50 protein-coding genes, 2 tRNA genes and 1 pseudogene (2 of these 53 running past the window's edge) are annotated in these 57309 nt (G+C 72.7%); 29 read left to right on the top strand and 24 right to left on the bottom strand.

The window, feature by feature from the left end; translation table 11 throughout:
- Positions 1-1178 carry the 5' portion of a transglycosylase domain-containing protein gene (locus PUR71_RS23880; protein WP_329929136.1) on the bottom strand. It extends 1177 nt beyond the left edge of the window, so the window shows 1178 of its 2355 coding nt (coding positions 1-1178); its start codon is at positions 1176-1178; its stop codon lies off the left edge, out of view.
- Between the two features lie 246 nt (positions 1179-1424).
- On the opposite strand from PUR71_RS23880, the gene PUR71_RS23875 reads away from it, so the two are divergent.
- The 11 genes from PUR71_RS23875 (at position 1425) to PUR71_RS23825 (ending at position 12865) form a co-directional block, all read left to right on the top strand.
- Positions 1425-2237 carry an ABC transporter permease gene (locus tag PUR71_RS23875; protein ID WP_329929135.1) on the top strand — a complete coding sequence of 271 codons (813 nt, stop codon included), beginning with the start codon at positions 1425-1427 and terminating at the stop codon, positions 2235-2237.
- 19 nt (positions 2238-2256) lie between these two features.
- Entirely contained in the window at positions 2257-3072 is an 816-nt protein-coding gene (locus PUR71_RS23870) for an ABC transporter permease (protein WP_443077546.1), read from the top strand.
- A 27-nt stretch (positions 3073-3099) separates the two neighbouring features.
- On the top strand, positions 3100-4059 hold the full coding sequence (locus tag PUR71_RS23865) for an ABC transporter ATP-binding protein (RefSeq protein WP_329929133.1): 960 nt from the start codon (positions 3100-3102) through the stop codon (positions 4057-4059).
- Positions 4060-4268: 209 nt separating this feature from the next.
- Entirely contained in the window at positions 4269-5501 is a 1233-nt protein-coding gene (locus tag PUR71_RS23860; protein WP_329929132.1) for a glycosyltransferase family 2 protein, read from the top strand.
- Positions 5502-5521: 20 nt separating this feature from the next.
- Positions 5522-6817, top strand: a complete 1296-nt coding sequence (locus PUR71_RS23855; protein ID WP_329929218.1) for a nucleotide sugar dehydrogenase — start codon at positions 5522-5524, stop codon at positions 6815-6817.
- Positions 6818-6863: 46 nt separating this feature from the next.
- The gene (locus PUR71_RS23850) at positions 6864-8183 is read left to right on the top strand and encodes a DUF445 domain-containing protein (protein WP_443077545.1); all 1320 of its coding nucleotides are present in this window, start codon (positions 6864-6866) and stop codon (positions 8181-8183) included.
- 219 nt (positions 8184-8402) lie between these two features.
- The gene (locus tag PUR71_RS23845; protein WP_329929130.1) at positions 8403-9473 is read left to right on the top strand and encodes an adenosine deaminase; all 1071 of its coding nucleotides are present in this window, start codon (positions 8403-8405) and stop codon (positions 9471-9473) included.
- 190 nt (positions 9474-9663) lie between these two features.
- A complete protein-coding gene (locus tag PUR71_RS23840) occupies positions 9664-10230 on the top strand; it encodes a toxin-antitoxin system HicB family antitoxin (RefSeq protein WP_329929129.1) in 567 nt (188 codons plus the stop codon).
- A 105-nt stretch (positions 10231-10335) separates the two neighbouring features.
- Positions 10336-11172, top strand: coding sequence for a DUF4097 family beta strand repeat-containing protein (locus PUR71_RS23835; RefSeq protein ID WP_329929128.1), 837 nt, complete (start codon positions 10336-10338; stop codon positions 11170-11172).
- Complete coding sequence (locus PUR71_RS23830; RefSeq protein WP_329929127.1) at positions 11172-12098, top strand: ATP-binding cassette domain-containing protein; 927 nt, start codon at positions 11172-11174, stop codon at positions 12096-12098. Before PUR71_RS23835 ends, PUR71_RS23830 begins: the two co-directional genes overlap by 1 nt.
- Positions 12095-12865 (top strand): ABC transporter permease, encoded by a 771-nt coding sequence (locus PUR71_RS23825; RefSeq protein ID WP_329929126.1) that lies wholly within the window; start codon positions 12095-12097, stop codon positions 12863-12865. The genes PUR71_RS23830 and PUR71_RS23825 overlap by 4 nt, the downstream gene beginning before the upstream one ends.
- Positions 12866-12923: 58 nt before the next feature.
- On the opposite strand, the gene PUR71_RS23820 is transcribed toward PUR71_RS23825, so the two are convergent.
- Genes PUR71_RS23820 through PUR71_RS23810 form a run of 3 tightly spaced genes read right to left on the bottom strand, consistent with a single transcriptional unit; the run spans position 12924 to position 14356 of the window.
- The gene (locus PUR71_RS23820) at positions 12924-13292 is read right to left on the bottom strand and encodes a hypothetical protein (protein WP_329929125.1); all 369 of its coding nucleotides are present in this window, start codon (positions 13290-13292) and stop codon (positions 12924-12926) included.
- 33 nt (positions 13293-13325) lie between these two features.
- Positions 13326-13511 carry a DUF397 domain-containing protein gene (locus PUR71_RS23815; protein ID WP_329929124.1) on the bottom strand — a complete coding sequence of 62 codons (186 nt, stop codon included), beginning with the start codon at positions 13509-13511 and terminating at the stop codon, positions 13326-13328.
- Positions 13512-13519: 8 nt separating this feature from the next.
- Positions 13520-14356, bottom strand: a complete 837-nt coding sequence (locus PUR71_RS23810; protein WP_329929123.1) for a helix-turn-helix domain-containing protein — start codon at positions 14354-14356, stop codon at positions 13520-13522.
- Between the two features lie 151 nt (positions 14357-14507).
- Between PUR71_RS23810 and PUR71_RS23805 the strand changes: the two genes are divergently transcribed.
- From PUR71_RS23805 to PUR71_RS23795, 3 genes are all read left to right on the top strand, one after another.
- Positions 14508-14870: an ATP-binding protein gene (locus PUR71_RS23805; protein ID WP_329929122.1), complete on the top strand. Its 363-nt coding sequence runs from the start codon at positions 14508-14510 to the stop codon at positions 14868-14870.
- Complete coding sequence (locus PUR71_RS23800; RefSeq protein WP_329929121.1) at positions 14867-15130, top strand: hypothetical protein; 264 nt, start codon at positions 14867-14869, stop codon at positions 15128-15130. Before PUR71_RS23805 ends, PUR71_RS23800 begins: the two co-directional genes overlap by 4 nt.
- 264 nt (positions 15131-15394) lie before the next feature.
- Positions 15395-15940, top strand: coding sequence for a hypothetical protein (locus PUR71_RS23795; protein ID WP_329929120.1), 546 nt, complete (start codon positions 15395-15397; stop codon positions 15938-15940).
- A 95-nt stretch (positions 15941-16035) separates the two neighbouring features.
- Here the strand turns inward: PUR71_RS23795 and PUR71_RS23790 are convergent, their stop codons facing one another.
- Entirely contained in the window at positions 16036-17022 is a 987-nt protein-coding gene (locus PUR71_RS23790) for a quinone oxidoreductase family protein (RefSeq protein WP_329929119.1), read from the bottom strand.
- Positions 17023-17141: 119 nt separating this feature from the next.
- On the opposite strand from PUR71_RS23790, the gene PUR71_RS23785 reads away from it, so the two are divergent.
- On the top strand, positions 17142-17504 hold the full coding sequence (locus PUR71_RS23785) for an ArsR/SmtB family transcription factor (protein ID WP_329929118.1): 363 nt from the start codon (positions 17142-17144) through the stop codon (positions 17502-17504).
- A gap of 34 nt (positions 17505-17538) precedes the next feature.
- On the opposite strand, the gene PUR71_RS23780 is transcribed toward PUR71_RS23785, so the two are convergent.
- The gene (locus PUR71_RS23780; protein WP_329929117.1) at positions 17539-19311 is read right to left on the bottom strand and encodes a hypothetical protein; all 1773 of its coding nucleotides are present in this window, start codon (positions 19309-19311) and stop codon (positions 17539-17541) included.
- A gap of 708 nt (positions 19312-20019) precedes the next feature.
- On the opposite strand from PUR71_RS23780, the gene PUR71_RS23775 reads away from it, so the two are divergent.
- Positions 20020-21243 (top strand): hypothetical protein, encoded by a 1224-nt coding sequence (locus tag PUR71_RS23775; protein WP_329929116.1) that lies wholly within the window; start codon positions 20020-20022, stop codon positions 21241-21243.
- 70 nt (positions 21244-21313) lie between these two features.
- Here PUR71_RS23775 and PUR71_RS23770 read toward each other — a convergent pair whose 3' ends face one another.
- The 3 genes from PUR71_RS23770 to PUR71_RS23760 all read right to left on the bottom strand — a co-directional run bounded on the left by PUR71_RS23770 (position 21314) and on the right by PUR71_RS23760 (position 23427).
- On the bottom strand, positions 21314-22081 hold the full coding sequence (locus PUR71_RS23770; protein WP_329929115.1) for a CDP-alcohol phosphatidyltransferase family protein: 768 nt from the start codon (positions 22079-22081) through the stop codon (positions 21314-21316).
- A gap of 202 nt (positions 22082-22283) precedes the next feature.
- Positions 22284-22973: a YidC/Oxa1 family membrane protein insertase gene (locus tag PUR71_RS23765; RefSeq protein WP_329929114.1), complete on the bottom strand. Its 690-nt coding sequence runs from the start codon at positions 22971-22973 to the stop codon at positions 22284-22286.
- Positions 22974-23133: 160 nt separating this feature from the next.
- Positions 23134-23427 carry a DUF6412 domain-containing protein gene (locus PUR71_RS23760; RefSeq protein ID WP_329929113.1) on the bottom strand — a complete coding sequence of 98 codons (294 nt, stop codon included), beginning with the start codon at positions 23425-23427 and terminating at the stop codon, positions 23134-23136.
- Positions 23428-23622: 195 nt separating this feature from the next.
- On the opposite strand from PUR71_RS23760, the gene PUR71_RS23755 reads away from it, so the two are divergent.
- Entirely contained in the window at positions 23623-23907 is a 285-nt protein-coding gene (locus PUR71_RS23755) for a type II toxin-antitoxin system Phd/YefM family antitoxin (protein ID WP_329929112.1), read from the top strand.
- Positions 23900-24322, top strand: coding sequence for a type II toxin-antitoxin system VapC family toxin (locus PUR71_RS23750; RefSeq protein ID WP_329929111.1), 423 nt, complete (start codon positions 23900-23902; stop codon positions 24320-24322). The genes PUR71_RS23755 and PUR71_RS23750 overlap by 8 nt, the downstream gene beginning before the upstream one ends.
- A gap of 60 nt (positions 24323-24382) precedes the next feature.
- Here the strand turns inward: PUR71_RS23750 and PUR71_RS23745 are convergent, their stop codons facing one another.
- Complete coding sequence (locus tag PUR71_RS23745; protein WP_329929110.1) at positions 24383-25456, bottom strand: Gfo/Idh/MocA family oxidoreductase; 1074 nt, start codon at positions 25454-25456, stop codon at positions 24383-24385.
- Positions 25457-25691: 235 nt separating this feature from the next.
- Here PUR71_RS23745 and PUR71_RS23740 point away from each other — a divergent pair, with 235 nt between their 5' ends.
- The 4 genes from PUR71_RS23740 (at position 25692) to PUR71_RS23725 (ending at position 29866) form a co-directional block, all read left to right on the top strand.
- Positions 25692-26471 carry an HAD-IIA family hydrolase gene (locus PUR71_RS23740; protein WP_329929109.1) on the top strand — a complete coding sequence of 260 codons (780 nt, stop codon included), beginning with the start codon at positions 25692-25694 and terminating at the stop codon, positions 26469-26471.
- A gap of 129 nt (positions 26472-26600) precedes the next feature.
- On the top strand, positions 26601-27827 hold the full coding sequence (locus tag PUR71_RS23735; RefSeq protein WP_329929108.1) for a low temperature requirement protein A: 1227 nt from the start codon (positions 26601-26603) through the stop codon (positions 27825-27827).
- Positions 27828-27884: 57 nt separating this feature from the next.
- Complete coding sequence (locus PUR71_RS23730; RefSeq protein ID WP_329929107.1) at positions 27885-28613, top strand: uracil-DNA glycosylase; 729 nt, start codon at positions 27885-27887, stop codon at positions 28611-28613.
- A 221-nt stretch (positions 28614-28834) separates the two neighbouring features.
- Complete coding sequence (locus tag PUR71_RS23725; RefSeq protein ID WP_329929106.1) at positions 28835-29866, top strand: glycoside hydrolase family 6 protein; 1032 nt, start codon at positions 28835-28837, stop codon at positions 29864-29866.
- Positions 29867-29904: 38 nt separating this feature from the next.
- On the opposite strand, the gene PUR71_RS23720 is transcribed toward PUR71_RS23725, so the two are convergent.
- From PUR71_RS23720 to PUR71_RS23705, 4 genes are all read right to left on the bottom strand, one after another.
- Positions 29905-31764, bottom strand: a complete 1860-nt coding sequence (locus PUR71_RS23720; protein WP_329929217.1) for a galactose oxidase-like domain-containing protein — start codon at positions 31762-31764, stop codon at positions 29905-29907.
- Positions 31765-31920: 156 nt separating this feature from the next.
- Positions 31921-33897 carry a glycosyltransferase family 2 protein gene (locus tag PUR71_RS23715; RefSeq protein ID WP_329929216.1) on the bottom strand — a complete coding sequence of 659 codons (1977 nt, stop codon included), beginning with the start codon at positions 33895-33897 and terminating at the stop codon, positions 31921-31923.
- Positions 33898-34503: 606 nt separating this feature from the next.
- Complete coding sequence (locus PUR71_RS23710; protein WP_329929105.1) at positions 34504-35784, bottom strand: hypothetical protein; 1281 nt, start codon at positions 35782-35784, stop codon at positions 34504-34506.
- Between the two features lie 258 nt (positions 35785-36042).
- The gene (locus tag PUR71_RS23705) at positions 36043-36630 is read right to left on the bottom strand and encodes a DedA family protein (RefSeq protein WP_329929104.1); all 588 of its coding nucleotides are present in this window, start codon (positions 36628-36630) and stop codon (positions 36043-36045) included.
- A gap of 638 nt (positions 36631-37268) precedes the next feature.
- On the opposite strand from PUR71_RS23705, the gene PUR71_RS23700 reads away from it, so the two are divergent.
- On the top strand, positions 37269-38357 hold the full coding sequence (locus PUR71_RS23700; protein ID WP_329929103.1) for an LLM class flavin-dependent oxidoreductase: 1089 nt from the start codon (positions 37269-37271) through the stop codon (positions 38355-38357).
- Positions 38358-38465: 108 nt separating this feature from the next.
- Here the strand turns inward: PUR71_RS23700 and PUR71_RS23695 are convergent, their stop codons facing one another.
- Positions 38466-40421 (bottom strand): putative bifunctional diguanylate cyclase/phosphodiesterase, encoded by a 1956-nt coding sequence (locus PUR71_RS23695; RefSeq protein WP_329929102.1) that lies wholly within the window; start codon positions 40419-40421, stop codon positions 38466-38468.
- Positions 40422-40816: 395 nt separating this feature from the next.
- Positions 40817-41242: an OsmC family protein gene (locus tag PUR71_RS23690; protein WP_329929101.1), complete on the bottom strand. Its 426-nt coding sequence runs from the start codon at positions 41240-41242 to the stop codon at positions 40817-40819.
- Positions 41243-41534: 292 nt separating this feature from the next.
- On the opposite strand from PUR71_RS23690, the gene PUR71_RS23685 reads away from it, so the two are divergent.
- Positions 41535-41870, top strand: a complete 336-nt coding sequence (locus tag PUR71_RS23685; RefSeq protein ID WP_329929100.1) for a chorismate mutase — start codon at positions 41535-41537, stop codon at positions 41868-41870.
- A gap of 223 nt (positions 41871-42093) precedes the next feature.
- Positions 42094-42870 (top strand): signal peptidase I, encoded by a 777-nt coding sequence (gene lepB, locus PUR71_RS23680; protein ID WP_329929099.1) that lies wholly within the window; start codon positions 42094-42096, stop codon positions 42868-42870.
- On the opposite strand, the gene PUR71_RS23675 is transcribed toward lepB, so the two are convergent.
- The 3 genes from PUR71_RS23675 to PUR71_RS23665 all read right to left on the bottom strand — a co-directional run bounded on the left by PUR71_RS23675 (position 42833) and on the right by PUR71_RS23665 (position 46936).
- Positions 42833-43936 carry an EamA family transporter gene (locus PUR71_RS23675; protein ID WP_329929098.1) on the bottom strand — a complete coding sequence of 368 codons (1104 nt, stop codon included), beginning with the start codon at positions 43934-43936 and terminating at the stop codon, positions 42833-42835. The genes lepB and PUR71_RS23675 overlap by 38 nt on opposite strands.
- A gap of 184 nt (positions 43937-44120) precedes the next feature.
- Positions 44121-46628, bottom strand: coding sequence for a transglycosylase domain-containing protein (locus PUR71_RS23670; protein WP_329929097.1), 2508 nt, complete (start codon positions 46626-46628; stop codon positions 44121-44123).
- A gap of 234 nt (positions 46629-46862) precedes the next feature.
- A tRNA-Lys gene (locus tag PUR71_RS23665) sits at positions 46863-46936 on the bottom strand.
- A 124-nt stretch (positions 46937-47060) separates the two neighbouring features.
- On the opposite strand from PUR71_RS23665, the gene PUR71_RS23660 reads away from it, so the two are divergent.
- A complete protein-coding gene (locus PUR71_RS23660) occupies positions 47061-47846 on the top strand; it encodes a DUF998 domain-containing protein (RefSeq protein ID WP_329929096.1) in 786 nt (261 codons plus the stop codon).
- Positions 47843-48727 carry an alpha/beta fold hydrolase gene (locus PUR71_RS23655; RefSeq protein WP_329929095.1) on the top strand — a complete coding sequence of 295 codons (885 nt, stop codon included), beginning with the start codon at positions 47843-47845 and terminating at the stop codon, positions 48725-48727. The genes PUR71_RS23660 and PUR71_RS23655 overlap by 4 nt, the downstream gene beginning before the upstream one ends.
- A gap of 119 nt (positions 48728-48846) precedes the next feature.
- On the opposite strand, the gene PUR71_RS23650 is transcribed toward PUR71_RS23655, so the two are convergent.
- From PUR71_RS23650 to PUR71_RS23635, 4 genes are all read right to left on the bottom strand, one after another.
- A tRNA-Lys gene (locus tag PUR71_RS23650) sits at positions 48847-48920 on the bottom strand.
- 90 nt (positions 48921-49010) lie between these two features.
- Positions 49011-51086 (bottom strand): ABC transporter ATP-binding protein, encoded by a 2076-nt coding sequence (locus PUR71_RS23645; protein WP_329929094.1) that lies wholly within the window; start codon positions 51084-51086, stop codon positions 49011-49013.
- A complete protein-coding gene (locus PUR71_RS23640) occupies positions 51083-52018 on the bottom strand; it encodes an ABC transporter permease (RefSeq protein ID WP_329929093.1) in 936 nt (311 codons plus the stop codon). Before PUR71_RS23640 ends, PUR71_RS23645 begins: the two co-directional genes overlap by 4 nt.
- Positions 52019-52033: 15 nt before the next feature.
- Positions 52034-53014, bottom strand: a complete 981-nt coding sequence (locus PUR71_RS23635) for an ABC transporter permease (protein WP_329929092.1) — start codon at positions 53012-53014, stop codon at positions 52034-52036.
- A gap of 332 nt (positions 53015-53346) precedes the next feature.
- Between PUR71_RS23635 and PUR71_RS23630 the strand changes: the two genes are divergently transcribed.
- Positions 53347-55050: an ABC transporter family substrate-binding protein gene (locus PUR71_RS23630; RefSeq protein WP_329929091.1), complete on the top strand. Its 1704-nt coding sequence runs from the start codon at positions 53347-53349 to the stop codon at positions 55048-55050.
- A gap of 461 nt (positions 55051-55511) precedes the next feature.
- On the top strand, positions 55512-56702 hold the full coding sequence (locus PUR71_RS23625) for a low temperature requirement protein A (protein WP_329929090.1): 1191 nt from the start codon (positions 55512-55514) through the stop codon (positions 56700-56702).
- A 149-nt stretch (positions 56703-56851) separates the two neighbouring features.
- On the opposite strand, the pseudogene PUR71_RS23620 reads toward PUR71_RS23625, so the two are convergent.
- A pseudogene (locus PUR71_RS23620) lies at positions 56852-57309 on the bottom strand (LysR family transcriptional regulator) (its annotated part continues 418 nt past the right edge of the window); the annotation flags it as partial.

Raw genomic sequence — 57309 nt, 5'->3', positions numbered from 1 at the left:
GTGGAGCCGATCTGGTTGTCCTGGCGCAGTGCGTCGTTGTAGGGCTGCTTGGCGTAGTCGGGGCCGCCGTAGACGGCGACGACGCGGCCGGTGGCGGGTTCGACGGAGGCGCCGGCGACGCGGACGTCGGTGTCGGTGGTGGGCCGGGCCTTGGGGTCGAGTTCGTCGGTGAGTTCCTGCTGGACGGCCTTGGTGAAGGCGTCCTGCTTGGGTTTGTCGAAGGTGGTGGTGATGCGCCAGCCGCCGGCCTTGAGGGTGGCGGCGTCGATGATGCCGGCGGAGGTGAGGTAGTCGTCGGCGACGCCGACGAGGTAGCCGGCCTGTCCGGAGAGTCCGGTGGTGGGCTGGGGGTCGACGGGCTCGGGGAAGGTTTCGGCGGCGCGGTCGGCGGCGTCGAGGAAGCCGAGCTGGACCATGCCGTCGAGGGTGTAGTTCCAGCGGGCGATGGCCTTGTCGCGGTTGGCGGGCTTGGCGGTTTTGACGTCGTAGGAGCTGGGGGCCTGGAGGAGTGCGGCGAGGTAGGCGCCCTGGGCGAGGGTGAGTTCGGAGACGTCGACGCCGTAGTAGGCGTGGGCGGCGCTCTGGATGCCGTAGGCGCCGCGGCCGAAGTAGCTGCTGTTGAGGTAGCCGGCCAGGATCTCGTTCTTGTCGCGTTGTTGGTCGACCTTGAGGGCGATGAATAGTTCGCGGCCCTTGCGGGCGATGGTCTGGTCCTGGGTCAGGTAGTAGTTCTTGACGTACTGCTGGGTGATGGTGGAGCCGCCCTGCGTGCCCTTGCCGGTGAGGGTGTTCCAGCCGGCGCGGAGCATGCCCTTCAGGTCGATGCCGCGGTTCTGGTAGAAGGTGCGGTCCTCGGCGGAGACGACGGCGTGCTGGGTGTCGAGGGGGATCTTGTCGATGGCGACGTCGGTGCGGTTGACGGCGCCGGTGCGGGCGATCTCGGTGGTGGCGTCGGAGTAGAGGTAGATGTTGTTCTGGGCCACGGCGTGGGCGTTGGGGTCGGGCACCGGGACGATGACGTAGAGCACGGCGAAGGCGGCGGCGGCGGTCATCAGCAGGGTGACGACGGCGCCGAGGACGACTCGCCAGGTGGGCAGGAGTCGGCGCCAGAGCGGGAGGGCGCGGCGGGCCTGGCGTCGCAGGGCCCGTTTGGCCTGGCGGCGGGTGCTCACGGTCATGCCGAGATTATGTGCTATTTGACTGGCGGTCAGGTGCCATCGGCTGTGGCGGGGGGTCGGTGGAAACCGGGTGCGGGGCTCGGGGTCCGGCGGTACGGTGAAAGATGCAAACCACATAGCGCATCCGGTTCTGGCAGCTCCGCCCGATCGGCCCGGTACCCCCGGGTCCGGCAGGTCGGAGCCGCTGGGGCGTGCGCGGACGCCTGCGGGCCGTCCTGTGCCTGTATTTGTCGACAAGGAGACAATATGCCGAACGCGCCCGGGCTCTACGCCGCCGTCGCGCGCGGATCCTTCCGCCGCTACTCCACCTACCGCGCCGCCACCCTGGCCGGCACCTTCACCAACACCGTCTTCGGCATCATCCTGGCCTCCTCCTTCCTCGCCCTCTGGCAGGCCCGCCCCAGCCTCGGCGGCTACGACCAGGCCCAGGCCGTCACCTACATCTGGGTGAGCCAGTCCCTGCTGGTCACCGTCGCCGTGTGGGGCGGCGGCTTCCAGGACGACGTCCAGGACCGCTTCCGCAGCGGGGACATCGCCGTCGACCTCTATCGGCCGGTCGACTTCCAGGGCTGGTGGCTGGCCACCGATCTCGGCCGGGCCGCCTTCCAACTGCTCGTCCGCGGCACCGTGCCCCTGCTGGTCGGCGCACTGGTCTTCCGGATCCAACTGCCCCGGCACCCGGTGACCTGGGCGGTCTTCCTGCTCGCCGTGCTGCTCGCGACGGTGGTCAGCTTCGGGCTGCGCTTCCTCGTCTCGATCACCGGTTTCTGGCTGCACGACTCGGAGGGGGTGCGCTCGGTGATGCTCGTCGTCTCGATGTTCTTCTCCGGGGCGCTGCTGCCGATCGCGCTCTTCCCCGGCCCTCTCGGCGCACTCGCGCACCTCCTGCCGTGGGCGGCGCTGCTCCAGGCGCCGACGGACGTCTTCCTGGAGCGCCGCACCGGCGCCGCCCTGCTCGGCCCGCTCGGCTTCCAACTCGCCTGGGCCGTCGTGCTGCTCGCCGCCGGCCGCGCGGCCCAGCTGCTGGCGACCCGCCGGGTGGTGGTCCAGGGTGGCTGAGACCCTCCACGCCGAGCCGATGCCGACCCGCACGGCTTGGGCCGTCCGCTCCTGGTGGATGTGCGCCTCGATGTGGATGCGCTCGACGATGGCCTACCGGGCGTCATTCGCGCTGACCCTCGGCGCGAGCCTGCTCACGCACTCGCTCGACTTCGTCGTCCTGGTGCTGATGTTCCGGCACACCGACCAGCTCGGCGGCTGGACCCTGCCCGAACTGGCCTTCCTCTACGCCACCGCCACCTTCTCGCTCGGCGTCGCCAACCTGCTCGTCGGCTCGGTCGACGGCCTCGGCCAGCGGATCGTCAACGGCACGCTGGACACCATGCTCATCCGGCCCGCCCCGGCCCTCGCCCAGCTGTGCGCCGAGCGCTTCTCGCTGCGCCGCCTCGGCCGCCCGGTCCAGGCCCTCGCCGTGCTCGTGTGGTCGCTCACGGAACTGCACGTGACGTGGACCTGGGACCGCGTCCTGCTGGTGCCCGTCCTGCTGGTGTGCGGCTGCGTCATCTTCGGCGCGATCTGGATCGGCACCGCGACCGTCCAGTTCTGGTGGGGCGAGGCCAAGGAGATCCAGAACTCCGTCACCTACGGCGGCGCCACGCTGCTCCACTACCCGCCGACGATCTTCGCGAAGGAGCTCGTCGCCGGCGTCGTCTTCGGCGTCCCGCTGGCCTTCGTCAACTGGCTGCCCACGCTGCGCATCCTGGACCGCCCGGACCCGCTCGGCCTGCCCACCGCGTTCCAGTACGCCTCCCCGGTGGCCGCCGCGCTCTGCACCGCCGCCGCCGGCCTCGCCTGGCGCGCCGGGCTGCGGGCGTACCGCGGCACCGGCAGCTGAACCCCACCACCTCGTGAGGAACTCCCCATGGCACTGATCGAACTCGAAGACGTCCGCCGCACCTTCACCGTCCGCGCCCGCACCGGCCGGTTCAGCCGGGTGAAGCGCGAGGTGCGCGCGGTGGACGGGCTCACCTTCGCCGTCGAGGCCGGCGAGTGCGTCGGCTACATCGGCCCGAACGGGGCCGGCAAGTCGACCACCATCAAGATGCTCACCGGCATCCTCGTCCCCAGCAGCGGGCGGCTGCGCGTCGCCGGGGTGGACCCGGCCCGCGAGCGCGTCGCGCTGGCCCGCCGCATCGGCGTGGTCTTCGGCCAGCGCACCACGCTCTGGTGGGACCTCCCGCTGCGCGACTCCTTCGAACTCGCCCGCCGGATCTACCGGATCCCCGATCCGAGGTACCGCGAGAACCTCGCCCGCTGCGTCGAACTCCTCGACCTGGCGGCGCTGCTGGACACCCCCGTGCGCCAGCTCTCGCTCGGCCAGCGGATGCGCGGCGACCTCGCCGCCGCGCTCTTGCACGACCCGCAGGTGCTGTACCTGGACGAGCCGACCATCGGCCTGGACGTGGTCAGCAAGAGCAGGGTGCGCGAGTTCCTCCGCGAGGTGAACCGCGACCGCGGCACGACCGTCCTGCTCACCACCCACGACCTGACCGACATCGAGCAGCTCTGCGACCGGGTGATGGTCATCGACCACGGCCGGGTCGTCTACGACGGCGGGCTGGCCGGCCTGCACGACGCGGGGGAGAGCGAGCGGACGCTGGTCGTCGACCTCGCCGAGGCCCGCCCGCCGATCGAGGTGCCCGGCACGCGGGTGGTGAAGGTCGACGGCCCGCGGCAGTGGCTGGCCTTCCCGGCGAAGGAGAGCGCCGCACCGCTCGTCGCGGCCGTGGCGGCGCGGTACCCGCTGGTGGACCTGTCGGTCCGGGAGCCGGCGATCGAGGACGTGATCGCGCGGATGTACGCGGAGGTCGCGATCGGCTGAGGCCGTGATCGGCCGAGAGCTCGGAGGGTGAGTGCCGGGGCATCCGGTTGACCGCCGTCGCCCGTCCGGGGAGTGCCGTGACTCCCCGGCGGGTGCGCGGGTTGAGCCTGCGTCGACGCGCGCGCCACGCACCGCGCACGGCGGACCGACCGCACGCCCGTACACCCGACCGCCCACCGCACCGAGCACCCGAGGGGCAGCACGACCCGATGACCGGACCCGACGTGACCGTGGTGGTCGCCGTCCACAACACCATGCCCTACCTGACCGCCTGCCTGGAGTCGCTGGTCGCCCAGACCCTGCCCCCCGGCCGGTTCGAGGTCGTGGTCGTCGACGACGGCTCCACGGACGGCGGCGAGGCCGTCCTGGACGACTACGCGGCCCGCCACCCCGGCCTGTTCCGCGTGGTGCACCAGCGCAACTCCGGCGGCCCGGCCGCTCCGACCAACCGTGCGCTGGCGCTGGCCCGCGGCCGCTACGTGCTGTTCCTCGGCGCCGACGACTGGCTCGGTGACGAGGCGCTGGAGCGGCTGGTCACGGCGGCCGACGCGTGGGGCTCGGACGTCGTCGTGCCCAAGCAGGTCGGGGTGAACGGCCGGCTGGTGCCGCAGGGGATCTTCCACGCCAGCGCCGAGTCCGTCGGCTTCGCCGACTCGGCCCTCGCCTGGGCGCTGTCCGACACCAAGCTGTTCCGGCTGGACCTCGTCCGGCGGCACGGGCTCTGCCGCGACGAGGGACTGAAGGTCTTCTCCGACCAGCCGTTCACCCTGGAGGCCTGCCTGCGGGCCGAGCGCGTCTCCGTCCTCGCCGACTACGACTACTACCACCTCGTGCTGCGCGAGGACCGCGGCAACGTCACCGAGCGCGCCTCCGTCCTGGACCGGCTGCGCGGCATCGCCGCCCTCCAGCAGGTCGCCGCCGATCTCGCCGAACCGGGGGAGGAGCTCGACGCGCTCCGCGTCCGCAGCTTCGCGTGGGACGTCCCGCGCCTGCTCCGGGACGGCTTCCTGCTCCTCGACGACGACGTGCAGCACCGCGTCTGCGCCGAGGTCGGCCGCCTGGTCGACTGCTTCGGCGCCCGCGAGGTCTACCACCGTCTGCCCGTCCCGGACCGGCTGCGCCTCGAACTGGCCGCCGCCGGACGGCCGGAGGCGCTGCGCGACCTGATCCGCTACGAGGCGGCGCACGGCGAGCCGCCGGCGGTCGTGGAGGGCCACCGCCACTACGCCGGCTACCCGGCCTTCCGGGACGGCCAACTCGGGCTGCCCGACGAGCTGTTCCTCCTGCGGGAGACGGCCGAGGCGGCGGACCCCTTGCCAGCGCCGCTCAACCTCGCCCAGCAGCTGTGGCGTGGCATCGTCCCGGAGCACCTGCGCCGCGGCCTGCGGCGCTACCCGGTGTGGCGCCGGCTGGCCAACTCGGTGAACGGAGGACGGGGATGAGCCCGCAGCACGGCGAGCCCATGGACGTCTGCGTGGTCGGCCTGGGCAAGCTCGGCCTGCCGCTCGCCGTGCAGTTCGCGCTCAAGGGCCACCGGGTGACAGGCGCCGACATCGCGCCCCGGGTGGTCCGGTCCGTCAACCAGGGCGTGCCACCGTTCCCCCGTGAGGAGGGTTTGGACGAGTCCCTGAAACGGGTCGTCGCCGAAGGGCTGTTGACCGCGACGACCGACACCACCATCGCCGTCGCCGGTGCGGAGGCCGTCGTCCTGGTGGTCCCCCTCGTCACCGCGGCCGACGGCACGCCGGACTTCGCCCTGCTCGACGCCGCCACCGACGCCGTCGCCGCCGGGCTGCGCCGGGGCACGCTCGTCAGCTACGAGACCACGCTGCCGGTCGGCGTCACCCGCGGCCGCTGGGCGCCCCGGCTGGCGGCCGGCTCAGGGCTGGCCGCCGGGGCCGACTTCGCCCTGGTCTTCAGCCCGGAGCGGGTGCGCACCGGCCGGGTCTTCGCCGACCTGCGGCGCTACCCCAAGCTGGTCGGCGGCCTCGACGCGGTGTCCACCCGGCGCGGCGCCGACTTCTACCGCGCCGTGCTGGACTTCGACCCCCGCCCCGACCTGCCCCGGCCCAACGGCGTGTGGGAGTTGGCCTCGGCGGAGGCGGCCGAGTTCGCCAAGCTCGCGGAGACGACGTACCGGGACGTCAACATCGCGCTGGCCAACCAGTTCGCGCGGTACGCCGACCGGATCGGTGTCGACTTCGCGGCCGTCGCCGACGCGTGCAACTCGCAGCCGTACAGCCACCTGCACCGGCCCGGCATCGCGGTCGGCGGGCACTGCATCCCGGTCTACCCGCGGCTGTACCTGTGGAACGACCCGACGGCGACGGTCGTCCGGGCTGCCCGCGAGGCCAACCTGGAGATGCCCGGGTACGCGGTCGGGCTGCTGGACGGGACGCTCGCGGGCGGCGTGGCCGGGCAGGGCGTGCTGGTGCTCGGCGCGTCGTACCGGGGCGGCGTCAAGGAGACGGCGTACTCGGGGGTATTCCCGCTGGTCGAGGCGCTGGCGGCGGCGGGCGCGCGACCGTACGTCACCGATCCGCTGTACGGCGCGGACGAACTGACGGCGCTGGGGCTGCCCCCGCACGCCGGGGAGCCGGTGGCGGCGGCGGTGCTGCAGGCGGACCACCCGGAGTACCGCGCGCTGGGGCCGGAGGACCTGCAGGGCGTGCGGGTGCTGCTGGACGGGCGGCGGTGCACGGATCCGGCACGCTGGGAGGCGCCGAGGGTGCGGCGGATCGTGCTGGGCGGGGCGTAGGGGAGCGTCGCCCGGCGCGTGATCGCGGGGCGCGCCCCCGCTCGCGCTGCCCAGCGGGCAGACTGGCGGGGTGAGCGACGAAGCCTTCAGCGGGACGGGCCCCGGGGTCCGGTTCACCGCGGCCGATGAGGAGAAGAGACGCGGCGTCCGCCGGATGAAGACCATCGCGACCGGCCTGCTGGCCTTCGCGACCCTGGTCTTCGCCCTGTCCACGTGGGCCGAGGCGGCCGGCGCGGGCGCCTGGGCCGGGTACGTGGCCGCGGCGGCGGAGGCGGGCATGGTCGGCGCGCTGGCCGACTGGTTCGCGGTGACGGCGCTGTTCCGCCGCCCGTTCGGCCTGCCGATCCCGCACACCGCGATCATCCCGACGAAGAAGGACGCGTTCGGCCGCTCGCTCGGCGACTTCGTCGGGGAGAACTTCCTCTCCGGCCACGTGGTCCGCGGCCGGCTCGCCGCCCTCGGCATCGGCCGGCGGCTGGGGGAGTGGCTGGCCGCCCCGGGCAGCGCCGAGCGGGTCACCAGGGAGGCGTCGGCCGCGCTGCGCGGCGTGCTCGCGGTGCTGCGCGACGACGACGTGCAGGCGGTCGTCGGCGAGGCGGTGACCAGGCGGGCGGCGGCCACCTCGGTGGCCCAGCCGATGGGCCGGATGCTGGGCAAGGTGGTCGCGGACGGCGGCCACCACGGCGTGGTCGACCTGGTCGCCGTCCGCGCGCACGACTGGCTGACGGCCAACCACGAGGAGGTCGTCCAGCGGGTCAGCCAGAAGACGCCGGGCTGGACGCCCAAGTTCATCGACCACCAGGTCGGCGAGCGGGTCTACAAGGAGCTGATGCGGTTCGTCACCGACATCAGGGACGACCAGGCCCACCCGGCGCGCGGCGCGGTCGACAAGTTCCTCGCCGACTTCGCCACCGAACTCCAGACCGACCCGGAGACCATCGCCCGCGTCGAGCGGGCCAAGGTCGAGATGCTCGCCCGCCCCGAGGTGCAGGACCTGATCGCCTCCACCTGGGCGGCCGTCCGCACGCTGGTCCTGAACGCGGCGGAGGACGAGGACAGCGAACTGCGCCGGCGCATCCGCGACGGTGTGCAGCGCTTCGGCACGCGCCTGGCGACGGACGGCAAGCTCCAGGCCAAGGTGGACGGCTGGCTCCAGGACGCGGCCCAGTACCTGGTCGACACGTACCGCACGGAGATCACCTCGCTGATCTCCGAGACGGTGGCGGGCTGGGACGCCGACGACGCGTCGCGCAAGATCGAGGCCAACGTCGGCCGTGACCTGCAGTTCATCCGCATCAACGGCACGGTGGTCGGCGCCCTGGCCGGCCTGGTGATCCACACGGTGGCCGTGGCCCTGGGCGGATGAGCGCCCTGCTTGCCGGGGCCCGTCCCCTCTCCCCGCCCATTCCCCGCGCACCTTCTCTTCCCCCACCTCTTTTCCCCGCGCCCCGAGAGCGGCGCGGGGAACCGCGCGCTGCGGAAGGCGAAGACCGGCACCCGGTCGCGAACGGTCGTCCGGCCCCGGCGCCCTATCCTTGGCCGCACAGCGAACGCGCGTAGAGCAGCAGGAAAGAAGGGAACGACCGTGGTCCAGCCGGACGGAAGTCGGATCGGAAACCCCACCGGGGCCCGTGGCATCGAGGCGTTCATCGCCGGCATGCCGAAGGCGGAACTGCACGTCCACCACGTCGGCTCGGCCTCGCCGCGGGTCGTCGCCGAACTGGCCGCCCGGCACGCCGGGCGGTCGAAGGTGCCGGCCGACCCGGCGGCGCTCGCCGAGTACTTCACCTTCACCGACTTCGCGCACTTCATCGAGGTGTACCTGAGCGTCGTGGACCTGGTCCGCGACGCCGAGGACGTCCGCGCGCTCACCTACGGCGTCGCCGAGGACATGGCGCGCCAGAACATCCGGTACGCCGAGCTGACGATCACCCCGTACTCCTCGGTGAAGCGCGGCATCCCGGAGGTCGCCTTCATGGAGGCGATCGAGGACGCCCGGCTGCGCGCCGAGAAGGAGCTCGGCGTCGTGCTGCGCTGGTGCTTCGACATCCCGGGCGAGGCCGGTCTGGAGGCCGCCGAGGTCACCGCCCGGCTGGCGACGGAGCTGGCGCCGGAGGGCCTGGTCAGCTTCGGTCTGGGCGGTCCGGAGATCGGTGTGCCGCGCCCGCAGTTCAAGCCGTACTTCGACCGGGCGCGCGCGGCCGGTCTGCGCTCCGTCCCGCACGCCGGTGAGACCACCGGTCCGGAGACGGTGTGGGACGCGCTGCGGGTGCTGGGCGCCGAGCGCATCGGCCACGGCACGCAGTCCGTGAAGGACCCGGCGCTGCTGGACCACCTGGGGGAGCACCGGATCGCGCTGGAGGTCTGCCCGACCTCGAACATCGCCACGCGCGCCGTGGAGCGGATCGAGGAGCACCCGATCAAGCGGATGGTGGACGCCGGCCTGCTCGTCACGATCAACAGCGACGACCCGCCGATGTTCGGCACGGACCTGAACACCGAGTACGCGGTGGCGGCCCGCCTGCTGGACCTGGACGAGGCCGGCGTGGCCGGGCTGGCGCGCAACGCGGTGGAGGCGTCGTTCCTGGACCAGGCCGGCAAGGCGCGGCTGGTCGGCGAGATCGACACGTACCTGGCGGGGTGGCAGCAGGGCTAGTCCCCGCGTTTTCCCTGGTGAACCGCCCCGTCGGCCTCGGTCGGCGGGGCGGTTCCGCGTTCTGCGGTGCCATGGTGCCGGCGGCGGCGCTCGCGTGGTGCTTGCGTGGCGCTTGAGCGGCACTTGCGTGGCGCCAAAGTGGTGCCATCAATCACTCGACATGGCGCCACCTCCGTGCCATAGTTGAGCCATGGACCTCACGCCGTACGTCGAAAACCTTCGGAACGAGCTCGCGGTGGCCGCGGGCACGGGCGGGGAAGAAGCCCGTGCGCTGGCCGAGCGGCTGACGCTGCCGCTGGAGTCGGCCGTGCGGCTCACCCTGCTCAACGCGCTGTCTGCGGCCACGAGCGAGATCACCCGTGAGCTCGCGCCGGGCTCGGTGGACGTGCGGCTGCGCGGCACGAACCCCGAGTTCGTGGTGAGTGTGCCGCCGGGCAGCGACGCCTTCCCGCACGAGGTGGAGGCGGTGGCGCCGCCGATGGCGCCACCGACGGCTCCGGTGGTGCCACAGGCGCCGCTCGCGGTGCCGGAGGCGGACGAGGGCGGCACCGCCCGGATCAACCTCCGGCTCCCGGCGCACCTCAAGACCAGGGCCGAGGAGGCCGCCGGGCAGGAGGGCCTCTCGCTCAACGCCTGGCTGGTCCGGGTCGTGGCGGGCGCGCTGGAGGGCGGTGAGCCGGTCGCGAGGCCGGCCGTCCACCCCCAGCCGCAGTCCCGGCGCGGCCGTGGGCAGGGGTTCACCGGCTGGGTCCAGTAACGCTTCTCCGCACCACCCGTACGACCTGCACTGCTTCACACCATCGACGTCGCCCCCGCTCCGACCAGCGGGAACACCCTTCGAAGCCAAGAGGACGGGACAGCCATGCCCACGTACGAGACCAACGGCCCGATCACCGCCGTCATCGAGTTCGACATCGCCTCGGTGCGGATCCGCGCCGGCAAGCGCACCGACGTCGTCGCCGAGGTGACGCCGTCCAACACCGCCGTCGAGCTGGACGTCAAGGCCGCGCAGCAGACGAAGGTCGACTTCGCCGGCGGCCGGCTCACCCTGAAGGGCCCCCGCAAGCGCAACGTGTTCGGCCGCGTCGGCTCGGTCGACGTCCTGATCGAGCTGCCGGCCGGCTCGGAGATCGACGGGGACGCCCCGCTGGCCACCTTCGTCACCGAGGGCCCGCTCGGCGACTGCCGACTGAAGACCTCGCTCGGCCGGATCCACGTCGAGAGCGCGGCCAACGTCTCACTCAAGACGGACAGCGGGGACGTCCGGCTGGGCTCGGCGGACGGCGACGCGGAGGTCTCCGGCCTCGGCCGGATCGAGATCGGCACGGTGCTCGGCGTGCTGACGGTCAAGAACAGCAACGGCGACACCGAGGTCCGCGAGGTCCACGGGGACGTCAAGGCCAACGCGTCCTTCGGCCGGATCGAGGTCGGCACCGCGCACGCCGGGGTGGACGCCAAGACGGCGCACGGCCCGATCCGGATCGGCCGGGTCGAGCGCGGGCGGGTGTCGCTGCAGACGGCCCTCGGGGAGCTGGAGGTCGGCATCGCGGAGGGCACGGCGGCCTGGCTGGACGTGCACAGCAAGCACGGCCGGCTGCGCAACGAGCTGGGCGCGACGGAGGGTCCGGGCGAGGCCCGCGAGACCGTCGAGGTCCGGGCGCAGACCGAAATGGGCGACATCACCGTCCGGCGGGCGTGATGGCGGCGATCTCGGCGGTCGGACTGACCAAGGCGTACGGGGAGAAGGTCGTGCTGGACGGCATCGGCCTGGAGATCGCGGCGGGCACGGTGTTCGCCCTGCTGGGGCCGAACGGGGCCGGCAAGACGACGACGGTGGAGATCCTGTCCACGCTGATCCCGGCGGACGGCGGGGTGGCCCGGGTGGCCGGGCACGACGTCGTCCGCGAGGCGGATGGGGTGCGGGCGGCGATCGGGGTCACCGGGCAGTTCTCGGCGGTGGACAACCTGCTGACGGCCGAGGAGAACCTGATGCTGATGGCGGACCTCAACCACCTCCGCCGTCGGGAGGGGCGGAGGCGGGCGGAGGAACTGCTGCGGCGGTTCGACCTGACGGAGGCGGCGCGGAAGCCGGTGTCCACCTTCTCGGGCGGGATGCGGCGGAAGCTGGACCTGGCGATGACGCTGGTCGGGGATCCCCGGGTGATCTTCCTGGACGAGCCCACGACGGGGCTGGATCCCCGGAGCCGGCGCACGATGTGGGAGATCATCCGGGGGCTGGTGGCGGACCACGGGGTGACGGTCTTCCTCACCACGCAGTACCTGGAGGAGGCGGATCAACTCGCCGACCGGATAGCGGTGCTGGACGGTGGCCGGATCGTGGCGGAGGGCACGGCCGAGGAGCTGAAACGGATCGTCCCGGGCGGGCGGATCCGGGTGCGGTTCGCGGACGCGGGCCAACTCGACGCGGCGGCGGAGCTGTTCGACTACGCGACGGCGGACGCCGAGGGGCTGCGCCTGGACATCCCGGGCGACAACTCGGTGATCACGGTGAAGGCCGTGCTGGACGCGCTCGACAACGCGGGCGTGCGGGCGGAGTCGCTGGTCGTGGAGACGGCGGACCTGGACGACGTGTTCCTGACGCTCACGGGGGAGGGCGCGCGATGAGTGCGGCGATGAGCTACGCGGTCAGCGACTCACTGACCATGCTGCGGCGGAATCTGAAGCACGCGCTGCGGTACCCGGCGATGACGTTCTCGGTCGTGCTGATGCCGGTGATGATCCTGGCGCTCTTCAACTACGGGTTCGGCGGGGCGCTGGGCGCGGGGATCGGCGGTGGGAACTACATCGACTACGTGGCGCCGGGGATCGTGCTGATGACGGCGACGGCGGGATCGGTGGCCACGGCGGTCGGTGTCTGCGTGGATATGACCGAGGGGATCGTCAACCGTTTCCGGACGATGGCGATATCGAGGTCGGCGTTCCTGGCGGGGCACGTCGTCGGGAGCGTGATCCAGACGATGGTCGCGCTGGTACTGGTGACAGGCGCGGCGCTGGCGATGGGGTTCCGGCCGCACGCGGGGCTGGTGGAGTGGCTGGCGGCGGCGGGGTTGCTGGGGTTCGTGACGCTGGGGCTGACGTGGATATCGGCGGGGATCGGGCTGGTGTCGAAGACACCGGAGAGCGCGAGCAACACGCCGCTGCCGCTGACGTTCCTGCCGTTCATCGGGAGCGCGATCGTCCCGCCGGATTCGATGCCGACGGTGCTGCGGTGGTTCGCCGAGTACCAGCCGTTCACACCCATCATCGAGACGCTGCGCGGGCTGCTGATGGGGACGGAGATCGGCAGTAGCGGGTGGAGTGCGATGGCGTGGTGCACGGGCCTGACGGTCGTCGGGTTCGTGTGGTCGAAGAAGGTGTTCTACCGGAGGTGACGGGGGTATCGCCGGTACGGCCCGGACGACGGAGACGTCGCCCGGGCCGGCGGTGTTGCTACCAGCGGTCGATGCCCATGGTCTTGGCGGCGCTGTGGATGGCGTTGTAGTGGGCGATGGACATGTCCGACTTCTTGTCCTTGGGGGGGAGGTTCTTGTCGGCGGCACGGAACTCGTCGCGGGCGGAGGCGAGGAGGGAGGTGCCGTAGGAGACGGGGACGTCGGGCTTGCCGTGGACGGGGTGGGACTTGGCGGCGGTCTTGCTGCCGGCGTTGGCGAGGATGCTGCGGGCCTGGTTGTAGGCGGCGGCCTTGACCGTGGAGGGGTTGCGGGTGGCGGCGGGGACGGCCGGGGCGGCGGAGGCCACGGGGGCGGAGGCAGCGCCGAGGGCCGCGACGGCAGCGACGGTCACAAGCACGTTTCGCATGGTCGTGTTCATGATGGCGTCGCTACCCCGTGGTTAGAGGTCGAACTCCCCCGCGCGGATCGCAGCGACCAGATCCCGCCATTCGGCGGTGGTGAGTTGGGCGACGCCGTCCGGAACGAGACTGCTGCGTATGAGGACACCGTCAGCGGTGATCGCCACCTCGGGGCAGTTATTGCCATCACCGCAGATGCTGGGCTTGCGCCAGGCGAGCTCTTCCACCAGATCCCTCACAGGTCGTTCATGATGCTGGAGATCGCATCCCGAGAAGCCGCCGGGTCGAGTGCTCGATCACGCATCGCCCCGATGATGTTCCGGTAGTTCTCCAGCTGATTCATCTCGGTCAGGAACGCCGGTGAGCCTACGGAGTCCAGCTGAACCGTATCGAGGCGGGGTACCGGGCCACGTGCGTACATCACTGCTTGACCTGCGCCTTTGAAACCGCCGGACTTGAACTCAAGCACTCGTAGCGTGACGTTCGGCGTCTCCGAGAGCGCGAGCAGGTGCTTCAGCTGTGCTCGCGCCACTGCCGAACCGCCGAACTCCATGCGCAGAGCCGCCTCATGCACGATCGCCTCGTATTCGATCCGCGTCACCAACTCGGCGCGGCGCATCCGGTTTTCGACCCGTGCCTCGATGTTCAACGGCCGCAGTGGCGGATAGACCTCTCGGAAGATCGCCCGAGCCGTTTCCTCCGTCTGCATGAGTCCGGGCACATGGCAGATCTGGTACGTCGACAATCCGTGTGCATAGTGCTCGACCTCGGAGATTTCGAGTATTCCGGCAGGCACCAGTCCTCTGTGCTCTTCCCACCACCCCTTGGTCCGGTCGGCGGCCATCTCTGCGACCGCGTCGACGTAGGCGGCGTCGCCCTCTTCGTACTCGCTGGCGAGCGTCACCACTCGCTCGGCGCTGACCGGGTAGGTCCCCTGCTCGATCAGTGTGATCTTGCTGCGGTCCACTCCGAGGACGGCAGCAGCCTCTCCTGCCGTGCGGCCGGCAGCATCTCGCATCTTTCGCAGCTCGATGCCGACGCGCTTGCGGCGTGCTGTTGGGGTAGGTGGCATCCCTCAAGCATCCCACCGTAGCGGCGCGACCCATCGGTGAGGGCAAAACTTCCATGAGTGAGTGGCAAATGTGCCATCGCTGTCCTACAGTCTGTGATGTGGCACTCACTTAACGGAGTGTCAATCCGCCTGCACCGCCGGGAGAATCCCCATGCGTCAGCTCAACTCCCCCTCCCTCACCCTTGCCCGTGAGAGCCTCCGTGAGGCGATGGCCAGGGCCGGATGGCCGCCCTCCGCCGTCTGTGACGCCGAACTCGCGCTGGTCGAACTGATCGTCAACGCCTGGCGCCACGGCGAGACGACCTCGCCCGTCGTCCTGATCGTCTTCCTCCGCAACACCCTCCGCGTCACCGTCGCCGACCGCAGTGCCGCGTTCCCCGAGCCCCGGACCCCCTCTGCCCTCTCCGAGACCGGCCGGGGCCTGCAACTCGTCACCGGCCTCACCCACCGATGGGGCGTCGATCCCCAGGAGCTCGGCAAAACGGTGTGGTTCGAGCTGGACGGTGCCGCGTGAACGCCCTGCACCCGATCCACCCCTCCGACCCGGCTATCCGGCACCTCACCACCCGGCAGATCATCGAGCTGATCGTCGAACTCCGCTCCGAGAGCCGCGAATTCGGCCTCCTGTGGCCCTCCGCCAAGCCCGGTGAGACGGCGATGAACGGCCGCGTCCTGGTGAATCTCGGCAACATCCCGGCCAGCACGCTGATCAACCTGCTGGCGCTGCTGAGGGACTACAGTCGCCACCGGGGCCACCGGTGCTCGGGCTGCTGATCCTGATCATCCTGGCGGCCGTCGTCGGGGCGGTCTGCGAAGCCCGGGCCAGCAAGGTCCGCCAGCGCCGCCGACACACCCGCCCCGCCTCGCCGAGATCACCATCCCCTAGGCTTTCGCCACTGGGGCGGCGGAGAATCCGGCGGTCAGGGCGGGTTTCGAAGAGGCGACGAAGGGGCGGCATGTGACGGGGCCGGTCCTGAGATGCAATGTGCTCGCCCCCTCCTCCTCTTCCCCCACCACCACGCCGACTGCCTGACCACCATGAATCTGTCCTTCACCCCGCCGCCCCCGTACGACCTCGGCCCGGACCCGGACCTCCATCTCTGGTTGGCGGAATGGGTCGAGCTGATGCCCGACCGGATCGTCCACCTCGGCCCGGACGACGGCCGCAGTCACGGCCGGTTGTGCTGGGACGTGCTGGAGCCGACGGGCCTGCTCCACCCGCACTGCGGACACTGCACGTACGGGCACGGGGGTCCGCAGGACGTGCGGGCGATGGAGTCGGCGCTGGCGATCGTGGTGTCGCCGGAGGAGGCACCGCCGTGGATCGGTGGCACCCTCATTCGGGATCTCGTGTACCGGGGCGGCGACGGCCCGATGCGACCGGTGGCCGACGCGATCGGCCTCGGGCTGGTGACACTGCTGGGCCCGGACGCACAGTGGCGGGCGAACGGGTCGACCGCGTACGGAGAGGGGCCACGGGGGCGTGAGCCGTGGCGTCCCGTCACGGAGGCGACGTTCGACGCGGCGATCGTGGGGATCGGCAACGGCCACGCGGTGGTGATCGCAGCGACGGGCGAGGACTAGGGCGTCTCTGCGACGGGCGCCTATGTCGCCTCAACCCCTCGGTCGTACGCCTCAGCGCACCTCGGAGGGCCCCGTCGCCGCCGGGGGTCTCTCGCTCAGCCGGCGACCCGCACCACGTACTTGCCCGTCGCTCTCCCCGCCTCCATCGCGTCGTGGGCGGCGGGGACGTCGGTGAGGTCGGCCAACTCCATGACGGGGACGGGGAGGTGGGACTCGGCGAGGAGGTCCAGGGCGCGGCGGATCGCGCGGGCCAGCTTCGCGGGGGCGGTGGCGGCCAGGCTGCGGTGGCTGAAGCCGGTGACGGTGAGGTTGCCGGCCATGAGGCGGCCGAGCGGGGGCAGCGCGTCGAGGGCGCCGCCGCCCGCGTTGCCGAAGAGGACGATCCGGCCGCCGGGGGCGGCGAGGTCGAGGTCGGTCGGCAGGGCCGAGGTGCCGAGCGGGTCGAGGATCAGGTCGACGCCCTGCCCGTCCGTTGCCTTCCGGACGGCCTCGGCCAGGTCCTCGTCGCGCGCGAACGCCGCGTCGTACCCGGCCGCGACGGCCGCCGCGGCCTTCTCCGGCCGGCCCACCGTGCCGAGCAGCCGGCCCCCGCCCAGCAGCGGTACGAGCTGGGCGACGGCGCTGCCGATCCCGCCGCCCGCCGAGTGCACGAGCACGGTGTCGCCGGCGGTGAAGCGCCCCGCGTCGGTGAGCAGCAGGACGGACGTGGCCAGGCCCAGCGGGACGGTCGCGGCCTCGCGCAGCCCGATCCCGGCCGGGACGGGCACGGTGAGCGCGGCGTCGGCGACGGCGACCTCCGCCAGCCCGCCGCCGACCGGTGCGGCCACGACCCGGTCGCCGAGCGCGAGGCCGGTGACGCCCTCGCCGAGCGCCCGGACCGTCCCGGCCACCTCCTTGCCCGGGAGGTAGGGCCACTCGGAGGTGTAGCCGCCGTCGCCGCGCCGGGCCATGACGTCGACGAAGTTGAGCCCGGCGTAGGCGACGTCGACGGTCACCTGTCCGGGGCCGGGCTGGGCCGTCTCGATGGCCTTGACCTGTGAGTTCTCCGCCCCACCTGGTGCAGCCATCACGAGTGCGCGCATGTCGGTTCCCCCTGGAAGTCACGAGTGGACGCTACGATGTTCGACGAACGACGAAATTAGTACCACTCTTCTTCGAGGTTTGTCGAACATCGAAGAAGAGCGCCGAACCTGGAGGCACCGTGCCCCGCACCACCAGTCGCCGCCGGACGGCGCTCGCGCACCCGCAGGTCGAGGACATCGACCTGCTCGACGTGTTGCACGCGCTCTCCGACCCCACCCGGATGACGATCGTGCGCACCCTCGCCGCCGAGCCCGAACGCGCCTGCGGCACCTTCCCGGTGGACGTCGCGCCGTCCACGCTCAGTCACCACTTCAAGGTGCTGCGCGAGTCCGGCGTCATCCGCCAGCGCGAGGAGGCCAACCGCCGTCTCACCGCCCTGCGTTCGGCCGACCTGGAGGCGCGTTTCCCGGCCCTGCTGGCCACCGTCCTCGCCGCGTACGACGGCGCCGCCGAGCCCCTGGAAGGGCCCGACGGCGCGTAACCCCGACGGCGCGTAACCCCCGCCGGCGCTGCGCTCAGCGCCGGCGCCAGACCATCCATCCCTGCTGCCGGTCGACCCGCTCGACGAACCAGTCGGCGGGATGCCCCGGCCAGGCCGTCTCCGGCTCCGCGCCCTGGGGCGCCGGAGGCATGACGACCGCCGTCGCCGCCCCGGGGATCGGCCGGTTGCGCGGGTCGAGGTACCAGACGCGGCCGCGGTAGACCTCGAAGGCCTGCGTGCTGCGGATCCCCCAGTCGCCGTCCCAGCTGAACACGACGCTGTCGCCCGGGTGGAGGCCGGCCCGCTCGGTGAAGCCGGTGGCGAGGCTCTTGCGCCAGTTCGAGTGCGGGTAGCTGATCTGGTCGGTGATGGTGACGGTGGCGAACCCGGCGAACAGCGCCAGTGCGACGCCGAGCCACACCGCCCGGCGCGAGGTGATCGCCCGCAGCAGGACCACGAGGCCGAGCACGGCGAACGCGACGACGGTCGTCCGCACGATGCGCAGCGAGCCCCAGTCGGCGCCGAGGAACAGGGCGTCTGGCATGCCCCAGGAGACGAAGGCCTGTGTCCTGAGCAGCCGGCCGGCCGACAGCACCACCGCGCCGCCGAGCGCCAGGGTGAGTCCGGCCGCCCCGGCCAGGGTCCGGGTCAGGGCGCGGCCGCGCAGCCGGGCCAGTGCCGCGCTGCCGACGACGAAGGCCGCCGGGACGAGGCAGGCCGCGTAGCGGGCGTACACCCAGTCGTCGATCCGCTTGTCGTCCGGCAGCGCGGCCGCCGCCGCGAGCGCGATGCCGACCAGCAGGGCGACCAGCACCCCGCCGACGATCCGGTACGGCCGGGTCACCCGCTTGTCGAAGACGGCGAACAGGCAGATCACGATCGCCACTCCCGCGACTCCCCAGGTGGAGATGATGACGTACCAGATCTGACCGGCCGTCCGGGTCAGGGTGCGCCCGGCCGCCTGCGGGTCGGTCAGGCCCTGCCACAGGAAGCCGCCGACGTCGCTGGCCGGCACGGTGAACCGCGCACGCAGCCAGGCGTCCAGCAGTTCGGCTCCGAGGAGGCCCGCCCCGAGCGAGCCGAGGCCCGCCACCGTCGTGCGCCACGGCGCCCAGCGCAGCAGCAGGACCCCGGCGAACACGACGCCGGTGACGGCGACGACGACGCCCCCGCGGTCGTGCGTGGCCATCGTGTAGGCGGCGGTCAGTCCGGCCCCGACGGCGTGCCAGGCGCGACGGCGGGTCGTGCCGTCCGCGAGCCAGCCGTGCAGGCAGAGCAACCAGGCCAGGACGAGGACGGGCATGACGGTGTCCGTCAGCGCGAACTCCGAGTAGAAGACCAGCGGCGGCAGCAGCGCGGTCGCGGCGGCGAACGCGTACGCCTGCGGACGGCCGAGGCCGAGGCGCCGCAGGCCGACCCAGGCCAGCGGGAAGACGAGTGCGTTGAGCAGTGCGTTGATGCCCATCACGAGGTGGTAGGCCGTGGACGGGTCGTCGGCGATGCGCAGGGCGGGGGAGATGAGCAGCGGGTAGCCGCCCGGGATGACGACGCCGACGGGCATCTCGGTCGTGGGGTGTCCGGCCAGGACCCGGGCGAGGACGAGGTACGACTCCTCGTCGGGGTGGACGGACGGGTAGCTGAAGTCCCGCACGAGGTAGAGCCGGAACAGGACTTCGGCGAAGTACCCGGCGAACACCGCCCAGATCCAGAGCCAGCGCCTCGGGCCGGTCCGGCGTTCCGTGCGGTGCGGGCCGCGCTCGGTGGTCCGGTCCTCCTGCTCGGCGGCCGGTACGGACGTCAGTTGCATGTGCCAACCCCTCCCCTGACGGTGCGGATGTGTGCGCGGGGCGGGGCCGCCCCTGATGTCGCCTGACTATATATGCCGTCCAGCGTCATATGTAGTCGAGATGAAGAGGTGGGCCGGGCGGGGCCATTGGAGCGAATACGAACTGTCGTGGACATGGTTCTCCACCGAGGGTCGAATGCGGGCATGCCGCAGCAGCGTGCGAGTGGATGGGCTTCGAGCGGGCCGCAGTCGCGTGCGTGCCCCGGGAGGCCGGCCGCGGCTCCCTCGTGTCTCAATGCCATGGACGCGCGGCCCGGCGAACGGTTGCAGGTGGGCGTCGATCTTTTTTGTGACCCTGCATCACCGTCCGTCGCTCATCGGTCCCTTGTGGCAGAGGGGCCGTCGTTGGGAGGGGGCGGGAGGGGTGGCGGCTCCTGGTCCGGATGGCGCTCAGGGGACGGAAGGAAATTTCTTGAGAACGCCTGCAACCCTCGGCCGGGACGCGCGTCTATGTCAGTGAGAAGCAGGGAGCCACGATCGAACTCCCGGGGCGCACGCGGAAAGCGCGGCCCGCTCTCGACCAGTCATCAGCCATCGGTGCGCTGCTGTGCCATGCCCGCAGCGCGGTTCCAGGGGGGAACTATGTCCGCCATCGTTCGTGTCCGTCGTACCCGTCGCGCCGTCGTCGCTGCTGCTGCCCTGGGCGCAGCAGCAGTCTGCGGATCGGTCGTGGCCACCGCCCCGGCCGCCTTCGCGGCGGAGCCGTCGCACACGTCGCTCACCGTTCAGGCCCCGGCCTCGGTCGGGTTCGCCGGCGGGCCGGTCGCGTTCACCGAGAGCATCACCAACTCCGGCTCGGAGGACACCGGTTACCTGCTGGAGCTGAAGACCACCACCGGGGCCGGAACGCCGGCGAACTCGATCGTCATCGACTACAAGGACCCCGTCGGCGGCGCGTGGAAGCCGGTGCTGCTGGCGATGACCAGGGTCACCGATGGCGTGGTGTACGAGGGGGCGGTGGACGGGATCACCGTTCCGGCCGGTCAGACCCGCAAGGTCGACCTGCGGATCGGCGCGCCGATGGGCCAGCCCCACAACGGCGCCTCCAACGGCGGCTTCGATTCGATCACCCTGCACTCCGACCTCGTCACCCCGGCTCACTTCCACGACCGGCTGGAGGCCGAGGCGACCAGCACGATCAAGGTCACCTCGATCAGGAGCTCGCTCGCCCACGTGCCCGCCACCGCCGTCGTGGGCGGCGCGCCGATCGAGTTCGACGCCGTCCTCGACAACCCCACGCCCTCCGACTACACCAACCTCGGCAACGTCCTGTTCGTCGACAAGCACGCGACTGTCCAGGTGCGGACGGCGGACGGGAACTGGCGGACCCTGGAGAAGGTGCCCGGCATGACGCCCGAGGAGCCGGTCGGCGTCTACCTCCAGGGGCGCGACTCCAGCCTCCGGGCGGGCGGCCACCTCGTGGCCCGGGTGCGGGTGTCGTACGACGCGACGACCCCCGTGGGCGCCACCGACGTGAACCCGTGCGTGTTCGTCAACGAGGGCCGGCCGTTCTGGGGGACCACGATGTGCTCCACGGGCGCGAAGGTACGGGTCCAGCCCGCGGCGACCAACACGCCCACGCCGACCCCGACCTCCTCCGCCCCGAAGCCGGTTCCGTCCTCCACGTCCTCCTCCACGCCCTCCTCCGCCCCGAAGCCGGTTCCGGCGGCCTCGGCCCCGGCCGCGCCCGTCGTGCCGGCCGCCGACGGCACCCCGAGCGCCCCGGCCGCGGCGGCCCCGTCCACCACCCCCGCGCCGCAGGCCGCCGCGACCGACGCCCAGCTCGCCTCCACCGGCGCCGACCACACCGGCGCCCTCCTCGGCGGCGGCCTCGCCCTGACGGGCCTCGGCGCCGGCGCCCTGTGGCTGCGCCGCGTCCTGCGCCGTGCCTGAGCGCACGCGAAGGAGCCCGTCACCCTCCCGGGGTGACGGGCTCCGACCGCTCGATCCGCTCCGTGCGGGGTCAGCGCAGGCGGGACGAGGACAGGATGGACGCCAGGTGCGCCACGACCATGCCCCACGTGATCACCGTGATCCCCGCGAGCGCTGCCCTGGTCGGCGTCAGCCCGCCCACCGCCGCGTCCGCGACGGCCGCCGCCAGCAGCACCAGCGAGGCCTCGATGCCGTTCGTCACGCGGTGGATCTTCAGCACCGACGCGAGCCGGCGGGCCGTCGCGATGCCCTGGGAACGGGGCTGGGTCGACTCCTCGTCGGCCGGGGCCGCGCCGCTGCGGGCGCGGGCGACGTCCACCAGGTCCGTCGAGGCCTTCAGCAGCACCACGCCGAGCGCCGCCGCCAGCCCGGCCGACACCCACAGCTCCGACCCGCCCCGGGCCGCCCGCACGCCCGCGCCGATCATCAGCGCGGCGTCCGCCAGGTAGGCGCCGAGGCGGTCGACGTAGACCCCGGCCATGCTGAACTGGCGCTTCCAGCGCGCCACTTCGCCGTCCACGCAGTCGAAGAGCAGGAACAGCTGGAACAGCACCACCGCGAGCACGGCCCCCGTCAGGCCGGGGATCAGCAGGGCCGCCCCGCCGCCGACGCCGCAGACCACCATGACCCACGTGAGGGTGTTCGGCGACACCGAGGTCCGCACCAGCTGCCGGGTCGTGCGCAACGAGAGGCGGCGCATGTACAGCCGGCCCGCCCAGTGCTCACCGTTGCGACTCTGCAGCTTGGTCTGCGGCTGGCACACCTCGCGCAGCTCCGAAAGCACCGGAGCAGCCACCATGACGAATCCCTCCACCGGTCCGGCGGGACCCGCCGGACGTTCTGTCCCGAAACGATCATCGAACGATCCACCACAGGGTAGAACCTGCCGGGACCCCGCCCGCGCACGGACGGCCGGCCCCCAGGCGTCGGGAGCATGGAGATCCGGTGGGGAGGGCCGCGCGGCGGCGGCATGGAGCGTGGGTGGCGGGGCGCCCGGGACCCTACGCCATCGCGAGCGTCGGCACCGGTGCCCCGCCCCGGTGCAGCAGCGCCCGCTCGGCCGTCGTCCACACCCCCGACGTCAGCAGGTACACCGCCGCCGCCAGCGGCACCAGCGCCGCGAACAGGACCGTGCCGAACGACAGGTACGGCAGGAACGCCGCCCCCGGCTGGGCGGTCTGCGCCGTCGCTGCCGCCCGCCGGGCCCGGCGGAAGTTCACGAACGCGACGGCCGTCAGTCCCGCGTACAGCACGCCGAACACCGCCAGTTGCCCGGCGCCGTGGGCGTTCGCGACGTGCAGGCCGAGCGGGGTGCCGAACACGGTGTGGCCCTGGAGGTCGTCGGAGGTCGTGAACAGGCGGTACATCACCGAGAAGAACGGGATCTGCACGAGCGCCGGCAGGCAGCCCGCCAGCGGCGACACCTGCTCCTTCTGGTGCAGCTCCGCCATGGCCTCGCGGAGCTTCTCCGGGCGGTCCTTGTGCTTGCGGTTCAGCTCGGCGATCTTCGGCGCGAGGCGGGCGCGGTCCTTCTCCCCGCGCGCCGCGGCCCGCGCGAGCGGGTGCAGGGCGAGGCGGACGGCGACGGTGAACAGGACGATCGCGAGCGCGGTCGGGACGACGTGGGCGAGCCCGGCGACGACGGTGTGGGCGACGGCGACGGCGGGGTCGAGAACGGCGAGAACGGACATGGTGGAGCGAGCCCTCCGGGGTCTCGTGACAGGGGTGATCGACGGAGGGCGGCCGCGGGGAACGGCGGGGTGCGGGAACCGGACTGGGGGACCAGCCGGAAGCCGGGCGGGAAGGCCCAGCCGGAGAACCGGACTGGGCCGCGCCGGACGGACCCGGGCGTTACGCGGCCGCCGGGGCCGCGCCGGGTGCCCTGGGGCGTCGCCGGCCCCGGGCGTCCGGATCGCGCTGGGAGAGGAAGGCCGTGTGGAACGCACGGCGCCGCAGTACGCCGTTGCGGACGGCGGCGGGAGCGCGCGCCCCCAGCAGCCGGGCCCCGGCGAGCGTGCCCGCGACGGCGCCGGCCAGCAGCACCACGGCGGCGACGGCCGCCACCGAGGCGAGCGATCCGCCCTCGGTGAGCACCTCGCCGGTCAGCACCCGGAGCAGGCCGAGCAGCATCGCGATCACGGTCACGGTGTGCTCCCTTCGCTCGGTGCCTGGTGGACTCGCCGACGGACTCGTCCCGGCGGACTCGCGGGACGTTGACGACGATCGTACGACGTTCGGGGTGCCGGCGTACACGAGATGTCCCGGTGGACGGGGGAGCGAGCGCGGAGAGGGCACGCCGGAGGTGTAGCCAGGGGTGCTACACGGGGCTACCGTGGAGGGGTGAAGACGATTACCCAGCGGGAGTTCCGGAACAACTCCGCCGCGGTGATGGACGCCGTCGAGGCGGGGGAGACCTTCCACATCACCAGGAACGGGGTCGAGGTCGCCGAGCTGCGGCCGGTGTCGAGCCGTCGGCGGCTCACGGCGGAGGAACTGGTCGCGCGGCACGTGAAGCTGCCGCGCGTGGACTACCAGCAGATGCGCAAGGAGGCCGAGGAGGACTTCGGCCCCGAGGACCTGGTGGGCGAGGACGGCGACGACCCGTTCGAGCGCCGGCGTGGCTGAGCGGCGGCGGGCCTCCCGGCGCCGGCCCGCCGGGGTCCTCGACACGTGCGTCTACATCGACCTCGCGCTGCTCAGCCCGGCCGACCTGCCCGCCGTGCCGGAGCTGACCGCGATCACCTTCGCCGAACTCCAGCAGGGCGTGTCGATGGCCCGCGACCCGGTCAGCCGGGCCGCCCGCCTGGAGGTGCTCGGCGCCGCGATGGCCGACTTCGACCCGCTGCCGTTCGACGCGGCCGCCGCCGCCCGCTACGGCACCCTCGTCACCCTCACCATCGCGGCCGGCCGCCAGCCCCGCCCGCGCCGGATCGACCTGATGATCGCCGCCGTCGCCTCCGCCCACGGCCTGCCGCTCTACACCCGCAACGTGGCCGACTTCCGCGGTCTGGCGTCGGCGGTGGAGGTCATCGGCGTGTGACGGCGGCGGTCCCCCGGTTTCCCCGGTTCCCCGGTCCCGCCGCCGGCCACGCGCCGGCCGTCAGCCCAGGCGGACCGTCGTGCCCGTGGCGGCCGAGGTGCGGGCCGCCTCCAGGACGGTGAGCGTGGCGACGGCGTCGTACGGGTCGACCGGGGCCGGGGCGCCGGGTTGGGCCAGGGCGGCGGCGATGCCGGCGTAGAAGGCGGGGTAGTCGCCCGGGTCGGTGGGGAGGGGGATCGGCGACTCGTCGGTGCCGAGGGTGCCGTAGTGCCCGGGCTGGTCGGCGCCCCACGGGTGGGTGCCGTCGGGGCGCAGGCCGGAGCGCAGGTCGGCCTCCTGCGGGTCCATACCGGACTTGACGTACCCGGCGGTGTCGCCGAGCACCCGCAGCCGTGGTCCGAGGAGTGGGGTGAGGGCGCTCGTCCACAGGTGGGAGCGGGTGCCGCCGGCGTGGGTGAGGGCGAGGAAGGCGTCGTCGTCCACGACCGCGCCGTCCCGCCGGACGTCGATCTCCGCGTAGACGGTCTCGACCGGCCCGAACAGCGTGAGCGCCTGGTCGACCAGGTGGCTGCCCAGGTCGTACAGGGTGCCGCCGGCCTCGGCCGGGTCGGCCAGCTCGCGCCAGCCCGGCTTCGGCTTCGGCCGGAACCGCTCGAACCGGGACTCGAACCGGTGCACCCGGCCCAGCGCGCCGCCCCGGACGAGGCGGGCGGCGGTCAGGAAGTCGCCGTCCCAGCGGCGGTTCTGGAAGACCGAGAGCAGGACGTCGCGCGACTGCGCCAGCCGGCACAGCTCCAGCGCCTCGGCGGCGGTGCCGGCCAGCGGCTTGTCGACGACGGTGGCCAGCCCGGCGCTCAGGGCGGCGCGGGCGAGCGGGGCGTGGGTGCGGTTGGGCGAGGCGATGACGACCAGGTCCAGCGCGTCCGGGTCGGCCAGCAGCTGCTCGGGGGTGTCGACCGCACGGGCGCCGGGGTGCTCGCGCCGCAGCTGCTCGCGGCGCTCCGGGTTGGCGGTGACCACGGCGTCCAGCCGCAGGCCGGGGGTGGTCGCGATGAGCGGGGCGTGGAAGGCGGAACCGGCCAGGCCGTAGCCGATCAGGCCGACGCGGAACGGGCGGGGGGTCTCGGGGCTCATGCGTCCACTCAATCACGGGCGGTCCGGCCGTCCCTTCCGTCCACGTCGCGGCTCCGGGGCGGCTCGGTCCCGGTCCCGCCCCGGCGGCGTCCCGGCCGCGCGGCGGCCCCGCCCCGACGGCGCGCACCGGCCCCGTTCCGGTGAACGGACCGTGCTGCCGTCGTTCGGGTGCGCCGATTAGGCTGTGCCGCGTCAGGGCCTTCGCACGACGTCGCAACACTCGGGAGACACGCACGTGGCAGACCGCAAGCCCATCGAGTCCTGGCTGACCGACATGGACGGTGTCCTCATCCACGAGGGCACGCCGATCCCCGGCGCGGAGGAGTTCCTGCGTCGGCTGCGGGAGTCCGGCAAGCCGTTCCTGGTCCTCACCAACAACTCCATCTACACCCCGCGCGACCTCAGCGCCCGCCTGGCCGGCATGGGCCTGGAGGTCCCCGAGGAGTGCATCTGGACGTCGGCCCTGGCCACCGCCAAGTTCCTCAAGGGCCAGCGGCCCGGCGGCACCGCGTACGTGATCGGCGAGGCGGGTCTCACCACCGCGCTCTACCAGGCCGGTTACGTGCTGACCGACAACAACCCGGACTACGTCGTCCTCGGCGAGACCCGCACCTACAGCTTCGAGGCGCTGACCAAGGCGATCCGCCTGATCAACCAGGGCGCCCGGTTCATCTGCACCAACCCCGACGAGACCGGTCCGTCCGCCGAGGGCGTGCTGCCGGCCACCGGCTCGGTCGCCGCGCTGATCACCAAGGCCACCGGGGTCGAGCCGTACTTCGTCGGCAAGCCCAACCCGCTGATGATGCGCGAGGCGCTGAACAGCGCCGGCGCCCACTCCGAGACCGCCGTCATGATCGGCGACCGGATGGACACCGACATCGTCGCGGGCATGGAGGCCGGCATGGAGACGATCCTGGTGCTCACCGGCCTGACCGCCGCGGCCGACGTGGAGCGCTTCCCGTACCGGCCGACCCGCGTGGTCACGTCGATCGCGGACCTGGTCGAGCTGATCTAGCGTCTGGGTCCGACCTTCGCGGGTCGATCCGGCCTTCGCAGTGCCGAATCGGGCTCCGTCCCCTGCCGCAGGCCGGGGACGGAGCCCTTCGCGTGCGCGGAACTCGTACGTGTGGGGAGGAACGGGCTGATGGCCACCACGGGGGAGCCGGCGGTCGGGGAGAAGCGGGTCACGTGGGCCGAGCTCTACTTCGACCTGGTCTTCGTCTTCGCGGTCACGCAGGTCTCCGGCCTGCTGCACCACCACCACGACGGGCGGGGCGTCGCCGAGGCGCTCGTCGTGTTCGTGCCGGTGTACTGGTGCTGGGTCGGCACGACGGTGCAGGCCAACATCCGGGACGTGGACAACCTGCGGGACCGCGTCGGCATCCTGCTGGTCGGCCTGGCGGGCCTGTTCATGGCGCTCGCCGTGCCGGGCGCGTGGGGCCGGCGGGGCGTGCTGCTCGGCGCCGGGTACTGGCTCGCGCGGGTGGTGCTGGTGGTCCTGCTGATCCGCCTCCCGGGCGTCTGGCGGGGCCCGTACGGGGTCGGGGTGCTGGTCAGCGGCCCGCTGCTGGTGATCGGCGGGCTGCTGCCGGGCGGGCCGCGCCTCGCGCTGTGGGCCGTGGCGGCGGCGTGCGACCTGGCCGCGCCGGTGCTGTTCCGGCGCCGGCTCGCGACGGTCTCGTACCACCCGTCGCACATGCCGGAGCGGTTCGCGACCTTCCTGCTGGTCGCGCTCGGCGAGTCGATCGTCGGGATCGGCGCGACGGCCGCCCGGGCCCGGCTGGACGCGCCCGAACTCACCGCCGTCGCCGCCGCGTTCACCATTTCGGCGGGCTTGTGGTGGCAGTACTTCGTCTACGCGGCGGACGCCATGCGGTACGCCGTCGAGGTCAGCGACTCGCGCCGGGACGTCGTCCGCCGGATCTTCCAGTACGGGCACCTGGCGCTCGTCGCCGGCGTGATCGGCGTCGCGGTGGGCTTCGGCGAGACGGTCGCGGACCCGTGGCGCGCGCTCGGTCCCGGCGCGGTGGCGCTGCTGTACGGCGGCTGCGGGCTGTACCTGCTGACCTTCGGCTACACCCGGTGGATGATGTTCCGCAAGGTGGCGACCACGCGCATCGCCGCGGCGCTGCTGGTGCTGGCCTTGCTGCCCGCGATGGTCGACCTGCCGGCGCTGGCGGTGCTCGTGACGCTGGCGGTGCTGCTGGTGGCGCTCAACGTGCTGGAACACCTCAGGGTGGAACGGGCCGCCACGGGGGCACCGGAGTCCTCACCGACTGCCGCCCCCACCTCCTCCGCCCCTTCTGCCTCCACCGCTTCCACACCTTCCGTCCCCGCTCCTGCGGAGCGGTCTGTCGGTGGGCCTGTGTAGCGTTCGGGGTGGAATAGGGCGTGCGGCCGAACAGCCGCTGTGTGGGAGGTAGATGTCGTGACGGACACGGTCGAGGCGAGCACGGTCGGGGCCGGCGCGGGCGGGGGGCTGGAGCTGCCCGCGTCCTGGCGCGAGGTGCTGGGCGCCGAGACGGAGAAGCCGTACTTCGCCGAGCTGGCGGCCTTCGTGGCGGCCCAGCGGGCGGAGCACCAGGTGTTCCCGCCGAGCGGCCAGGAGTTCGCCGCGCTGGAGGCCACGCCGTACGAGAAGGTCCGGGTGCTCGTGCTCGGCCAGGACCCGTACCACGACGACGGCCAGGCCCACGGCATGAGCTTCTCGGTGCTGCCGGGCACCAAGACGCCGCCGTCGCTGCGCAACATCTTCAAGGAGTTGGACGCCGACCTCGGCATCCCCGCCCCGGACAACGGCTACCTGATGCACTGGGCCGAGCAGGGCGTGCTGCTGCTCAACGCGGTGCTCACCGTCCGCGCGCACGAGGCCAACTCGCACAAGGCGAAGGGCTGGGAGAAGTTCACCGACGCCGTGATCAAGGCGGTGAGCGAGCGCGAGGAGCCGGTGGTCTTCGTGCTGTGGGGCAACTACGCGAAGAAGAAGCTGCCGCTGATCGACACCACCAAGCACGTGGTGGTGCAGGGCGCGCACCCGTCCCCGCTGTCCGCCAAGCTGTTCTTCGGCAGCCGTCCGTTCTCGCAGATCAACGCCGCGCTCGACGGGTTCGGCGGCGGCGCCATCGACTGGCGCATCCCGAACCTCAAGGAGGACTGACCCGCCAAGGACCGACCCTCCGCGCACCGGACGGACGGATCCACCGCCCGTCCGTCTGCGGTCATCCGCCGTTCACCGCGGGTGGCCGCCGGGCTGCGGCCGGTGTGCTTAGCTGGTGCCCGACCGGGTCGCCGGAGCCGGTCCGGGAGGGGCGGCACGTGCGCCGGGTGGGGCGGATATCGGGTGTCCGGTGGGCCGTGGGGGCGGCCCTGACGGGACTGTTGGCGGGTACCGCGGGTTGCGGCGGACCGGGATCGGGGGGCGGTCCGACGTCCCCCGGGGCGCCACCGGATTCCGGCGCGCAGGCGCCCGCGACGGCGTCCGGGCCGACGACTCCCCAGACCTCCGTCCGGGCGGACGGGGGCCTCCCGCAGCTCCCGAACCAGACCTTCTACGTCTCCGACCAGACCTCCGCCGCCCGCCAGTTGGCCACGCTGCGCGGCCAGGGCCGGACGGCCGAGGCAGCGGACCTGCTGCGGATCGCGGCCCAGCCGTCCTCGCAGTGGCTCGGCGAGCAGGACGCACGGAGCATCGTGGAGCAGGTGAGCCGCCGCGCGGCCGATGCCGACCGGACGCCGGTCTTCGTCGCCTACGACATCCCGCACCGCGACTGCGGCCAGTACTCGGCCGGCGGCGCCGCCGACGCCGCGTCGTACCGAACCTGGATCAGCGGCGTCGCGCAGGCGCTGGGCGATCGCAAGGCCTGGGTGATCGTGGAGCCCGACGCCGTCGCCCACACCCTGGACGCCTGCGGCGTGAAGGGCGACCTCGCCGCGGAGCGGTACGGACTGCTGGCCTTCGCCGTCCAGGAGCTGAAGAAGCGTCCGCGGGTGCGGGTGTACCTGGACGCGGGCAACCCCGGCTGGTCGCAGGACCCTTCGGCGATGGCGGACGCGCTGCGCAAGTCCGGGATCGCCGTCGCGGACGGCTTCGCGGTGAACGTCGCCAACTTCTACGGCACCGACGCCGACGCGGCGTACGGCGGGCGGCTCTCTGCGGCGCTGGGCGGGAAGCACTTCGTCATCGACACCAGCCGCAACGGCAACGGCCCGCTGGGCGGCGACTCCTGGTGCAACCCGCCCGGCCGCGCCCTCGGCGAGCCGCCGACCACCGACACCGGCCGACCCGGGGTGGACGCCTACCTGTGGATCAAGAACCCGGGGGAGTCCGACGGCGAGTGCGGCCGCGGCGAGCCCCGGGCGGGCGAGTTCTGGCTGCCGTACGCGCTGGGGCTGGCGAAGGCGGCCCGCTGATCCGTCCGCGGGCCGCCCGCCTCGGTGGTCCGGGAGGGTCAGCCCGTCACCCGGATCCAGCGCGCGACGGACGGGGTGCCGGCGGCGTCCGTCAGGAACAGCATGTACCAGCCGGGCGGCAGCAGGTCGGGGTTGCCCGGCAGGGTGAGTGAGACGCCGTCCGCCGTGCGCCCGGTGATGTCCAGGGCCACCGACCGCTGCTCCACGTCCGTCACGTGGGTGACCGAACTCGGCCGGATCAGCTTGGCGGTGGTGACGGCCTCCGGGCGCGCCGCGCCGACGGTGACGGTGCTGCCGAGCCTGGCCCCCTCCGGTGCGGCGGTGACCTGCGGGCGGTCGCCGTGGTACAGGTACGGCGGGGTGTAGATCTCGATCCGCTGCTCGAAGCCGCCGGGCGTGGTGTCGGCGGCGTCGGCGAAGAGCGGGTTGGAGCCGAGCACGGCGACCCGGCCGTCGGGGAGCAGGAGCGCCTCGGAGTGGTAGTCGCGGCCGACGGTCGGTTCGGCGGCCTCGGTGAAGGTGTTGGTGCCGGGGTGGTAGACCTGCGCCTTGAGCAGGTCGCTGCCGCTCTTGCCGCGGTAGCCGCTGGAGCCGCCGGTGGTGAAGACGGTGTCGTCCGGCAGGATCACGCTGTTGAGGTACCGGGTGCCGCCGGCCGGCAGGTCGGGGCCGGGGGTGAAGGCGGGCTTCGGGGCGGAGAGGTCGGCGATGTCCGTGCGGGCGCTGGACAGCGGCGACTCGCCGACGCCCCCGCCGCCGAGCACCATGACCTTCTGCGCCTGCGCGGGCGGCAGCAGCACCGAGGACGAGGTCTCGGTGAGGCCGGGGTCGCGCAGGCCCGGGACGGGCTGGAAGGCGTTGTTCGTGAGGTCCCACAGGCCCGGCTCGCGGCCCTTGTCGGCGGGGCCGTAGCCGGCGTTGGAACCGGAGTAGAAGAGCTTGCCGGAGGCGGTCAGGAAGAGCGACGGGTAGGTGGGGAAGTAACGGTCCGGGGCCTTGGCCCAGGTCTTGGACCCGGGGCTGTAGACCTCGTTGTCGTTGCCGTTGAGGATCTGGCCGGTGTCGTCGAGGCCGGACACCGTGACCACCCGGCCGTCGCCGAGCCCGGTGAGGGTCGGGTACCACCGCGCGTGGGCCATGTCGGCGACCCGCTCGTACAGTTCGGTGTCCGGGTTGAACTCGAACGCCGCGCGGATGCCCTGGTATTCCTGCTTCTCCAAAGTCATCTTGTCGTTCATGCCGTACAGGTTGTGGGCGTCCACGCCGGTCAGGCCCTTGATCCGGTACTGCGCCCGGGCGTCGGTGACGTCGTCCTTGCCCTCCCCGACGGCCTCGACGAACACGTGCTGCTCGCCGGCCGTCACGACGGTCCCGGCGCCCGAGCCGGTCTTCACCGCGGCCGGGACGGTCACGTCGGCGGTGGAGGCGTACTCGCGGCCGTTCGGGGCGACGAAGACGGTGCCCCTGGGGAACGTCCGGGCGCGTTCGGGGCTCTCGTTGCGCACGCGCATGGTGCCGGCGGCCCTCTTCACGGCGCCGTCCAGCTTCTCGTACCGCTGGGTGCCGCCGGCCACCAGCACCCGCCCGTCGGGCAGCGAGGTGTGGCCGCCGCAGAACATGTCGTCCGGGGTCGGGACGAGCTTGTACGTGTTCTTCGCCGGGTCCCACAGGAGGCTCTTGAACGTCCCCGCGCCGAACGCCTTCTCGTCGTTGCCGGAGCCGGCCACGATCAGGACCCTGCCGGTGCGCAGCAGCGTGGCGTGGACGGCGTTGACCCGGAACTCGGCGGGCAGCGTGAGGGTCTGCCAGTGGCCGTACTCCGCCTTGTACTCGGGGCGGTTGATCACGTACTGGTGGTACTGGTCGGAGGCGAAGCCGAGGACGGCCGGCGCGTTCATCCCGGCCACGGTCAGGGCGACCGTGCTGCCGAAGGCGAAGCGCCTGGTCCGGCCGACGTTGTGGATCTTCACGGTGACGGGTCCCTTCGTGGGCCGGCTCGACGGGTGAGGGCTCGGCGGCGTGTTGTTCGACGGGAGGTGCTCAGCGGGAGGTGCTCAGCGGGTGGAGGAGGGCTCGGCCTGCCGGGGCTGCGGTGGCCGCCTGAGTTCCAGCGTGGGCTGGTCGAGGCCCGAGTGGCGCTGCTGCTCCCGGTCGAGCGCCGCGGGGACGGACAGGACCGGCCGGCGCAGCCGGACGGTCGGCTCGTCCACCCGGACGGCCGTCTCGGCGGGACCGCCCCCGGTCACGGTGAGCGTGGCCGTGGGCCTGGCCCGCCGGCGCCGGACGGTGTCCGCCGCGGTCACCAGCAGGGGAAGCAGCGTCAGGACGAGGGCGATGATCGCCCAGGTGCGCATGGCCGCGTGGTCGTGGCCGGTGAAGAAGGACGCGACGATGGCGGCCCCAAACACGACCGTCCAGAACAGGTGCAGCCGGAACGTCCGGAACCGGTCGGGGCTGGCCGAGCCGCCCTTCGGCGTGACGACGAAGCGGCTGCGCAGCCGAAGCGCGGCCTGCAGCAGCGAAGCCGCGTAGACCGGGCCGGAGAGCGCCGACATCACCATGCCCGCGACCCCCGAGGAACCGGCCGGCTCGTGCGGGCTCACGTTGTGCTTGCGGTTCCAGGTGTAGAGCAGGAGTTGGAGCGCGGCGGCGTCGCTGTAGAGCATCATCCAGATCTCCGAGGAGACGTGGACGCCGGACGCCCCGAAGACGAGGTAGAGCACGCTGGAGGCCGCCCCGAGCAGCCAGGTCAGCGCCGCCATCGGGTAGAAGCACACCATCAGCGAGTAGTTGAGCAGCCGACCGGGGGAGAGCTTCCACATCACCCGCCAGTACTGGGTGAGGAGGGTCTCGTACGTCCCGCGGCTCCAGCGCAGTTGCTGGGAGAAGAAGTCCGTCCAGGAGGACGGGCCCTCGCCGACCGCCAGGACGTCCGGGGTGTAGACGGACTTCCAGCGTGCGCCGGTCCGGGGGTTTCGGCTGCGGTGGAACTCCAGACCGGTCGCCATGTCCTCCGTGATGGAGTCGTACAACCCGCCGATCGACTGGAGCGCGCCGATTCGCACGGCGTTGTTCGTGCCGACGAACATCGGTGCGCCGTAACGGTTTCCGGCGCGCTGCACGAGCGCGTGGAAGAGGTACTGCTGGCTCTCGGAGAATTTGGTGACCGCGGAGCCCGAGCTGCGGTAGTTCCCGTACACCTGGGGGCCGACGACGAATGCGACGTCGGGGTCGCGGAAGTAGCCGAGCATGCGCTCGCAGAAGTCCGGCAGCGGGACGTGGTCGGTGTCGACCGACACCCAGAAGTCGTAGTCGTCGCCGTGCGCCTGGAGCCAGGCGTTGTAGTTGCCGTGCTTGGTCCCGGCGCGGAACCTGCCCTCGGGCCGGTTCCAGTGCGGCCGGCCGAAGCGGCTGAAGTGGCGGACGCCCAGCTCGGCGCAGAGCGCGCGCATCGCAGGATCGTTTCCCTCGTCCAACAGCCAGACGTCGTAGGGGCCCTCGTGCCGCACGGCGACCGCGGCGGTGAGCGTGGCCCGGACCATCTCCGCGGGCTCCTTGCCCGGCACGCGGGTGGTGAGGAACGCCACCCGGGTGCCGCGCTCGGGCGGGACCGGGACGGGATCGCGGGCGACGAGGGTCGCGTGGGCGTTGGAGACGACGTTGACCAGCCGGAACACCTCGACGACGGCGATGATCCCGACCATCACCTTGTCGGCGGTGAGCAGCCACGCGTCCGTCTCGCCGGGGCGTTCGGGCCAGTGCTCGGGCAGTAACAGCCAGACCAGCAGCACCGCTTCGACGAGCGGCGCGGCCGTCAGCAGCAGGGCGGCGCGGATGCGGTGCGGCTCGCGGCGCAGGAGGCTGCGGTACTGGACGCGGTAGGGCGCGGAGGCGGGGTCGGTGTCGGTTCCGGGGCCGGTGTCGGCGTGTATTCGGGTGTCGGTGCGGTAGACCCCGTCGCCGGGGTCGAGGGCGGGCCCGGCGAGTCGGCTGAAGTGGGCGTAGTCGTACGGGGCTTCGGGGGCCGCCATGCCGGCCAGGGCGTCGTCGATCCGCGTGCTGCCGCCACCGTCGGCCGTCTCGGCGTTCTTCCGCCGCGAGAACGGCAAGGTCATGGTTGCTCCCCCCGGAGTGGTGCGTCGACTGGCCACGCCACTGCGTCGGAGCCGCCCGGGGCAGAACACTGCCCGGTGAACTGCGGTGGTTCAGGCAGTTTCCGGGCTATTCGTCACATAAACCGTGAGCAGGCAATTCTATTGTGTGACTACATGGCGTGTAACTGCGCGACCGGCTTCGAATGCGGGATCCCGGAGCACGTCCCGGCTTCCCCTCCGGGTGTGCGGGATCCTTGGCGTGTTCAACTCTCCCGGAGGGCCCCGGTGATCGCAACCGATCCGCGAGATGATCAGCGCACAAGCGTGAAGATGCTACGGTTCCAAGCCAATCCCGAGCGCCGAAGTGATATTGACGCGGATTGAACGCTCCGGTGTGCCGGGGCCCGCCGGTGTCGAATGGGCGGGCGAAGAGCGGACTCCGGGCCGGGACCCGCTCTCCGCCATCTTTGCTTTTCCACAGATGACTTGACGTTCCCGCCCGCCACCCACCGCCCGCCACCCACCGCCCGCCGGGCGCGGCCGTCAGCCGGCCGCGCCGAGGAAGGTCTCCCAGCCGCCGGTGGGCGCCTGGCCGACGTTGAGCGTGCGCAGCTTGCGCAGGGTGGACTGGTCCTGCACCTCCAGCCACTCCACGAGCTGCTTGAAGGAGACCAGCCGCACCTCGGGCTTGCCGGCGATGGCCTTCAGTGCCTCCTCGACGGCGTCCATGTAGATGCCGCCGTTCCACTGCTCGAAGTGGTTGCCGATGAAGAACGGCGCCCGGTTGCCGTTGTAGGCGCGGTCGAAGCCGGCCAGGTAGGAGTCGCGGGCCTGGTTGCGCCAGTCGCCGTACTTGGACGGGTCGCCCTTGGTGCTGCCGTTGGACTGGTTGGCCAGGATGTTGTAGTCCATCGAGAGGACCTGGAAGGCGTGCCCCGGGAACGGGATGGACTGCAGGGGGAAGTCCCACACCTTGCCGTCCTGCACCTTCTGCGGCCATATCTGCAGGCCGCCCGACGAACTCGCGTCGTACTTCCAGCCCATCTTCGCCGCGGTCGGCAGCAGCGCCTTCTGCCCCTCCAGGCACGGGGTCCGGCCGCCGATGAGCTCCTTCTTGTAGTCGAAGGGCAGCGGGTCGACGTCGGTGAAGCCGGTGTTGGTCCGCCACTGGGTGACGAACGCGATCGCCTGGTCGATCTCGCTCTGCCAGTCGTCCGGGGTCCACATGTTGACCCCGTTCTTGTCCGGGCGGCTGGAGCAGAAGTGCCCGTTGAAGTGGGTGCCGATCTCGTGTCCGGCGAGCCAGGCCTGGCTGATGAGCTTGAGCGTGCTCTTGACCGCGCCGTCCGACAGGTAGGGGATGTCCGAGGCGCCCACCGAGTGCTTCGGCGGGTGGTACAGGCTGGACTTGCCCTTCGGCAGGGCGTAGATGCCGGAGAGGAAGAACGTCATCGTGGCCTTGTACTGCTCGGCCAGCTTCAGGAAGCGGGGGAACTGGCCGTCGTCGGTGCCGCCCGCGCCGTCCCACGAGAAGACGACGAACTGCGGCGGGCGCTCGCCGGGCTTGAGCTTCTCGGGCTTGGGCTGGTTCGGCTGCGGACCGGTGTCCGCGTTGGAGCCGTCACCGATCGGTGTGCCCTTGGGTATCACGGCCTGGGTCGGATCGGTGGTGCCGGTCGGAACGGGGGCGGGGCCGCCCGACGGGGCGGAGGAAGAGGAGGCCGGTCCCGAGCCGGAACCGTTGCTGGAACAGGCCGCGACCGCCCCGAGGGCCGCGGTCGCTGCGGTGGCACTGAGCACGGTCCTGCGCGAGATGCTGGTCATGGTCTCCCCTGGTGCCGACGGCCGGTGGTGCGGGCGGTGCCGGGCCTCACCGGTCAAATCGGGCAATTGATGAGTATTCCGCCCTTAGCATGTCATGTGGACCGGATGGCGATCAAAGGGTCGTCCCGGCCCGACGTAGGTCAACACGTCGGTGGCACCCGGCCGGGCTGCAGGAACCCGGGTTCTGTTGCGGTCCTGTGACGCTTCACGGCCGGCCGCTCGCTCGGCAGTACCGTACCGCTGCGGGGGCGGGGTCCGTCAGAGTGCCGCGAGTCGCCGGTTGCGGCGCACTATTCGTGCTATCGCGGTGCTCACCACGGTCGCCGCCGTGCAGGAGACGGCCAGGCTGAGCCAGGCGGTGTCGAACCAGTGGCTGTTCAGCCAGCCCAGCGTGACGATGTAGGCGGCCCACACCAGCGCCGCCAGCGCCGACCAGTGCAGGAACCGGTGCGGATGGTCGGGGGAGTGCCCGATGGCCAGGTCGAGGACGGTCCGCCCCGCCGGCACGAACCGGGCGACGACCACCATTGCGGCGGCGGCCCCCCGCGGCCGTTCGACCAGGGCCTGCTGCACCCGGGACACGCTCGCCGCGAGCTTGGGCCGCCGCGCCAGCCGGCGCTGGACCAGCGGGGCGCCGCGCCGGGCGAGGTGCAGCAGGAGGAGGTCGCCGAGGAACGAGGACACCGCCACGCCCAGCCCGAGCAGCACCGGGGCGCCGTCGATCTGCGCCGTCTTGAGCACGGCCAGGATCACCAGCGTGCCGCTGGGGATGAAGGGGAGGAGGGCGTCGCCGAGTACGGCGCAGAGCGCCAGGGCGCAGATCCACGAGGATCCGATTGCCGCCACGAAGTTCAAGGCCCTTACTCCCTCCACGCCGCCCGGGGGAGCAGGTGGCTGCTGGGGTCAACGCTAGCGCCTCGACTTTTCATGCCATGAAGCACCCCGGGTGTGCGCGGGGTCACGGCCGGGGAACGAAGCCGTCGCAGTCGCCGAGGCCCGTCACCGGGGTGATCCGCGCCACCTTCCCTGTGGCCGCAGTTCCCGTCGGGAGCGGAACCCGCACCCGAGCCGCGCCGCCCCGGGCGGCGTGGCGGGCCGCACATGGAACGAGCCCTCGGAGCGGGGTTTCCACTCCGAGGGCTCGCATGGATCGTCCGGAACTGGTCCAGCCCGGCGACCTTGTCATCGGGAACGAGGGGCTTCCCATCGATGCCCTCGATCCTGATCACCAGCCTGCCGGACTCCGGTGGTCCATCGCGAGACCTGCGGCTGGCGACTTCCGGCTCTGGCGTGAAGTCGCCACGCGTGCACGCCCGCTGGCGCTGCGTCAGCCGAACGTCCGGTCGGCGGCGGGCTCCGGCCGCGGATCGGGCGGCGGTTGCGGAGGTGTGCCGCGCGACACCCCGAAGGCGGGGAACAGCGGGCGCCGAACGGTGGTTGCCCCAGGTCGGCAGGAGTACGAAGAGACCGGAAGGGCGAGCGGCATGACCACCGAGGACCAGCAGACACACGGCACCGAACCGCCCGCCCCCGCGATCCGGGGCACCGCCCGCGGCACCGCACCCGCCCCGCTCTCGATCCTCGACCTCGCGACCGTCGGCGCCGGCCACACCCCCGCCGAGGCACTCGCCGCCACCACCACGCTCGCCCGGAACGCCGAGCGCTGGGGCTACCACCGCTTCTGGGTCGCCGAGCACCACGGCATGCCCGGCGTCGCCAGCTCCACCCCGGCCGTCCTGCTCGCCCATCTGGGCGCCCACACCACCACGCTCCGGCTCGGCTCCGGCGGCGTCATGCTCCCCAACCACGCCCCGCTCGCCATCGCCGAGCAGTTCGGCCTGTTGGAAGCCCTGCACCCCGGCCGGATCGACCTCGGCCTCGGCCGCGCCCCCGGCACCGACCAGGCCACCGCCCGGGCACTGCGCCGCGGCCTCGCCGAGGGCGCCGACGACTTCCCCCAGCAGCTCGCCGAGCTGACCCACTTCCTCGACGGCGACTTCCCGCCCGGCCACCCCTACGCCCGGCTCACCGCCGTCCCCCACGGCGACGCCCGCCCGCCGATCTGGCTCCTCGGTTCCTCGGGCTTCAGCGCCCGGCTCGCCGGCCGCCTCGGCCTGCCGTTCGCCTTCGCGCACCACTTCAGCAGCGCCAACACCCTCCCGGCACTCGACCTCTACCGGGACTCCTTCCGCCCCTCCGCCGTCCTCACCGAGCCCTACGCCCTCATCGGCGTGAGCGCGGTGGCCGCCGATGACGAGGACTCCGCCCGCCGCCTCGCCCGCTCCGCCGCCCTCGGCATGCTCCGGCTGCGCCGCGGCACCCCCGGCCCGATCCCCACCCCGGAGGAGGCCGAGTCCTACCCGTACAGCCCGGTCGAGGCGGACTTCATCGACGACTGGCTGGCCAACGTCGTCCTGGGCGCCCCGGGCGAGGTCGCCGACGGCCTGGAGGCCCTGCGCAAGCGGACCGGCGTCGACGAGCTGATGATCACCTCCCACATCCACGGCCACGAGGCCCGTCTCCGCTCCTACGGCCGGATCGCCGAGGCGTACGGCCTGACGGCCACCGCCTGACGAGTCGCTGCCGCCCTGGCCGGGGTGCCGGGTCCCGGCCCGTCGGCCTCGTCCACGAGCCGGTCGGCACCGGCCCCGGCGGACCCGGCTCTTCGGGGAGCCGGCCCGTCAGCGGGAGCCGGGGCGGGAGCGGCGCAGTATGGCGGCGACGCGTTCGGCGTCGCCGGGGCGGGCGAAGTACCAGCCCTGGGCGGTGTCGCAGCCGGTGAGGCGGAGGCGTTCGGCCTGGGCGGCGCTCTCGATGCCCTCGGCGGTGACGGTCAGGCCCAGGGTGTGGGCCAGCTGGACCATCGCCCCGACGATCTGCTCGTCGGCGTCGCTGCGGCGGCTGTCGGGGGCCGGGTGGTCGGGGCGGCCGGCCGGGGCCGGGTCGCGGAAGCCCTCGATGAAGGTGCCGTCGAGCTTGAGCACGTGCACCGGCAGGCGGGAGAGGTAGGCGAGGTTCGAGTAGCCGGTGCCGAAGTCGTCGATGGCGATCCGGACGCCCATGTCGGCGAGCGCCTGCAGGGCCTGGAGCGGACGGCCGCCGGGGCCGAGCAGGGCGCTCTCGGTGATCTCCAGCTGGAGCAGCCGGGCGGGCAGGCCGGTGCGTTCGAGGGCGCGGGCGACGTCGGCGACGACGTCGGAGTCCCAGATCTGCCGGGCGGCCAGGTTGACGCTGACGAAGGTCTCGGTGTCGGGGAACTCGGTGAGCCACTGCCGGGCCTGGCGGCAGGATTCCTCCAGCACCCACTTGCCGAGCGGCACGATCGCGCCGGACTCCTCGGCGAGCGGGATGAAGCGGTCGGGCGAGAGCGTCCCGTAGCGGGGGTGGCACCAGCGGACCAGCGCCTCGGCGCCGTGCACCGCGCCGTCGGCGAGGCCGACCAGCGGCTGGTACTCGATGGTGAACTCGCCGCGTTCGAGGGCCGGGCGCAGTGCGGTGGCGAGGAGCTGGCGGGTGAGCTGGTGGGCGCCGCGGTCGGGGTCGTAGAGGGTCCAGCGGGCGCGGCCGTCCGCCTTGGACCAGTAGAGGGTGGCGTCGGCGTCCTTGACCAGGTCGGTCGGGGTGGTCTCGTGCACGGAGCGCTCGACGACGCCGACGCTGGCGGTGATCGCCAGGCGGTGGCCGGCGATGTCGAAGGGGAGTTCCAGGACTTCGAGGATCCGGGCGGCCAGGTCGGTGAGCTGTTCGCTGCCGGCGCTGTCGGTGACGAGGACGGCGAACTCGTCGCCGCCCATCCGGGCGACCAGGTGGGCGGCGTGCCCGGAGAAGCCGCGGCGCAGCCGGGTCGCGACGGCGGTCAGGAGCTGGTCGCCGATGTGGTGGCCGAGGGTCTCGTTGATGGCGGCGAAGCCGTCGAGGTCGAGGTAGCAGACGCCGACGCGGCGCTCGTCCGCGGACCGGGGGTCGCCGGTGAGGCAGGCGGCGTCGAGGCGTTCGAAGAAGTAGGTCCGGTTGGGGAGCCGGGTCAGCGGGTCGTGGAGGGCCTGGTACTCCAGGCGGTCGCCGAGCCGGCGCTGTTCGGTGATGTCCTCGACGAGGGCGAGGGTGTAGAGGGGGTGGCCGGTGCTGTCCCGGATGAGGGAGACGGTCACCTTGCTCCAGACCGTGTGGCCTTCGCGGTGCTTGAGTTGCTTCTCGACCCGGAACCGTTCGCGGCCGCCGTGGACGAGGGCGGGGAAGAGCCGGTGCGGCATGCCCTCCGGGTCGAGGATCTCGTGCAGGTGGGTGCGGACGAGTTCGCCGACACCGCGGCCGAGCAGGGCGGCGAAGGCGGGGTTGACCTCGATGATCCGGTCGTCGGGGTCGATCAGGGCCATGCCGATGACGGCGTCGCAGAAGGCGGCCCGGAAGCGGGACTCGCTGGCCCGCAGCGCGGCGAGCATCCGGTCGGTCCCGCCGTCCGCCCGGTGGGCGCCGTCGGTGAGCGGTGCCGAGCAGGTGGGGCAGAGGAGCGCCTCGGGGGCCGACTCCCGGGTCGCCCCGGTGGTTCCGTCCCCGGTTCCGTCCCGGATCGTGGGTGCGTCCTCCAGGACGACCCCCGGGTGGTGTGCGTCGGCCCCCTCGTTCTGGCCCGGCACGGCATGCTCCCGTCCGCTGCTGACGCCTGATGCTGGTCCGGCCGGTCGCCCGGGACTGCGGCGGCCGGCTCCGCACTCTGTCGCGGTCCTCGGGGTCGGTCCGGCGCGGGGCGCCCGGCGGGGAACTGCCGCGTGGGGGAGACCGCGTGGACACCCGCGTGAAGAACAGGGCGCTGCGGCCGATCATAGGACGCGTCGGCAACGCGCGGTGACCGCCGGCAGGGTGATTCGCCCGCTTTGGGGTCAACCGTGGCGGTACATGCGGACGCCCCTGGTGCACATCACATGATGTGCGCCAGGGGCGCGTGCGCCGAACCCGCGCCTTCTGACGCCGGTTGCGCGCCGGGAGCGCGAACAGGGGTGGGGCCGCGGCCGGCAGGGCGTCCGCCGGACCGTCAGGCCAGCTTGGCCGTCAGGGTGATCGTGGTGCCGGTGAGGGCCTGGCTGACCGGACAGTTCGCCTTGGCGTCCTCGGCGGCCTTCGCGAAGCCGGCCTCGTCCAGGCCCGGGACGTCGCCGACGACGGTCAGGTGGATACCGGTGATGCCTTCGCCGGGCTGGAAGGTGACGTCGGCCTGGGTGTCCAGCTTGGCGGGCGGGGTGCCCGCGCCGGCCAGGGCGTGCGAGAGGGCCATCGAGAAGCACGCGGAGTGGGCGGCGCCGATCAGCTCCTCCGGGCTGGTCTTGCCGTTGGGCTCCTCGGCACGGGCCGCCCAGGAGACGGGGTACTCGCCGATGCCGGACGAGGCGAAGGTCACCCGGCCCTTGCCCTGGAGCAGGTTGCCCTCCCAGGCGGTGCGGGCGGTGCGGGTCGTAGCCACGATCGGTACCTCCATTGCTGGGGAACTGCTGATGCGTCACTTCCGGTCATGCACGCACCAGCCTACGGCGGGCCCCGGTCCGTTCCCGGGCACTTCGGGCGTCCGGCGGTGCGGCGGTGCGTGCAGTGGTGGGTGCGGGGCCGGGTGCGGTGGCGCGTGCGCCGTCCGGATCGTGGACGGTCGGGCGCAATGGAGGGGACCGGGGCCGGGGGCCCTGTTAGATTGGCGCGGGCCCGAGCCCGGCTGCCGAACGGCCGGGTTTCCACCACCAGCCTTTCCGGGAGCCGCCGCGATGACGGACCACCCCACGACCTCCGACGCCGCTCTGCCCGAGGGGGTGGACGACGCCGTGCGCGCCGAGCTGACCAGCCTGCGCGAGAGCATCGACAACATCGACGCCGCGGTGGTCCACATGCTGGCCGAGCGGTTCAAGGCGACCCAGCGGGTCGGCCGGCTCAAGGCCGAGCACAAGCTGCCGCCGGCCGATCCGGCGCGGGAGCGGGACCAGATCAAGCGGCTGCGCGAGCTGGCCGCCGGGGCCAAGCTGGACCCGGTCTTCGCTGAGAAGTTCCTGAACTTCATCATCGCCGAGGTCATCCGCCACCACGAGGCGATCGCCCGCGCCTGAGGCTCCGCGCCCGGGGTCGCGCCGGGGGTCGCCGGCCCGAACGGCCCGGCACCACCGGGCTCAGCCCGGTGTCCGCAGGCTCCGCTCCGGTGGATCCGTGTTCCGGGACCCCGGCCGCCGGGGGCGCCGGGGGTGTCGGGGGCGGCTAAAGCCCGGATTTCGTGAGGCTCCACGGTTGGCGTAGCGTGCAGGTTTCCCCAGCCGGAGAGGTGGAGCAGCGACGATGGCGGTGAACCTGCCCGAAACGCCGAGCGAGGCCGAGGGCCGTGCCGGGAGTTCCGCCGCCCCCGGCGGTCGCGCCGAGGCCCGCCGCCGGGCCCGTGGCGGACGCGCCCGCAAGGCCCGGCGGGCGGGGCGCACGTCGCGGCCGTGGTGGATCGAGATCCCGGCGATGATCGCGGTCGGGCTGACGCTCGCACTGCTGATCAAGACCTGTCTGCTCCAGGTGTTCACCATCCCGTCCGGCTCGATGGAGAACACGCTGCGGATCGGCGACCGGGTCGGGGTGAACAAGCTGGCGCCGCTGACCGGCTGGGAGCCGGAGCCGGGGCAGCCGGTGGTGTTCAAGGACCCGGGCGACTGGCTCCCGCCGCAGCCGGTCGACGGCAACCCGGTGACCAACGCGCTCACCTCGGTGCTGAGCTTCGTCGGGCTGGTGCCGCCGAAGGACGACAACTACCTGGTCAAGCGGGTGATCGCGACCGGCGGCCAGACCGTACGGTGCACCGGCACCACGCTCACAGTGAACGGGAAGAAGGTCGACGAGCCGTACCTCCACCCGGGGGACGACTCCTGCGCCGGCCTGGACTTCGGGCCGGTGACGGTACCGGCCGGGCACATCTGGGTGGAGGGCGACCACCGCAGCGACTCGGCGGACTCCCGCTTCCACCGCAGCGGCCCGGGTGGCGGCGCGGTGCCGGTGGGCAACGTCGTGGGGCCGGTGTCGGCCGTGGTGTGGCCGCTCAACCACTTCGACTGGTTCGGCTGGGTCGGCCGCTGACCCCGCTCTCGGCGGCGGCCGGCTCCCCGGCGTCCACCGCTGCTTCGACCCCGACGGCCTCGGCCGCCGCCGCCACCGCCCCGGCGACGGGATCGCCCCCGACGGCATCCACCGCGACGGCGTCCGCCTCCACCGTCCCCGCCGGCTTGCTCGCCTGGGCCGCGAACGCCCCGGCGAGCACCAGCAGCCCGCCCGCGAGCTGCGGCAGCCCGAGGTGCTCGCCGAGCAGGATCCAGGCCAGCACGGTGGCGACGACGGCCTCCAGGTTGGCCACCACCCCGGCGACCGGCGGCGAGAGGTGCCCGACGGCGACGACGCCGGTCAGGTAGGCGAGGACGGTCGCCACCAGCACCATCCAGGCGGCCGGGAGGAACGCGGGCAGCGAGTGCCCGTTCATCACGACGTTCCCGCCCAGCGGGCTCCAGTCGGCCTCCCAGGGCCGGGTCGCCACGGTGAGCACGACGGCGCCGATCAGCAGGCCGAAGGCGCTGACGGCCATCGGGTCGACCGGCCGCTCGCCGCGGCGGCCGGCGTCGGCCAGGACGAAGTAACCGACCTGGCAGCAGGCGGCGCCGAGCGCGAACAGGACGCCGAGCGCGTCGAAGCTCAGGCCGTTCCAGACCTCCACCACGCAGGCGAGGCCGGTCACGGCGACCGCGGCGCCGATCGCCGCGCCCCGGCTGACCGGCTTGCGCTGGACGAACTTGACGTAGCCGATGAGCAGCGGCGGCCCGAGGTACTCGATGAGCAGGGCCACGCCGACCGGGATGCGGGAGATCGCCGCGAAGTAGCAGGCCTGGACGCCGGCGACGGCGAGCAGGCCGAAGCCGATCAGCAGGCCGGGGCGCCGGAGCACGGCGTCGCGGTGGCGGTAGGCGATCGGCAGGAGGGCCACGGCGGCGCCGGTGACCCGCAGCCAGACGACGTGGAGCGGGGAGAGCCCGGCCTCGATCAGCGGCTTCGCGGCCGTGCCGGAGCCGCCGAAGGCGCAGGCGGAGACGAGCGCGAGGCCGAGGCCGAGGGTTCGTCCGGAGGGGCGGGCGGGCGAGGCCGTCGATTGTTGCACCGACGCATTGTGACAGTCATACCGCCGATTGTGTAAGGCGCCATTTCGACATTTGGTCCTGCCCGTATCTGTACGCGGCGGAGTGTTCACATCGCCCGTCCCCACGGAGTAGGGGTGCACGGCGACGCCCCGGGGTCCGGCGGGACCCCGGGGCGCGGTGACCGTGGGACAGGACCGGCCGGGATCAGTTCCCCGGCCCGGCCCCCGCTGCGCCGTTGGCCGCCCCGCCCGTGGGCTGGGTGGTGGGCTGCGTCGTCGGGCCGGTCGTCGGCTGCGTGGTCGGCGTCGGCTGGGTGGTGGGCCTGGTCGTCGGCTTCGACGTCGGGTCCGCGGTCGGCTGCGTCGTGGGCGGCGCGGTCGGCACGGTGTTCCCGCCGGAGTTCGAGCCGTCGGAGCCGTTCGAGCCGCCGTTCTGGGAGCCGTTGGAGCCGCCGTTCTGGGACCCGCTCGACCCGCCGGTCTGCGAGCCGTTCGAGCCGCCCGGCTGGCCGGTCGCGCCGCCGTTCGGGTTGCCGGTGGCGCTGCCCGTCGACGGGGTGCCGGACGGCGTGGCGGGGGAGGCCGGCAGGTCGGCCGCGCCGGAGTCGCCGCCGTCCGAGGGGTCCGGGAAGTCGCTCACGGGCTGGCCCTTGAGCGCGGCCTTCATGTAACTGGTCCAGATCTGTGCCGGGTACTGGCCGCCCGCCGCGCCGTCGATGCCGCCGACGCCGCTCAGGCTGACCTGTGCCCCGGTGCCCGGGTCCTGGCCGAACAGCGCGACCGAGGTGACGAGCTCGGGGGTGTAGCCGACGAACCACACCGACTTCTGGTCGTCGGTGGTGCCGGTCTTGCCGGCCGTGGGCCGGCCCAGCGCCTTCGCCCGGAAACCCGTGCCGCCCGGGTCGCTCACGACGCCCTGGAGCATCGAGGTGACCCGGTTCGCGGTGTCCGCGCTGATCGCCTGGGTGGTCTTGTGCGCGGGCAGCGGGACGGCCTCGCCCTCGCGGTCCACCGACTGCACGAGCCACGGCGTGATCTGCTTGCCGCCGTTGTCGAGCGTGGCGTACACGCCGGCCATGTCGAGCACGCTCGGGGTGGCTGCGCCCAGCGGGATGGACGGCACCGGGTCGAGCCCCGGGGTGTTGCCGGGCAGGCCCAGCGCGACGGCGGTGTCCTTGACCTTCTGCAGGCCGGTGTCCTGGGCGAGCTGGGCGAAGGCCGAGTTCACCGACCAGTCGGTGGCCTGCTGGAGGGAGATCTGGCCGTAGCTCTTGTCGCCCTCGTTCGGCGGCGCGTACGGGGTGCCCTTGCCGCCACGGACCTTGCGGCCGCTGGTGCCGTCGTAGACGGTGCGCGGGGTGACGGTCCGGCCGTCCTGGGTCTTGGCGTCGTTCTCGAACGCGGCCGCGAGCGCGATCGCCTTGAAGGTCGAGCCGGCCTGGTAGTCGCGGCGGGTCGCGTTGTCGACGTAGTGCTTGATGTAGTCGACGCCGCCGTAGAGGGCGACGACCGCGCCGGTCTTCGGGTCCACCGAGGCGGCGCCGGCCTGGGCGGCCGCGTCCTTCTTGCGCTTGTCCGGGTTCAGGGTGTCGTGCAGCTGCGCCTGGACGGCGTCCTGCAGCGCCTTCTGGCGGGTCGGGTCGATGCTCAGCTTGATCGTGTAGCCGCCCTTGGCCAGCTCGTTGTCGCTGATGATCCCGCTGGAGGTGAGGTACTGGGTGGCCGCGTCCACCAGGTAGCCGGACTGGCCGGACAGGCCGAGGTTGGGCTGCGGGTCGCGGACGTCGGGGAAGGCGGTCCTGGCCCGCTCGTCGGCGGTGAGCCAGCCCTCCTTGACCATGCCGTCCATGACGTAGTTCCAGCGGTTGACCGCGTTCTGCTTGCCCGCCGTGGTCGCGGTGGCCACGTCGTAGGCGCTCGGCGCGTTGAGCAGGGTGGCCAGGTAGGCGCCCTGGGCCGGGGTGAGCGCCGAGGCGTCGATGCCGAAGTACGCCTGGGCGGCGGCCTGGATGCCGTAGGCGCCGCGGCCGTAGTAGGAGGTGTTCAGGTAACCGGAGAGGACGTCGTCCTTGCTCTCGGTCGCGTCCACCTTGATGGCGATGAAGAGCTCCTTCACCTTGCGGGTGACGGACTGCTTCTGGTTCAGGTACGTGTTCTTCACGTACTGCTGGGTGATCGTGGAGCCGCCCTGGGTGCCCTCGCCCTTGGCGGTGTTGATCGCGGCGCGGGCCAGGCCCTGCACGTTGATCGCGCCCTCGTGGTAGAAGTTGCGGTCCTCGGCGGCCAGCGCGGCGTGCTGGGCCGCGGGGGAGACCTTGTCCAGGCCGACGTTCTGCCGGTTGGTCTGGCCGGTGCGGGTGATCACCGAGCCGTCCGCGTAGAGCCAGGTGTTGCTCTGGGCGGTGGCCGCGGCGTGCGCGTCCGGGACCTTGACGAGCGCGACGCCGAGCGCGAACAGCCCGACGCCGAGGAGGATCGAGGCGGCGACGCCGAGCAGCGTCATCCGCCAGGTCGGTATCAGCCGGCGCCAGCCGGTGCGCTTGGGCCGGCGCTTCTTGCCGGCCTTGCCGCCGCCCGCGGAGCCGGCGTCCATCGGCCCGCTCATCAGGGCGCCGCCGGGCACGGGGCCGCCGGGGACGTGGTCGGCGCGCTTCAGCCGCTCGACCGGCCGGATCGACGGCACGCGGCGGCCGCCCTGGGGATCTCTGGACAAGGCGCGGCCTTTCCTGCGGGCGGACCGGGCCAGCCTGCACAGACGGGGGACAACGGTGGTTGGGGACCTTTGTCCCGATTCCGGTTTACCGCCCAGGACGAACGGGACGGGCCGATCGGCTCCTCCGGAGCGGCGATCGAGACCGACATCACATCCAAAACGCACGCAAATCGGACCCCATGGGCAAAAAAGTTGGGGAGCCCCTCGCTGCTGCGAGGGGCTCCCCACTGTCTGTGCGCCGCCAGGGACTCGAACCCCGGACCCGCTGATTAAGAGTCAGCTGCTCTAACCAACTGAGCTAGCGGCGCCTGCTGACCCGGAAAACAATACACGGTCCGGACGGGTGCCTCGAACCACGTCGGGCCATGGGTGCCCAGGAGTGCCCGTTTCCTCCCGGTTGGGGTGGAGTTCGGGCGCGGTTAGGGTGGAAACGTGCCCAGCCCCACCGGACGTCCGCGCGCCCGCGGAGCCGTCGCCGTCCTGCTGCTGATCAGCGCCGTGGCGTACACCGCCTGGGTGCTGGAGGTCGTCCTGAGCACCGGCCTCGACCCGGTCCAGGCGTACATCAGCGAACTCGCCGCGGCGGACCAGCCGCTGGGCGGGGTCTTCCGGGCCACGGACCTGGTCGCCGGCCTGGCCGTCCTCGCGGCGGCCGGCGCCGCGCTGGTCGGCGCCGCTCCCGTCGATCCGGTCGGCCGAACCGCCACCCGGCGGCCCCGCCACGGCTGGGCGCTCGCGGGCTGGTCGGCCCTGGCCCTGTTCGGCGCGGCGACCGCCGCCGACTCCCGGCTCCCGCTCAGCTGCACCCCCACGAGCGACGAGGAGTGCGCCGCCCGCGAGACGGCCGGGCTCGTGCCCGCCACCCACACCGCGCACGCCGTCACCAGCAGCCTCGCCATGATCGGCGCGCTCGCCGGGCTCGCGGCGCTCACCGTGGCCGCGCGCCGCTACGGATGGTGGCCGCCGGTGCGCCGGTACGGGCCCTGGCTGCTCGGCGCCGAGCTGCTCGCGACCACCTGGAGCCTCGCCGCGATCGGCGCCTTCCAGACCGGACGCGGCACCTGGGCGCTCGGAGCCGGCCAGCGGCTCCAGGTGCTGCTGGTCGCGCTCTGGCTGGGCGTCCTCGCGTGGAGCCTGTTCCGGGAGGGTGCCCACAGGGAGCCGCCGCGCGCCGTGGCCGCCGCGCTCCAGAGCCGGTCGGACCGGGAGCCGGTGTGACGGCGGCGGCCGACCCCGCAGTCGACCGGGCGGCGTTCCTGCGCATCGACGGCGTCCCGCTGCACGTGCGCACCGAGGGCGAGGGCCCGGTCTGCGTGCTCACCGGCGGCCTCGGCAGCAGCTGGTTCGACTGGGACCTCGTCGTCCCCTTCCTCGCCCCCTACCGCACCGTCGTCCGCTTCGACCGGCCCGGCTACGGCCTGAGCGCCCCCGAGCCCGCCACCGGTCGGCCCGCCCCCACGGCGGCCGGCGAGGCCGGGCGCATCCGGGCCGTGCTGGACGCCCTCGGGCTGCGCGAGCCGTGCACGCTCGCCGGGCACTCGCTGGCCGGCTTCCACGTGGAGGCCTTCGCCCGCCTGCACCCCCAGCGGGCGGGCGGACTCGTCCTCGTCGACAGCAGCGTCGAACCGGCGCCCCGGCCGCTGCCCGCCCCCGGGCTGCGCGACCTCGCCGCGCGGGGCGCCGCGGGCGCCGCCACCGCCCTCGCCGTGCCGTACCTGCTCGGCCCGGCCGCCCGGCGGCTGACCGCCCGCCTCACCACCGTCCGCCGCGAGGACCTGGCCCCGCCGGACCTCGTCCGGCACTGCTACCGCACCGGCCGGGCGCTGCGCGCGCTGCTCCGGGAGAACGCCCGCTACCTCGACGTCGCCGCCGAGCTCGACGGGCTGCGCCGCACCCGGGGCCTGCCCGAGGGCCTGCCGGTCACGGTGCTCGCCGCCGACGACGGACTGCGCTCCCGGCGGACGGAGGCCTGGCTGGCCGAGCAGCGGGAGCTCGCCGCCCTGCTCGGTGCGGACTTCCGCACCACCGCCCCGGCCGGGCACCTGGTGATGTTCGACCGTCCGGACGCGGTCGCCTCGGCGATCCTCGACACCCGCTGAACCTGCCGGCAGCACCTCAGCGGCCGCAACACCGACGGCCGCAACACCCGCAGCCGCAACACCGACGGCGGAAACGCCGGAAGGCCCCTCGCTTTCGCGAGGGGCCTTCCGGCTGTCTGTGCGCCGCCAGGGACTCGAACCCCGGACCCGCTGATTAAGAGTCAGCTGCTCTAACCAACTGAGCTAGCGGCGCCTGCTGACGCGGAAGACATTACACGGGACCGGGAGGATCCGCCGAATCGTATTCGGCCGATCGCTCCGGGTGACAGGAGGGCGCGAGTCCTCAGCCGGCCTCCGGGAAGTGGCAGGCCGCCTGGTGCCCGTCCCCCGCGAGCGCCGGCTTCTCCCCCTCGCAGCGCGTGCGCGCCCCGGGCTCCGCGAGCCCGGCGTAGACCGCGCAGCGCGTGCGGAAGGGGCAGCCGGCGTGTCGGCGGGTGGGGGAGGGCGGATCGCCCGCGAGGAGGATCCGGTCCCGGGCGCGCTCGGCGGCCGGGTCGGGCAGCGGGACGGCGGACAGCAGCGCGCGGGTGTACGGGTGGCGGGGGCGGTCGAAGACGGCGGCGACGTCGCCCTGCTCGACCGTCCGCCCGAGGTACATCACGCTGACGCGGTCGGCGAGGTACCGGATGACCGAGAGGTCGTGCGAGACGAACAGGTAGGACAGGCCCAGTTCGGCCTTGAGCGACTGCAGCAGGTTGAGGATCCCGGCCTGGATGGAGACGTCGAGCGCGGAGACCGGTTCGTCCAGGACGAGCAGCTTCGGGCGGACGGCCAGGGCGCGCGCGATGGAGATCCGTTGGCGCTGCCCGCCGGAGAACTGGTGCGGGTAGCGGTCGGCGTGCTCCGGGGCGAGGCCGACCTGGCGCAGCAGTTCGGGCACCCGGCGGGCGATCTCGTCGCGGGCGGCGCGCTGGGCGCGCAGGGGTTCGGCGATGATGTCGCCGACCGGCATCCGGGGGTCGAGGCTGGCCATCGGGTCCTGGAAGACGATCTGCAGCTGTGCCCGGAGACGGTGGGCGTCGGCGCGGGTGAGCCGGGAGGTGTCCTGGCCGAGGACGTCGATGCGGCCGGCCTGGGGTGCGGCGAGGTCGAGCAGTTCGAAGAGCGTCGTGGACTTGCCGGAGCCGGACTCGCCGACCAGACCGAGGGTTTCGCCCTCGCGGATGTCCAGGTCGACGCCGTCCACGGCGTAGACCTCGCCGACGCGGCGCTTGAACACCGTGCCCTTGAGGAGCGGAAACGTTTTGCCGAGCCCGCTGACCGCCAGTACCTGCGCCCGGGTGTCGCGTGCCCCGGTCACGGCGGGGGCGGGCACCTCCGGCACGGGGTACACGTCGGCCGGTGCGGGCCGCTGCTCGGCCAGCTCCGCCGAGCGCACGCAGGCCGCCGCGTGGCCGCCTTCCCCGAGCAGTTCCGGCTCCGCCGCCGAGCAGCGCGGTTCGGCGAGCGGGCAGCGCGCGGCGAACGGGCAGCCGGGCGGCAGGTCGGCCAGCGGCGCCGGGCTGCCGGGGATCGGGACGAGCGGCCCGCCGCGGCCGTCGAGCCGGGGCACCGCGCCGATCAGGCCGAGCGTGTACGGGTGGCGCGGGGCCGCGAACAGCTCGTCCACGCCGGCCGTTTCGACCACCCGGCCCGCGTACATCACCGCGACCCGGTCGGCCGTGCCGGCGATCACCCCGAGGTCGTGGCTGACCAGCACCAGGGCGGCGCCGGTCTCCCGCTGGGCGGTGCGCAGCACGTCGAGCACCTGGGCCTGGATGGTGACGTCCAGGGCGGTGGTGGGTTCGTCGGCCAGCAGGATGTCCGGGTCGTTGGCGATCGCCATGGCGATCATCGCGCGCTGGCGCATGCCGCCGGAGAACTCGTGCGGGAAGCTGTCGAGGGCGCGGTCGGGGGCCGGGATGCCGACGAGGTCGAGGAGTTCGGCGGCGCGGCGGCGGGCGGCGGCCTTGTCGGTCTTCTGGTGGATGCGGATCGTCTCGGCGATCTGGTCTCCGATCCGGTAGACCGGCGTGAAGGCGGAGAGCGGGTCCTGGAAGACCATGGCGATCCGCCGGCCGCGGATCGAGGCGAGCTCCCGGCCGGGCAGCCCGACCAGCTCGCGCCCGTCCAGTCGCACCGAGCCCCGGACCTCGGCGGTGCCGGGCAGCAGCCCGAGGACGGACAGCGCGGTGACGGACTTCCCGGAGCCGGACTCGCCGACGATGCCGAGGGTTTCGCCGCGCCGCAGGGTGAGGTCGACCCCGCGCACGGCCGGGACCGGGCCCTGCGGCCCGGCGAAGTCGACGTGTAGGTCGCGGACGTCGAGCAGGGGCGTTTCGACGGCGGTCGCGGCGGTGGTGGTCACGGCGGTGGTCACGGCTTCTTCCTGCGGGCGCGGCGGCGGGGCGTGCCCGCGGCGGTGGGGTCGAGGGCGTCGCGCAGCCCGTCGCCGACGAGGTTGACGGCGAGGACGAACAGCACCAGCAGCGCGGCCGGGAAGTAGAAGAGCCAGGGGAACACCGGCGCTTCGCTGGTGCCGGCCGCGAGCAGGGTGCCGAGCGAGACGTCCGGCGGTTTGACGCCGAAGCCGAAGTAGGAGAGCGCGGTCTCGCTCATGACGGCGCCGCCGACGGCGATGGTGGCGTCGATGATGAGGAAGGAGGCGACGTTCGGCAGGACGTGCCGCAGGATGATCCGCAGCGGCCGGACGCCCATGAAGCGCGCGGCGCGGACGAATTCGCGCTCGCGCAGGGAGAGCGTCATGGACCGGACCACCCGGGCGGTGATCATCCAGTTGAACAGGGCGAGCAGCAGCACGAAGGCGATCCAGCCGGTGCTCTTCAGCCGGGGCGAGACGATCGTGATGATCAGGAAGCTGGGGAAGACCAGCAGCAGGTCCACGACGAACATCAGGCAGCGGTCGGCCCAGCCGCCGAAGTAGCCGGCGCACGCGCCGACCAGCGAGGCGAGCACGGTGGAGAAGAGCGCCACCAGCAGGCCGATGATCAGTGACTTCTGCAGGCCGCGGACGGACTGGGCGAAGACGTCCTGGCCGATCCCGTTGGTGCCGAACCAGTGCTGGGCGGAGGGCGGTTGGTGCAGGGCGGTGAAGTCGGGGGCGGCGTAGTCCCACGGCGTCAGGTACGGCCCGCCGAAGGCGAGCGCGAACAGCAGCAGGACGAGGACGCCCCCGGCGAGCGCCCCGCGGGCGGCGAGCAGCCGGGTGAGGACGAGCCGGGCGCGGCCGGAGCCGCGGGGCGCGGGTGCCGGGGCGAGGGGGTCGGCCGGTTCGGCGACGACGGTGGTCATCTGGGTCACCTCCGGTCAGGACCGCACGCGCGGGTCGAGGGCGGCGTGCAGGGTGTCGGCGAGGAAGCCGGAGGCGAGGACGACGAGCGCGGTGAACAGGTTGACCGCGACGACCGAGTTGACGTCCTGTTCGTTGATGGCCAGGATCAGCCACTCGCCCATGCCGTGCCAGCCGAAGATCGTCTCGGTGAACACCGCGCCGGTGAAGATGCCGAGGAAGCTGTAGGCGAACATCGTCGACATCGGGATCACGGCGGTGCGCAGCCCGTGCTTGAGCAGGGCCCGGCCGCGGGTGAGGCCCTTGGCCTCGGCGGTGCGCAGGTAGTCCGAGCCGAGCACGTCGAGCATGATGCCGCGCTGGTAGCGGCTGTAGGTGGCGAGGCCGTACAGCGCGAGCGACATGGTCGGCAGCAGGAGGTGGAGCGCCCAGTCGGAGAGGTGGGCGCCGATACCGCCGGTGAGTCCGGGGGTCTCGTAGCCGGTGAACGGGACGACCTCGTGGCCGGCCGCGTCCTTGGCGGCGATGGCGCCGTTCTTGAGGAAGAGGGCGACCAGGAAGACCGGGGTGGAGAGGAGGACGAAGGAGAGCAGGGTCAGCAGCCGGTCGGATATCCGGTACTGCCGCACGGCGCTCCAGGCGCCGACCGCGACGCCGAGCACCATGCCCAGCAGGCTGCCGATCAGCAGCAGCCGCAGCGAGACCCAGATCCGACGGCCGAAGTCGTCCGTCACCGGGGTGTCGTGGATGGTCCGGCCGAGGTCGCCGTGGACCAGGCCGTCGGCCCAGTGGCCGAAGCGCACGACCACCGGGGTGCGGTCGTTCAGGTTGAGGGCGGTGAGCTGGTGCTCGACCGATTCGGCGGACGGCCGGGGGACCTTGGCCTCGAAGTAGGTGCGCGGCTGGAGGGCGGTCGCGGATATCGCGTACGCCAGGAACACGGCGGCGACGAGTAGGACGGCGTAGTAGCTCAGCCGCTTCGCGAGGTAGCGGAGCATCAACGGCCGCCCTGGGTGGGGGCGGGGCCGACGCGTCTGGTGGGCATCGGGTGGTGGCCTTCGGTCGGTGGCCCGGGTGGGGGCCGTTTCACGGGCTGTCGGGAAGCAGCAGGTCAGAGTGTTCCAGCGGCGTGCGGCCGCCGTGTTGCGGGAGCGTTGCCGCGTGTGACTTTTGGATCAGACGTGAACTCCTGCCTCTGGTCGTGGAAGTGATCGGCTGTTACGTTCTGCTGGCCCGGTGCCGACTTGGCTGCCCACACTCAAGCCCCGCCACACCTCGCGCGGCACAACTCCCGTCCCTTTTCCCGACGAACTTCACCAGGGGGACCCCCATGGACGCTGTCACCACGGCCCGCCGCTTCGGCCGGGCCACCGCCCTCGCGATAGCCGTCGCGCTGGCGGTGACCTCGTGCACCTCGGGTGGCGGGGGGTCGGCCGACACCGCGGCCAAGAGCGAGCCGCCGAAGCAGGACTCGAACGACATCAACCCCCTGGCGGCGGACGCGATCAAGGACGGCGGGGAGGTGCGCTTCCCGCTCTACCAGTGGATCACCCAGTGGAACCCGTTCCAGGTGGACGGCCGCTACGGCGACGCGGTGGACATCATGCGCGACCTGGAGCCGAACCTCTTCACCACCGACGCCTCCGGCACCTTCCAGGCGGACCCTGACTACCTGACGGAGGCCAAGGTCACCTCGACCTCGCCGCAGGTGATCACCTACAAGCTCAACCCGAAGGCCAGGTGGTCGGACGGCAAGGCGCTGAGCTACCTGGACTTCAAGGCCGACTGGGAGGCCAGCAACGGCAAGAAGGACGGCTACAACATCGCCGACTCGGCCGGCTACGAGCTGATCTCCGGCGTCGAGCAGGGCGCCGACGCCTCCGAGGTCAAGGTCACCTTCTCGACGCCGTACGCGGACTGGCAGAACCTGTTCCGGCCGTTGATCCCGGCCGCCGGGATCTCCACCGCGGACGACTTCAACAAGGCCTGGATCGAGAAGATCCCGATCACCGCCGGCCCGTTGAAGCTCGGCGTCGCGGACAAGACGGCCCAGACGATCAGCCTCGTCCCGGATCCGGCGTGGTGGGGCACCAAGCCCAAGCTGGACAAGGTCACCTTCCGGGTGATGGACCAGGCGGCGACCACCCAGGCGTTCCTCAACAACGAGATCGACTTCGCGACGGCCGGCACCGCGACCGCCTACGGCCAGCTCAAGGACAACAAGGACACGGTGATCCGCACCGCCAGCCCGTGGGACGAGGTGCACATCTCCTTCGGCGGCGGGGGTGCGCTGGCCGACCAGAAGGTGCGCCAGGCGCTGGGCAAGGCGATCGACCGCGACGCGCTGATCAAGATCGCCAACAACGGCGTGCCGGTGCAGTTCAAGCCGCTCGGCAACCACATCTTCATGCCCAACCAGGCCGGTTACCAGGACAACTCGGGCGACTGGGCGAAGTTCGACCTGGCGGCGGCGAAGAAGCTCCTGGACGACGCCGGCTGGAAGGAGGCGGGCAGCGGCCAGCCGCGCACCAAGGACGGGCAGTCGCTCGAACTGCACTTCGTGTTCAACGACTCCAGCCCGCAGGCGCAGATCGACCTGTACACCGCGGCCGCGGCGATGTGGCTGCAGGCCGGGGTCAAGGTCGACCTCGACAAGGTCGCGAAGAACGACTTCTTCACCAAGTACATCGACGTGGGCAAGTTCGACCTCGCGAGCTGGCGCAACACCGACTCGTTCCCCCTGTCCCAGAGCCTGACCAACTTCCGCCTGCCGGAGGGCGACAACGTCTTCGGCAACTTCTCGAAGCTCGGCACCCCCGAGATCGACGCGCTGCTGAAGAAGGCGGCCGGGACGATCGATCCGGTGGAGGCCGCGAAGTACTACAACCAGGCGGACGCCAAGATCTGGGAGCTCGGCCACACCGTCGAGCTGTACCAGCGGCCCACGGTGGTCGCGGCGCGCAAGGGGCTGGCCAACTACGGCGCGTTCGGCCTGGCGAGCACCGACTACGCGAAGGTCGGCTGGGCGAAGTAGGCCCTGCCGCGCGGGACCGGGCGGCTGCCGACCGCGGGCAGGCGCTGGCGAGCAGCGCGGTGATCACGAGGCCGGTGGTGCGGACACGGGTGGGACGGACTCGCCACCCCCGTCGTCCTGCCACCGGCCTTGACCTTCCGCGTTGCCCGCAGGCCGCCCGTGTCGTGGGGCCCCGCTGGGCCCGCGCTCGCTTTCCAATCGGGACGAATGTAGCGGGCCGGTCCGGCGGCTCGGCCGGTACGGCGCGGGCGCGCCCGGAAACCCGTCGCGCTGTCACCCGGTTCGCGCACCGGGGCGTCAACTGGTGCTGACGTCAAGGGGAAAGGGGCGGAGGAATAGGGGCGGAGGAAAAGGGGCGAAGCCGACGTCCGCCGGTCCGCGCCGGTGCGTGCGCCGGCCCCGGCCCGCTGCCAGGATGCGCGGGACAGTCCAGCCGTCCGCCCCCGTCCCGGAGCAGCGCGATGACCAGCGATTCCGCCGCAGTGCCCCACCCCCACCCCACCGACCCGCCCCCGGTGCGCCGGATGGTCCCGCGCGACCGCAACGAGCGCCACCGGGTCGCCACGCCGCTGGAGCTGTTCTTCGACCTCTGCTTCGTCGTGGCGGTCGGCCAGGCCGGCCGCGAGCTCGCCCACTCCCTCGCGGCCGGGCACTACGGCGAGGGCCTGCGGGGCTTCGCGCTCGCGTTCTTCGCGATCTGGTGGGCGTGGATGAACTTCACCTGGTTCGCGTCCGCGTACGACTGCGACGACGTGCCGTACCGCGTCACCACGTTGGTGCAGATCGCCGGCGTCCTGATCCTCGCGGCCGGCGTGCCGAGGCTCTTCGAGGCCCAGGACCTCGTCCTCGCGGTGACCGGCTACGTGGTGATGCGCCTGGCGATGGTCACCCAGTGGCTGCGCGCGGCGCGCAGTGAGGAGGGGCCGGCGCGCGGGGTGGCCCTGCGGTACGCGCTGGGGATCACGGTGTGCCAGGTGGGGTGGGTGGTGGTGCTGCTCCTGCCGCAGGGCGTCCGGCCGTTCGTCGTGGCGCTCGGCGTGCTGGCCGAGCTGGCCGTGCCGGTCTGGGCCGAGCTGCGGATGCAGACCAGCTGGCACCCGCACCACATCGCCGAGCGGTACGGGCTCTTCACCCTGATCGTGCTCGGCGAGACGGTCGCGGCGGCGACGGTCGCGGTGCAGTCGGCGGTCGACGAGCACGAGGAGCTGGGGCGGCTGGTGCCGGTGGCGATCGGCGGGCTGCTGATCTGCTTCTCGGCCTGGTGGATCTACTTCGCCCGGCCGGTGCACGAGCACCTGCGCTCCAACCGGCAGGCCTTCGCGTGGGGTTACGGCCACTACGTGGTGTTCGCCGCGGCGGCGGCGATCGGCGCCGGGCTCGAGGTCGCGGTGGAGTCGGCCGTGCACAAGGCGGAGATCTCCGCGACGGCGGCGACCGGGGCGGTCACCGTGCCGACGGCCGTCTACCTGTTCACCGTCTGGCTGCTGCACTCGCGGCACACCAAGACCGGCGCCGCGCAGGCACTGGGGCCGGTGGGCGCGGTGGTGGTGCTGGCGTGCACGGCGTTCGGCGACTCCGGCGTCCTGGCGGCCGGCCTGGTGTGCGCGGCGATGGTGGCCGTGGGGGTCGCGATGCACGCCAGGGAGGCGTGAGCGGCCTCCGGGCGCGGCCCGAGCAGCACCGGTTCGTGCCGGGCGAGCCAGGCCAGGTAGGCCGGGTTGACCTTGGCGAGGTCCAGGTAGGCGGCCCGCAGCTCGCCGTACAGCGCCTCCAGGGCTGAGGGGGCGAGCGAGCACGGCCGCCACGCGAGCAGCAGGCGGACGGCGAGCGGATCGCCGTGGACCGGGCGCATGACCGTCCCGGGTCCGGGCAGGGACGTCGGCTGGCACGGGCGCACGGCCTCGCCGGAGGCGACCAGTTCGGCGGCGGTGGTGTTGTCCCGGACCTGTACCACGCGGGGGTTGAGGCCGGCCTCGCTGAACACCCGGCGCATCGCCGCGTACTCGTGGTCGGCGGTCGGGTCCACCATCCAGGTGTCGTCGGCGAGGTCGGCGAGGTGGACGACCGGGCGGGCGGCGGCCGGGTGATCGGCGGCGAGCGCGACGAACTGCGGCTCGCGGGCCATCAGGACCCGGTGCTCGGCGTCCGGGGGCACGCGCAGCGGGAAGCCCTCGCTCTCGTACACGAAGGCGACGTCGAGCTGGTCGGCGGCGACCATCCGCAGCAGGGCGCTCGCGGAGACGTCCACGTGGATGGTGG

Origin of the sequence: Streptomyces sp. SP17BM10 (assembly GCF_036322405.1) — a bacterium.
In the GTDB taxonomy this organism is placed as follows: domain Bacteria; phylum Actinomycetota; class Actinomycetes; order Streptomycetales; family Streptomycetaceae; genus Kitasatospora.
This window is presented reverse-complemented; position numbering and strand designations above follow the sequence as displayed.

Bases quoted from the DNA above. Each gene is read 5' to 3' on its own strand.
- PUR71_RS23875 (WP_329929135.1), top strand. From the start codon at position 1,425: ATGCCGAACGCGCCCGGGCTCTACGCCGCCGTCGCGCGCGGATCCTTC.
- PUR71_RS23870 (WP_443077546.1), top strand. From the start codon at position 2,257: ATGCCGACCCGCACGGCTTGGGCCGTCCGCTCCTGGTGGATGTGCGCC.
- PUR71_RS23865 (WP_329929133.1), top strand. From the start codon at position 3,100: ATGGCACTGATCGAACTCGAAGACGTCCGCCGCACCTTCACCGTCCGC.
- PUR71_RS23860 (WP_329929132.1), top strand. From the start codon at position 4,269: ATGACCGGACCCGACGTGACCGTGGTGGTCGCCGTCCACAACACCATG.
- PUR71_RS23855 (WP_329929218.1), top strand. From the start codon at position 5,522: ATGGACGTCTGCGTGGTCGGCCTGGGCAAGCTCGGCCTGCCGCTCGCC.
- PUR71_RS23840 (WP_329929129.1), top strand. From the start codon at position 9,664: ATGGACCTCACGCCGTACGTCGAAAACCTTCGGAACGAGCTCGCGGTG.
- PUR71_RS23835 (WP_329929128.1), top strand. From the start codon at position 10,336: ATGCCCACGTACGAGACCAACGGCCCGATCACCGCCGTCATCGAGTTC.
- PUR71_RS23830 (WP_329929127.1), top strand. From the start codon at position 11,172: ATGGCGGCGATCTCGGCGGTCGGACTGACCAAGGCGTACGGGGAGAAG.
- PUR71_RS23825 (WP_329929126.1), top strand. From the start codon at position 12,095: ATGAGTGCGGCGATGAGCTACGCGGTCAGCGACTCACTGACCATGCTG.
- PUR71_RS23820 (WP_329929125.1), bottom strand. From the start codon at position 13,292: ATGCGAAACGTGCTTGTGACCGTCGCTGCCGTCGCGGCCCTCGGCGCT.
- PUR71_RS23810 (WP_329929123.1), bottom strand. From the start codon at position 14,356: ATGCCACCTACCCCAACAGCACGCCGCAAGCGCGTCGGCATCGAGCTG.
- PUR71_RS23805 (WP_329929122.1), top strand. From the start codon at position 14,508: ATGCGTCAGCTCAACTCCCCCTCCCTCACCCTTGCCCGTGAGAGCCTC.
- PUR71_RS23795 (WP_329929120.1), top strand. From the start codon at position 15,395: ATGAATCTGTCCTTCACCCCGCCGCCCCCGTACGACCTCGGCCCGGAC.
- PUR71_RS23790 (WP_329929119.1), bottom strand. From the start codon at position 17,022: ATGCGCGCACTCGTGATGGCTGCACCAGGTGGGGCGGAGAACTCACAG.
- PUR71_RS23780 (WP_329929117.1), bottom strand. From the start codon at position 19,311: ATGCAACTGACGTCCGTACCGGCCGCCGAGCAGGAGGACCGGACCACC.
- PUR71_RS23770 (WP_329929115.1), bottom strand. From the start codon at position 22,081: ATGGTGGCTGCTCCGGTGCTTTCGGAGCTGCGCGAGGTGTGCCAGCCG.
- PUR71_RS23765 (WP_329929114.1), bottom strand. From the start codon at position 22,973: ATGTCCGTTCTCGCCGTTCTCGACCCCGCCGTCGCCGTCGCCCACACC.
- PUR71_RS23745 (WP_329929110.1), bottom strand. From the start codon at position 25,456: ATGAGCCCCGAGACCCCCCGCCCGTTCCGCGTCGGCCTGATCGGCTAC.
- PUR71_RS23735 (WP_329929108.1), top strand. From the start codon at position 26,601: ATGGCCACCACGGGGGAGCCGGCGGTCGGGGAGAAGCGGGTCACGTGG.
- PUR71_RS23720 (WP_329929217.1), bottom strand. From the start codon at position 31,764: ATGAACGCGCCGGCCGTCCTCGGCTTCGCCTCCGACCAGTACCACCAG.
- PUR71_RS23715 (WP_329929216.1), bottom strand. From the start codon at position 33,897: ATGGCGGCCCCCGAAGCCCCGTACGACTACGCCCACTTCAGCCGACTC.
- PUR71_RS23710 (WP_329929105.1), bottom strand. From the start codon at position 35,784: ATGACCAGCATCTCGCGCAGGACCGTGCTCAGTGCCACCGCAGCGACC.
- PUR71_RS23700 (WP_329929103.1), top strand. From the start codon at position 37,269: ATGACCACCGAGGACCAGCAGACACACGGCACCGAACCGCCCGCCCCC.
- PUR71_RS23685 (WP_329929100.1), top strand. From the start codon at position 41,535: ATGACGGACCACCCCACGACCTCCGACGCCGCTCTGCCCGAGGGGGTG.
- lepB (WP_329929099.1), top strand. From the start codon at position 42,094: ATGGCGGTGAACCTGCCCGAAACGCCGAGCGAGGCCGAGGGCCGTGCC.
- PUR71_RS23640 (WP_329929093.1), bottom strand. From the start codon at position 52,018: ATGACCACCGTCGTCGCCGAACCGGCCGACCCCCTCGCCCCGGCACCC.
- PUR71_RS23635 (WP_329929092.1), bottom strand. From the start codon at position 53,014: ATGCTCCGCTACCTCGCGAAGCGGCTGAGCTACTACGCCGTCCTACTC.
- PUR71_RS23630 (WP_329929091.1), top strand. From the start codon at position 53,347: ATGGACGCTGTCACCACGGCCCGCCGCTTCGGCCGGGCCACCGCCCTC.
- PUR71_RS23625 (WP_329929090.1), top strand. From the start codon at position 55,512: ATGACCAGCGATTCCGCCGCAGTGCCCCACCCCCACCCCACCGACCCG.